42 protein-coding genes, 1 rRNA gene and 1 pseudogene are annotated in these 57671 nt (G+C 62.5%); 17 read left to right on the top strand and 27 right to left on the bottom strand.

All coding sequences use genetic code 11. The features are described 5' to 3' along the window. The first annotated feature begins 13 nt into the window (after positions 1-13). A 5S ribosomal RNA gene (gene rrf / locus AB1I47_RS10930) occupies positions 14-126 on the top strand. 383 nt (positions 127-509) lie between these two features. On the opposite strand, the gene AB1I47_RS10935 is transcribed toward rrf, so the two are convergent. Beyond that, on the bottom strand, positions 510-1046 hold the full coding sequence (locus AB1I47_RS10935) for a hypothetical protein (RefSeq protein ID WP_354683774.1): 537 nt from the start codon (positions 1044-1046) through the stop codon (positions 510-512). A gap of 20 nt (positions 1047-1066) precedes the next feature. Continuing rightward, positions 1067-2164 (bottom strand): extracellular catalytic domain type 2 short-chain-length polyhydroxyalkanoate depolymerase, encoded by a 1098-nt coding sequence (locus tag AB1I47_RS10940; protein WP_475572027.1) that lies wholly within the window; start codon positions 2162-2164, stop codon positions 1067-1069. A 390-nt stretch (positions 2165-2554) separates the two neighbouring features. Between AB1I47_RS10940 and AB1I47_RS10945 the strand changes: the two genes are divergently transcribed. Beyond that, positions 2555-3019, top strand: a complete 465-nt coding sequence (locus tag AB1I47_RS10945) for a lamin tail domain-containing protein (RefSeq protein ID WP_354683776.1) — start codon at positions 2555-2557, stop codon at positions 3017-3019. Positions 3020-3335: 316 nt separating this feature from the next. On the opposite strand, the pseudogene AB1I47_RS10950 reads toward AB1I47_RS10945, so the two are convergent. Beyond that, positions 3336-3472 (bottom strand): annotated as a pseudogene (locus AB1I47_RS10950) (YciI family protein); the annotation flags it as partial. A gap of 250 nt (positions 3473-3722) precedes the next feature. Between AB1I47_RS10950 and AB1I47_RS10955 the strand changes: the two are divergent. The 3 genes from AB1I47_RS10955 to AB1I47_RS10965 are packed head-to-tail and all read left to right on the top strand — an operon-like array spanning position 3723 to position 7138. Beyond that, the gene (locus tag AB1I47_RS10955; RefSeq protein ID WP_354683777.1) at positions 3723-4496 is read left to right on the top strand and encodes a hypothetical protein; all 774 of its coding nucleotides are present in this window, start codon (positions 3723-3725) and stop codon (positions 4494-4496) included. Then, a complete protein-coding gene (locus AB1I47_RS10960; RefSeq protein ID WP_354683778.1) occupies positions 4493-4951 on the top strand; it encodes a (2Fe-2S)-binding protein in 459 nt (152 codons plus the stop codon). Before AB1I47_RS10955 ends, AB1I47_RS10960 begins: the two co-directional genes overlap by 4 nt. Positions 4952-4960: 9 nt before the next feature. Continuing rightward, positions 4961-7138: a xanthine dehydrogenase family protein molybdopterin-binding subunit gene (locus tag AB1I47_RS10965; protein WP_354683779.1), complete on the top strand. Its 2178-nt coding sequence runs from the start codon at positions 4961-4963 to the stop codon at positions 7136-7138. Positions 7139-7155: 17 nt separating this feature from the next. Here the strand turns inward: AB1I47_RS10965 and puuE are convergent, their stop codons facing one another. From puuE to AB1I47_RS11055, 18 genes are all read right to left on the bottom strand, one after another. Beyond that, positions 7156-8049 carry an allantoinase PuuE gene (gene puuE / locus AB1I47_RS10970; RefSeq protein ID WP_354683846.1) on the bottom strand — a complete coding sequence of 298 codons (894 nt, stop codon included), beginning with the start codon at positions 8047-8049 and terminating at the stop codon, positions 7156-7158. Then, on the bottom strand, positions 8049-8939 hold the full coding sequence (locus AB1I47_RS10975; protein ID WP_354683780.1) for a GNAT family N-acetyltransferase: 891 nt from the start codon (positions 8937-8939) through the stop codon (positions 8049-8051). Before AB1I47_RS10975 ends, puuE begins: the two co-directional genes overlap by 1 nt. Positions 8940-9092: 153 nt before the next feature. Next, positions 9093-11966, bottom strand: a complete 2874-nt coding sequence (locus AB1I47_RS10980) for an Hsp70 family protein (RefSeq protein ID WP_407935825.1) — start codon at positions 11964-11966, stop codon at positions 9093-9095. Continuing rightward, positions 11941-13788: an Hsp70 family protein gene (locus tag AB1I47_RS10985; RefSeq protein WP_354683781.1), complete on the bottom strand. Its 1848-nt coding sequence runs from the start codon at positions 13786-13788 to the stop codon at positions 11941-11943. The genes AB1I47_RS10980 and AB1I47_RS10985 overlap by 26 nt, the downstream gene beginning before the upstream one ends. Continuing rightward, positions 13785-14372 carry a DUF2760 domain-containing protein gene (locus tag AB1I47_RS10990; protein WP_354683782.1) on the bottom strand — a complete coding sequence of 196 codons (588 nt, stop codon included), beginning with the start codon at positions 14370-14372 and terminating at the stop codon, positions 13785-13787. The genes AB1I47_RS10985 and AB1I47_RS10990 overlap by 4 nt, the downstream gene beginning before the upstream one ends. Before the next feature lie 247 nt (positions 14373-14619). Beyond that, a complete protein-coding gene (gene rpoD / locus AB1I47_RS10995) occupies positions 14620-16590 on the bottom strand; it encodes an RNA polymerase sigma factor RpoD (protein WP_354683783.1) in 1971 nt (656 codons plus the stop codon). A 235-nt stretch (positions 16591-16825) separates the two neighbouring features. Beyond that, a complete protein-coding gene (locus AB1I47_RS11000) occupies positions 16826-19327 on the bottom strand; it encodes a spermidine synthase (RefSeq protein ID WP_354683784.1) in 2502 nt (833 codons plus the stop codon). Positions 19328-19356: 29 nt separating this feature from the next. Continuing rightward, positions 19357-20100, bottom strand: a complete 744-nt coding sequence (locus tag AB1I47_RS11005) for a protein-L-isoaspartate(D-aspartate) O-methyltransferase (RefSeq protein WP_354683785.1) — start codon at positions 20098-20100, stop codon at positions 19357-19359. Positions 20101-20219: 119 nt separating this feature from the next. Next, on the bottom strand, positions 20220-21413 hold the full coding sequence (locus AB1I47_RS11010; RefSeq protein ID WP_354683786.1) for a type III PLP-dependent enzyme: 1194 nt from the start codon (positions 21411-21413) through the stop codon (positions 20220-20222). A 16-nt stretch (positions 21414-21429) separates the two neighbouring features. After that, on the bottom strand, positions 21430-22215 hold the full coding sequence (locus AB1I47_RS11015) for an HpcH/HpaI aldolase family protein (RefSeq protein ID WP_354683787.1): 786 nt from the start codon (positions 22213-22215) through the stop codon (positions 21430-21432). Next, complete coding sequence (locus AB1I47_RS11020; protein ID WP_354683788.1) at positions 22212-24008, bottom strand: IucA/IucC family protein; 1797 nt, start codon at positions 24006-24008, stop codon at positions 22212-22214. The genes AB1I47_RS11015 and AB1I47_RS11020 overlap by 4 nt, the downstream gene beginning before the upstream one ends. Before the next feature lie 7 nt (positions 24009-24015). Then, positions 24016-25836, bottom strand: a complete 1821-nt coding sequence (locus tag AB1I47_RS11025) for an IucA/IucC family protein (protein ID WP_354683789.1) — start codon at positions 25834-25836, stop codon at positions 24016-24018. Positions 25837-25840: 4 nt separating this feature from the next. Continuing rightward, positions 25841-27043 carry an MFS transporter gene (locus tag AB1I47_RS11030; RefSeq protein WP_354683790.1) on the bottom strand — a complete coding sequence of 401 codons (1203 nt, stop codon included), beginning with the start codon at positions 27041-27043 and terminating at the stop codon, positions 25841-25843. Further along, entirely contained in the window at positions 27040-28563 is a 1524-nt protein-coding gene (locus tag AB1I47_RS11035; protein WP_407935826.1) for an IucA/IucC family protein, read from the bottom strand. Before AB1I47_RS11035 ends, AB1I47_RS11030 begins: the two co-directional genes overlap by 4 nt. Positions 28564-28859: 296 nt before the next feature. Beyond that, positions 28860-29888, bottom strand: a complete 1029-nt coding sequence (gene sbnB / locus AB1I47_RS11040; RefSeq protein ID WP_354683792.1) for a 2,3-diaminopropionate biosynthesis protein SbnB — start codon at positions 29886-29888, stop codon at positions 28860-28862. Further along, positions 29885-30907, bottom strand: a complete 1023-nt coding sequence (gene sbnA, locus AB1I47_RS11045; RefSeq protein ID WP_354683793.1) for a 2,3-diaminopropionate biosynthesis protein SbnA — start codon at positions 30905-30907, stop codon at positions 29885-29887. The genes sbnB and sbnA overlap by 4 nt, the downstream gene beginning before the upstream one ends. Before the next feature lie 142 nt (positions 30908-31049). Continuing rightward, entirely contained in the window at positions 31050-33341 is a 2292-nt protein-coding gene (locus AB1I47_RS11050) for a TonB-dependent receptor (RefSeq protein ID WP_354683794.1), read from the bottom strand. A 775-nt stretch (positions 33342-34116) separates the two neighbouring features. Continuing rightward, positions 34117-35391: an MFS transporter gene (locus AB1I47_RS11055; RefSeq protein WP_354683795.1), complete on the bottom strand. Its 1275-nt coding sequence runs from the start codon at positions 35389-35391 to the stop codon at positions 34117-34119. 698 nt (positions 35392-36089) lie between these two features. Between AB1I47_RS11055 and AB1I47_RS11060 the strand changes: the two genes are divergently transcribed. From AB1I47_RS11060 to AB1I47_RS11115, 12 genes are all read left to right on the top strand, one after another. Next, the gene (locus AB1I47_RS11060; RefSeq protein ID WP_354683796.1) at positions 36090-37229 is read left to right on the top strand and encodes a polysaccharide biosynthesis/export family protein; all 1140 of its coding nucleotides are present in this window, start codon (positions 36090-36092) and stop codon (positions 37227-37229) included. After that, positions 37226-37663 carry a low molecular weight protein-tyrosine-phosphatase gene (locus AB1I47_RS11065; protein WP_354683797.1) on the top strand — a complete coding sequence of 146 codons (438 nt, stop codon included), beginning with the start codon at positions 37226-37228 and terminating at the stop codon, positions 37661-37663. Before AB1I47_RS11060 ends, AB1I47_RS11065 begins: the two co-directional genes overlap by 4 nt. An 11-nt stretch (positions 37664-37674) precedes the next feature. Beyond that, positions 37675-39939 carry a polysaccharide biosynthesis tyrosine autokinase gene (locus tag AB1I47_RS11070; protein WP_354683798.1) on the top strand — a complete coding sequence of 755 codons (2265 nt, stop codon included), beginning with the start codon at positions 37675-37677 and terminating at the stop codon, positions 39937-39939. Between the two features lie 345 nt (positions 39940-40284). Beyond that, entirely contained in the window at positions 40285-41733 is a 1449-nt protein-coding gene (locus tag AB1I47_RS11075; RefSeq protein WP_354683799.1) for a mannose-1-phosphate guanylyltransferase/mannose-6-phosphate isomerase, read from the top strand. A 196-nt stretch (positions 41734-41929) separates the two neighbouring features. Further along, positions 41930-42838, top strand: coding sequence for a glycosyltransferase family 2 protein (locus AB1I47_RS11080; RefSeq protein WP_354683800.1), 909 nt, complete (start codon positions 41930-41932; stop codon positions 42836-42838). A gap of 7 nt (positions 42839-42845) precedes the next feature. After that, a complete protein-coding gene (locus AB1I47_RS11085) occupies positions 42846-44231 on the top strand; it encodes an O-antigen polymerase (RefSeq protein ID WP_354683801.1) in 1386 nt (461 codons plus the stop codon). Next, on the top strand, positions 44228-45526 hold the full coding sequence (locus AB1I47_RS11090; RefSeq protein WP_354683802.1) for an MATE family efflux transporter: 1299 nt from the start codon (positions 44228-44230) through the stop codon (positions 45524-45526). The genes AB1I47_RS11085 and AB1I47_RS11090 overlap by 4 nt, the downstream gene beginning before the upstream one ends. Further along, on the top strand, positions 45523-46476 hold the full coding sequence (locus AB1I47_RS11095; RefSeq protein ID WP_354683803.1) for a polysaccharide pyruvyl transferase family protein: 954 nt from the start codon (positions 45523-45525) through the stop codon (positions 46474-46476). The genes AB1I47_RS11090 and AB1I47_RS11095 overlap by 4 nt, the downstream gene beginning before the upstream one ends. Positions 46477-46486: 10 nt before the next feature. Beyond that, the gene (locus tag AB1I47_RS11100) at positions 46487-47581 is read left to right on the top strand and encodes a glycosyltransferase (protein WP_354683804.1); all 1095 of its coding nucleotides are present in this window, start codon (positions 46487-46489) and stop codon (positions 47579-47581) included. Between the two features lies 1 nt (position 47582). After that, entirely contained in the window at positions 47583-48707 is a 1125-nt protein-coding gene (locus AB1I47_RS11105) for a glycosyltransferase (protein ID WP_354683805.1), read from the top strand. Positions 48708-48741: 34 nt separating this feature from the next. Beyond that, complete coding sequence (locus tag AB1I47_RS11110) at positions 48742-49986, top strand: glycosyltransferase family protein (RefSeq protein WP_354683806.1); 1245 nt, start codon at positions 48742-48744, stop codon at positions 49984-49986. Positions 49987-50077: 91 nt separating this feature from the next. Beyond that, positions 50078-51502 (top strand): right-handed parallel beta-helix repeat-containing protein, encoded by a 1425-nt coding sequence (locus tag AB1I47_RS11115; protein ID WP_354683807.1) that lies wholly within the window; start codon positions 50078-50080, stop codon positions 51500-51502. A gap of 279 nt (positions 51503-51781) precedes the next feature. Here the strand turns inward: AB1I47_RS11115 and rfbC are convergent, their stop codons facing one another. From rfbC to AB1I47_RS11145, 6 genes are all read right to left on the bottom strand, one after another. Then, entirely contained in the window at positions 51782-52333 is a 552-nt protein-coding gene (rfbC, locus tag AB1I47_RS11120) for a dTDP-4-dehydrorhamnose 3,5-epimerase (RefSeq protein WP_354683808.1), read from the bottom strand. Next, a complete protein-coding gene (gene rfbA, locus AB1I47_RS11125; protein ID WP_354683848.1) occupies positions 52330-53208 on the bottom strand; it encodes a glucose-1-phosphate thymidylyltransferase RfbA in 879 nt (292 codons plus the stop codon). The genes rfbC and rfbA overlap by 4 nt, the downstream gene beginning before the upstream one ends. An 11-nt stretch (positions 53209-53219) precedes the next feature. Then, positions 53220-54137, bottom strand: coding sequence for a dTDP-4-dehydrorhamnose reductase (gene rfbD / locus AB1I47_RS11130; protein ID WP_354683849.1), 918 nt, complete (start codon positions 54135-54137; stop codon positions 53220-53222). Beyond that, positions 54127-55194 (bottom strand): dTDP-glucose 4,6-dehydratase, encoded by a 1068-nt coding sequence (gene rfbB, locus AB1I47_RS11135; protein ID WP_354683809.1) that lies wholly within the window; start codon positions 55192-55194, stop codon positions 54127-54129. The genes rfbD and rfbB overlap by 11 nt, the downstream gene beginning before the upstream one ends. 412 nt (positions 55195-55606) lie before the next feature. Continuing rightward, positions 55607-55819, bottom strand: coding sequence for a hypothetical protein (locus tag AB1I47_RS11140; RefSeq protein WP_354683810.1), 213 nt, complete (start codon positions 55817-55819; stop codon positions 55607-55609). Positions 55820-55893: 74 nt separating this feature from the next. Continuing rightward, positions 55894-57273 carry an undecaprenyl-phosphate glucose phosphotransferase gene (locus AB1I47_RS11145; protein WP_354683850.1) on the bottom strand — a complete coding sequence of 460 codons (1380 nt, stop codon included), beginning with the start codon at positions 57271-57273 and terminating at the stop codon, positions 55894-55896. Positions 57274-57671 lie beyond the last annotated feature (398 nt).

A 57671-nucleotide genomic window follows, 5' to 3' on the forward strand; every position in this document is an offset into this window, starting at 1 on the left:
GCAACCCCTCATGCCTGGTGACCATAGCGAGTTGGAACCACCCCTTCCCATCCCGAACAGGTCCGTGAAACGACTCCGCGCCGATGATAGTGCGGATACCCGTGTGAAAGTAGGTCATCGCCAGGCTCTTATTCCCAAAACCCCTCGACAGCGTGTGCTGCGAGGGGTTTTGTCTTTTGCGGCGCGCTTCCGCGAGCCGCTTCGGCCCCCGCGTGGCTGTGAGTGCAATACACTTGGCAACGCCAAGCCCCCCGCCGCCAAGCGACCATGCTCGATATCCTGCGCAAGACCCACCGACGTGCTGTTCGACTCGAACCGGCGTTTCCGGCAGGCCAGGCTGTTCTCCGGCCGGCGCGGAAATGCCGGAGCCGGGTCCGCTGCCATTCATGGCGCGGCAGCTTGCTGGCGAGCTGGCCCGCATACGCGCACGGCTTGACCGCCTGAGCGAACAGTATGGCTTTCCGTACGTCGTACGATAGCGGCGCCCGGTGGCGCTGAGCTGCTGCGCGTCAGTCCCTTGATTCAGTCGGCAGCGTGCCGACAACCGGGTTCGCCACCCGCGCCGCGGCCGCCTTCTGGCCTAGCCAGTAGCCGGTGTTGACCTCGACGTTCTCCTGCAGCGTCACGAGATCCACCGCCTGGTCGCTCAACAGCAGCACGAAGCGGGCCAGCAGGTCGAATTCCTGCTCCACCAGCTTGGACATCGTATTGGCCCGCCTGACCTGGGCACGCTCCTGCAGCCAGCCGGCCCAGCCCTGCAGGTTCTGCTGTTGCTGGTCGTGCAGGCGCCTGATGATCGCTGCCTGTAGCTGGAACAGCTCGGTCCAGGTCTGCGCGTCGACGGCGAACGGGCCCAGGCTGGCGGCGGCGACGCCGTTGCCGACGGCGCGCGTGGCCCATCCGCCCAGCAGGGCATGCAAGGTCAGCGCCTGCTGCAAGGCAGCCGGATGGGCCGCCGCCATGGCGTGCTGTACGGCTTGGGCACCCTCCAGCGTCGCAACATCTTGCTGCGGCGTGGCGTGCAACATCTGCGTCATGTCGTTCATGGTCATCCTCTGCAAAGGGTTCAGCCGCCGAGACGGCTCAGCATGCCGTGGATGGCCTTGATCTGGATAGCATTGCGCGAATAGTAGTCGGGCCGGTTGGGATGCAGGTTGGAATAGCCCCACCAGTCCCAGCAACCGTCCGGGTTCTGCGTCGTGCTGTTGTCGGTGCCCTCGGCCTGCGGATAGAGCACGATGATGTTGTTGCTGTCCGCGATTTCGTTGTAGCCGGTCGTGGTGATATACCGGTTGCCATACGGCGGCTGGCTGGCGAAGTCGGACTGGCCGAAGGTGAAGTCGATAAAGTTGTAGCCCTGCTTGCAGCCGTGCAAGGCAATATGGACGCGCGCCGGGGCGCCTTCCTCCACCGCCTTGGGCACGTAGGCATAGCCGAAGCGGCTCATGCTGGCCCGCGGCTCGTTGCCGAAGAATTCGGTCTGGTCAAAGCGCAGCAGCCGCCCGCTCAGGCGCACCGAAGGCGGCTTCAGGTCTGCGTAGATATGTCGCAGGATGCTGTGCGACTGGATAAAGCCGCCGTTATTGATATACGGTGGTTGATTGGTGCCGAGGGGAGAATCCTCGGCGTTGTCGGTGATGATGGAATGGCCTGCCGGCACGCTGTCGTCGTAGGCGATGTCGCCGGATCCGACGCCAAGCAATTCATAGAACTCCCGGGTGCGCGCGACCACGGAGGAGTACACCACGCTGTCCTTGCTGCCGGTGAAGATATAAACGCGGTGCCCCCCAAGATGGGAGATGGCATCGATCTCGCCGGCCTCGGCAGTCAGGTGCGCGAGCCGCGCCAAGTGCCGCGCATCCGGCGTGGTCTGCGGCACCAGCGGATTCATGCACAGGTGCAGGGCGTTCAGCTCGTAAGCATCCTCGGCCACCGGCGCCGCGGCGCGGAACGACTCGGCGCAGCGGTAGGGGCCTCCGGCGATCACGCCAGCCCCGGCAAAGCTCGACGAATGTGCCAGATGCAGTTGCACCGTCATGAAGGCTCCGGAAGACAGGCCGGAGACGGAGCTCCTGCCTTTCTCGACCTTGTACGCGCCCAGTTGTACGACTTCGGAATGGATATCGCCCGCCATCCTGTCTCTCCCATGTTTGACCGCCGGCATTGCCCCATGATCGGCAAGACTATCGTTCCGTTTTATGTGGATTTGATGACGGCCCGGGGGCAGCCGTGATGAGACGACTCCCGCATGGCAAAGTCAATTCGGCAGAATTCACTTGAGAATTAGATCTGTCCTATCGCCGAGGGCCCGGGAAGCACCGCCGGGCGGGGCGGCCCCGCCGAATCGATCGCCCCCGTCGATTTGCCTGGCATGCACGTGCCGTTTCACGGCAGTGTCACGGACTTCTCGCCATGCTATGCGTTGAGCAGCCAGCTGAAGTCAGGACCAGTCCTGAAAAACAGGGAGCGATCGATGAACATCTAGGGTGCCGTGCGCGCGCATCGCGGAGCCCGCGCTCCCAAGGAAGCCGTCATCAACGGCGCCCGCTATGACATGAAGCTCTTTCTCGACCAGGCGACGGAGCGCTATATCCGGACTTTCTATCCCGTCTATCTCGGTCCCGCTGGCGAGGCGCCGGTGACCGAACCCGTCCCGGCCGCCGCGCCCGGTGCTGCGGCAGCGCCCATCGTGGCGGGACCAGTCAAGATCCTCGCGGCCCTGATCAATCCCGCAGGCGCCGACAGCGGCAGGGAAAAGGTCACGCTCGTCAATACCGGCACGGATCCCGTGCGGCTGGACGGCTGGTTCCTGGTGGACAAGATGAGGAACCGCTTCGGCATCGAAGACCTGGTGCTTGCGCCGGGGATCGCATCGACCATGCTGCTGCCGCGCAATTCGATTCAGCTCTCCAACAAGGGGGGCGAGATACGGCTGGTGGACCGCTCCGGTCATACGGTCCATCTTGTCACGTACTCGAAGGCGCAAGCCCAGCGGGAGGGCGAAACGATCGTGTTCTGACTGTCCAAGCCGCCGGTTTTTCTCCCCCTCTCCCGCGTGCGGGATAGGGGCCGGGGGAGGGCGGGCGCATGGCAAGCATCGCGGCGCTTCACTTCGTGGAAGCTCCTTGACCTCTCCCCTAAACGGGAGAGGGAAGAAAACACCTGCGATTTCAGCGTTGTCCGCTATCTCTACCCGCCACCCCGGAAGGCATTTTTCTTTTCGATCGCTCGCCCTGCGATATCTCCGCTTGCGGTAAGAGAAGCTCGCGTCAGCGCGCTTTGTTCGCGCTTTTCGACCTTAGCGCGCAGTCGCTCGTCCTGAGAGTTCATTGGTCTGTTCGCTGATTGTCCGAGAAGCGTACCCCTTTTCCCTGGCACTCGGGTGCGCGTCCTCGCCCGCGAGTATCACGCCTGCCTTGACGAGCGCTTCATTGAAGTTGCCCATTGCAGCAAGCAATTCCGTGGTCGGCATCTTGCCAGCTTCTAAATCGCTCGTAGCTTCAACGGCGGTGAATGCTCGCACCAGAACAGATCAGGACAGTTGAAATTAACAGTACCTTCAAGCGGCTGCGCCCAGCGCGCTCGATGACATTTGGGCAGTCAGGCGCAAAGGCGCGGCAGCGCAGGGGATGAGTGCGGTACAAGATGCACTGGGGGAGCGATTCTTGCCAGTGATCGCATCAGGCACTACAACAACAAGGCATGCCGATGAAGGAGGATCCATGAAAGATAACCCTTGCACAGATCCACTCGTCGATGCGATGCGCCGGCTGGCGGTGGGATGTGCCCTGGCACTTCCGACGCTCGCTTGCGCGGCAGGGCCCGGCGGCACGTTCCAGCCTACGCAGGTGTCCACCACGCCGGACCGCGGCGCCGGCCTGCAGGCCTTCGCGCAACTCGAGCGCGTGCTGCTGCATGCACGTTGCCTGAATTGCCACGTGCCCGACGGCCCGCTGCAGGGCGATGCCAAGCGAGTGCACTATCCACCGGTGCAGCGTGGTGTCGACGGCAAGGGCGTGCCGCCGCTGCAATGCGCTACCTGCCATGCCACGCAGAACAGCCCGCTTGCGCATGGGCCGCCCGGGCTCGACACCAACGGCGAGCCGGGCTGGCACATGCCGCCGGCGAAGATGAAGATGTCATGGCTGGGCCTGTCCGGGCCGGCGCTGTGCAAGGTCTTCCGCGAGCCCAAAACCAACGGCGGCCGTTCGCTCGCGATGCTCGAAGAACACATGGTGACCGACCACCTCGTTGCATGGGGCTGGCATCCGGGGCCGGGCCGTGAATTGCCGCCGCTCGACAAGCCGGCGTTCGACGAACAGATGCGCACCTGGATACGCAATGGCGCGCCATGCGACACGCGCGAGCCCCTGCGCACCTCGGTCGGACCCACGCGCGCCGCGGCGGACGAAGACTTCCTGAAAAACCTGCGCGACGTTGCCGGTTCGGGCGCCCTTGCCGAGATGACGCGCATCAGCCCCAGGAGCCAGCCATGATCTCCTTCCGACTGAATGGCAAGACCCAGCAAGTCGACGTGCCGGGCGACACGCCGGTGCTATGGGTGCTGCGCGACACGCTGGGCCTCACCGGCACCAAGTTCGGCTGCGGCATCGCGGTGTGCGGCGCGTGCACCGTCCATGTCGACGGCCAGCAGCGTCGCGCGTGCGTGACCCCGGTGTCCTCCATCGCCGGCCGGGAGCTGACCACGATCGAGGCCATCGGCGAGGACCGCGTAGGGCGCGCCGTCGCGGAGGCCTGGGTGCGCAACGACGTCACGCAGTGCGGCTATTGCCAGAGTGGCCAGATCATGTCGGCGGTGGCACTGCTAAAGGCCAACCGGCGACCGACCGATGCCGACATCGAACAGGCGATGAGCGCCAACCTGTGCCGCTGCGGCACATACGCGCGCATCCATGCCGCGGTCAAGGACGCGGCCAGGGCCATTGGCTGAGGAGATGTCATGAGACTCGTGGAGCAGGTAAGCGGCGGCATCGACCGGCGCACGTTCCTGAAACTGAGCATCGGCTCCGGCTTTGCGCTCTGTGCCGTTCCCATTGGCGCGCAGACGACGGCCGCTGGCGAGCCGCCCAAGCCCCCGGTGCCACCGTCGGCCTTCGTCAGTATCGATGCCGACGGCACGGTGACGGTCATCATCGGCAAGCTTGAGTTCGGGCAGGGCGTGCAGACGGCACTGCCGATGCTGGTGGCCGAGGAACTGGACGCAGACTGGAGCAAGGTGCACTGCCAACTGGCCCCGGCCGGCGAGGCCTACAAGGATCCGGTCTTCCATATGCAGATGGTCGGCGGCTCGACCAGCATGAAGAACTCGTGGACGCAGTATCGCGAGGTCGGCGCACGCATGCGCGCGATGCTGCTCGCGGCGGCGGCGAAGCGGTTCGGCGTCCCGGCCGGGCAGTTGAAGGCCGAGGCCGGCGTGGTGACCGCGCCCGACGGCCGCCGTGCCACCTACGGCGAACTGGCCGCCGCGGCGCTGGCCGAGCCGGTACCGGCAAGCGTGCCGCTGAAGTCGCCGCAGCAGTTCCGGCTGATTGGCAAGCCGACCGGCCGCCTCGATGCGCGCGACAAGTCCACTGGCAGGCAGCAGTTCGGCATCGACCTGATGCTGCCGGGCATGCGCAACGTGGTCATGGTGCATCCGCCTGTGTTCGGCGCCCGGGTGGCACGCTTCGATGCGGCGCGTGCGAAAGCGATCGCCGGCGTGGAAGAGGTCTACCAGGTGCCGCTGGTTGGTGGTGCCACCGGGCTGGCCATCGTGGCCGATGGTTTCTGGCCGGCGCGCACCGCGCGCGAGGTGCTGCAGGTGGAGTGGGACACCAGCGGCGTCGAGAAGGTGGACAGCGATGCGCTGCTGGCGCGCTATCGCGAGCTGGCGACGCAGCGCGGTTTGCAGGCCAAGGCGGCAGACACGTCGGCCCTGGCCGGCGCACCGCGCAAGATCACGGCCGAGTACATCTTTCCGTACCTGGCGCACACGCCGATGGAACCGCTCAACTGCACCATCGACTTCCGTGGCAACCAGTGCACCGTGTGGGCCGGTTCGCAGTTCCAGACGGTCGACCAGGCGGCCGTGGCAACCGTGCTCGGCCTGAAGCCGGAACACGTGACATTCAACACCATGATGGCCGGCGGGGGCTTCGGCCGGCGTGCCGTGCCCACGTCCGACTACCTGTTCGAGGCCGCGCAGGTGGCCAAGGCGAGGTATGCGGCCGGCCACCGCGAGCCGATCAAGATGATATGGATACGCGAGGACGACGTGCGCGGCGGCTATTACCGCCCGATGCATGTGCACCGCGTTGAAATCGGCCACGACGGCAAGGGCAGGGTGCTGGCGTGGAAGCACGTGATCGTCGGCCAGTCCATTACCAGCGGCACCCCGTTCGAGGCCTTCACCGTGAAAAACGGGGTCGACTCGACCATGGTCGAGGGCGTGAGCGACAGTGTCTATCCGTTCCCCATCGCGCTCGAGATCCATCATCCCAAGGTCAACGTACCGGTGTTGTGGTGGCGGTCGGTGGGGCACACGCATACGGCCTTCGTGATGGAGACCCTGGTCGATGAACTGGCGCGCGCGGGCGGGATCGATCCGGTGGCGTACCGCCACACGCTGCTGCGCGAGCACAAGCGCCACATCGCGGCACTGGACCTGGCGGTGGAGCGCTCGGGCTACGGCAAGCGGCGCCTGGCAGCAGGACGTGCCTGGGGCGTGGCGGTGCACGAATCGTTCGAGACCGTGGTTGCGTATATCGTCGAGGCCTCGATGCGCGGCAACCAGCCGGTGGTGCACCGGGTGACCGCGGCCGTCCACTGCAACATGCCGATCAATCCGCGCACGATCGAGGCGCAGGTCCAGGGCGGCCTCATCATGGGCCTTGGCACCACGCTGCCCGGCGCGCAGATCACGCTGAAGGACGGCGTGGTGCAGCAAGGCAACTGGAACGACTACCGGCTGGCCACGCATGCGGACATGCCGCCGCAGATCTCGGTGCACGTCGTGCCGTCGGCCGACCCGCCGACCGGCATTGGCGAGACCGCGGTGCCGCCGATTGCGCCCGCACTGGCCAACGCGGTCGCGGCGCTTACCGGCAAGCGGCATCGCAGCCTGCCGTTCAGCGCGTAGCGGCAGGGTGGTGGCCGCTAGGCAGGATGCTGCGCCATCCAGTGCCTGGCGATGTCTTCGCGCCGACAGATCCACACGCCATCATGACCCCGCACGTAGTCAAGAAAGCGCGCCAGCGCGATGGCACGTGCGGGGTGGCCGCTGATGCGGGCATGCAATCCGACGCTCATCATCTTCGGCTTCTGCGCCCCTTCGTGCCAGAGCTGCTCAAACGCGTCGCGCAGCGTACGGTAGAAATCCTCGCCTGAGGCAAAGCCATCGGGCAGCAGATAGCGTGCGTCGTTGTTGACCAGGGTATAGGGAATCACGAGCTGCGGGGGCGTTCCAGGCAGCCAGTAGGGCAGGTCATCGTTGTAGGCATCCGAGCTGTAGAGGAAGCCGCCTTCTTCCTGGATCAGGCGCCGGGTGTTGTGGCTGACGCGCCCCGTGTACCAGCCCACCGGGCGCTTGCCGCAGGTCCGCTCGATGGCCTCGATCGTCAGGCGGATATGGCGCCGCTCCTCGTCTTCCGGCACGTCCCGATAGTCGATCCAGTGGTAGCCATGTCCCGCCACTTCGTGCCCCGCGGCGCTGAGCGCTTGTCCGATCTGCGGATTGAGCTCCAGGGCGCGACCCACGGCGAACGCGGTCAGTGGGAGGCTGCGCTCGCCGAACAGGTCCAGCAATCGCCAGACGCCCGCGCGCGCCCCGTACTCATACATGCTCTCGACGCTCCAGTCGCGCTCTGCCTCGCGCGGCGGCCGGCCGGGCAGTTCGTGCAGGTACGCTTCGGAGCGGGCATCGCCGTTGAGCACGGTGGATTCCGCGCCTTCCTCGATATTCAGCACAAACTGTACCGCCACACGTGCGCCACCAGGCCAGTGCGGATGGGGCGGAGCGTTGCCGTAGCCGGTCAGTTCGCGTGCTGGCATCATCCGAGCTCGAAGGTCGTGATGCCGAAGATCCGCGCGTGCACCAGGCCCGGCTCCGGCCCGAGATACATGCGCGCGCAGCCGAATACTTCGGTCATGCCATGCCGATGGGCCAGTTCCATGGCGGCGGGGTGATTCTCCGGTACGTCGAGAAAGAGCGGGCCGCCCGCCGCGAACGCTGCCAGGCGTGCGTAGAGCGCTTCGGCGGCCTCGGCATCATCCGCGAACAGCGGTCCGATCTTGCAGCCTTCCCCGCAACGGCGCACCACACCATATCCGCTCAGCCTGCCCTGGCGCAGATGCCCCAGCGCCAGCGCATCGGCCTGCCGGATCCAGCCTTTCAGGAAAGCCGGGCGTGGGGCAGGAAAGCATGAGCGGTCGTACTCGAGCAACTGGTCGAACGCCACCTCGTCCAGCAGCACGACGCTTTCATCCCCGGATGGCGGCACGGGTGGAGCAGCCGACGTATCCGACGTATCCGGGACATCGGCACGAAAGCGCAGGTTGCGATGCGAGAAGACGAAGCCGCCCCGGGCGTAGTAATCCTGCATGGTGAATACGCCATCGAGCCCGATGCTTGCGCCGGGCTGCAGGCGGGCAAGGAGCCGGTCCCGGCGGGCATGCCACAGCACGTTGCCGAGCCCCCGGCCGCGAAATTCCGGCCGGACGATAAAGAAGCCCATAAAGCCGAATTCGCCGTTGTAGGAGGTGATGGCGCCGCCGCCAATCAGCTCCCCGTCGAGTTCCGCCGCGATAAAGGCATCGGGGTCCGTGGCCCAGAACAGTTCCGCGTCGTGCAGACCGGGATTCCACCCCTCGCGTGCCGCCCAGCCGACCAGCTGGTCCAACTCGGCACGCGTCATATTCCGAATGACAGGGTCGTCTGACATCGCAATCTCCTTTGGCACACGTGGCGCCAGCCATACCGCCTCAGAAATCCATCTTACGGCCGCTGATGCGAAGCTGCCATGCTGCAATGAAGCATTGGCCTATCACGCCAGGGAGATGATGAAGGGGGCGGCGCTGTGCCAGCCGGGGAGCCTTTATCCGGCGATCAGTTTGAGGCCGGCGGGCAGCGCCTCCCCAAACACCCGGCCTTCGTCGGCCGCATCCAGCTCCACGGCCTCCCGCACCATGGCGATCCAGCTTTGCGGCGCGTTGGCGGCTTCGAGCCGGCGCACCACAGCCGCGCGGATCTCGTCAGGCAGGTCCCTGCTGCGATCGCCGGTCATGCGTGCGATCTGCACGGCGGCGAACGGCGCTGGCTCGACCTTCTTCCAGTCGAGCGCAAGGATCGCGTCCACCCATTGCGTGGCGACCTCGGGCGGCACGACGCTGTGCGCGCTGCCATAGAACGGCCGGCGCGCGCCGATGCGGCCCACGGCCCACCAGCCCTGGTTGTTCTCCGAAGGCTTGCGCAGCCGGGTCAGCAGCCATTCAGCGAGCTCGATCTTGGAGTCGGCGGGGATGCGCTCCAGCGACCCGGCAAGGCGCACCATATCGGCATAACCGGCGCGGGCGGGCCCGGCGGGCTTCTTGTAGCGGGTGCTGCCGGGTGGCTGCAGGTAGAAGGCCATGTCTTCCAGCAAGCGCAGCTGCGCGCTTTCATCCAGGCCGCCGGCCGCGCGCCGCCAAAGCGTCCACCACTCCGACCAGTTCTGGCTTTCGTTGACGTACTGGATCCCCTGGTCGTACAGCGACCAGAGCTGGCCGACGCGCCATTCGTCGAGCGGATAGCCGAAGCCGGGTCGCACGCAATAGCCGGCCAGGTTCAGCCACAGGCGTTCATGGTCGGCCGTGCGCCGCCGGCGCCGCGCGCGTTCCCAGAAGGCGCCGAACAGCTCGCGCAGCAGGGCGCTGTCCCACTGCTCGCGCTTGCCCAGCAACTGCTCCAGTTGCGCACGCAGCCGCCTGACTTCCTTGGGATCGACCTCTTGCGAGCGCGTGCCAAAGGTGCGGTCGATCGCATCGAGGGCCTGGGGCAGGGAAGGGTGTGCCGTCTCCGTGGCGGGCGCCCCGGTTTGGGCATCGTTGCCACGCAACTGGAATTCGAGGCGCCATCGCTGCGCGGCATCCGCAATGTCGATGCAGTGGACTTCGAGCGTGCCGACCTCGGTCAGCGAGGTGGTGAGCTGCACCGGCGTTTCCCGTGGCCCGGCGGCGCCACGCGGCTGCACCACGGTGGCAATCGGCGGCAGGCGCACGAAATCGCCCGTCGACAGCTCGGTCAGTTCACCCGGCTGATAGCCCGTGTCGGCGACGGAGGAAACCAGGTGGAATTGCACCGGATGCCCGAGCCGCAAGGCAAAGGTGCGATCGCTGAGGTGGATCTCATGGCCTTCTTCCGTGCCGCGCGGCAGCAGGCAGATCCCTTGCTGCCCCGACGTGCCATCGTCCAGGACGAGAAAGAAACTGCGCGGCGAGCCGCCGCCGATGCGCGGGGCCTGGCCGGTACGCGCCCGCGCATACGCGACCGCGCCGCGCGCGACGGCGACATCGGGATCGTCGTTGTGCAGCACATGCAGCGGCGCTTCGCGCCACGTGCCCAGCGTGTCGGCGATACGGTCCGCCAGCGCGGCGGCCCGGAACACGCCACCGTTGAGCAGCAGCGTGTCGGGCATCGGCAAGTCATCGGCCTGCGTCTGTGGCGCATCCAGTGCCGCCCGCGATTGCGCGGCGTGCTGGCTCAGGAAGGCCGCAACGTGCCGGGTCACGCCCGGATCGGAGGCATATGGCAGTCCGAACTCGACAATGGCGCCCCGGGCGCGTCCGGGTCGCTCGCTGGACGGCACCTTGGGGAAGAAGCCGTCGACGACGAGCTGTTCGACCTCCTGCCGCGTCACTTCCACCGAGCGCGCCCCGCCGACCAGCCGCGAGCCCGCGCCCAGCAGCGTCACCGTGACCGAGTCCGGTGCCTGCGCGCTGAGCAGTTGTTCCTTGGCGGCGCGGCAGCGCGCGACCAGCTGCGACAGGCTGGCCGCCGACAGCCGCGCCTGCGCGGGCGCCTCTGACGCCCCGGACACTAACCGCGCTTCGACCAGATGCGCCAGCGCCAGGTCCATATTGTCGCCGCCGAGCATCAGGTGGTTGCCCACGCCGATGCGGGTCAGCTGCGGCTGACCGTCCTGCATGTCCACCCGGATCAGCGTGAGGTCAGTGGTGCCGCCGCCGACGTCGCAGATCAGCACCAGGCGTGTCTGCGCCAGTTCAGTATCCAGGGTCCGGCGATGATGGAACAGCCAGTCGTAGAGCGCGGCTTGCGGTTCTTCCAGCAGGCGCAGCGCTGGCAGCCCCGCCAGGCGCGCCGCTTCCAGCGTCAGCGCGCGTGCGCCTTCATCGAAGGAGGCGGGCACGGTGAGCACCACGTCCTGCTGCTCGAGCGGCGCATCGGGAAAGCGGTGGTTCCATGCCGCGCACACATAGCCCAGGTAGCTCGCGCTGGCGACCACCGGCGAGATCTTGTCGACATCGTCGTGGCCGCCCCATGGCAGGATGGGCGCGGTCCGGTCGACCGAAGCGTGCGACAGCCAGCTCTTTGCGCTGGCCACCAGCCGACCGGGCACCTGCGCGCCGAGCGTGGCCGCAAGGCGGCCGAACACGGTGCGGCGCGCCGCGGCGCTGGCGGCGGATTGCCACGGCAACTGCAAGTCATCGCCGCTGAGCTCGCCCGGCGCCGCGTGGTAGCGCACCGAGGGCAGCAAGGGGCGAGCCGCGACCTCGCCGGGCGCGACCAGCTGGTCGATCCCGAAGACACGGATATCGTCCGATCCGGCCTTCGCATAGGCGACCACCGTATTGCTGGTGCCGAGGTCGATGCCGACGACGTACTGCTTTATCGTCGGCCGCGTCGGCCCCCTCGGCCCCCTGGGCCCCCTCGGCCCGTTCACTGCTTCAGGCATCGGCGTTGCCGCGCACATCGAACTCCACTTTCCAGCGCTCGCCGTTGCCGCGCGGCACGGCCTCGAGTTCCAGCGTGCCGGCCTCGGTCACGCGCGCATGCAGCCTGACCGGTACCACTTCGCCTGCGGTTCGGCCTTCGGCCGGCAGGGTCGCCTGGATTTCCTCCAGCTCCTGCAATTCCTCAGGGCCCCAGACATCGAGCAGGGTACCGACCTGGTCCTGGCGGCGCACCGACGAGCCGAAGAAGCGGAAGTGCACGGGCTCGCCCACCACCAGGCCGAATTCCTGCGGCGGCAGCGCGGCCTCGGTTCCTTCCTCCATGCCGAACGGCGCCACGCACAGTGCCTGCACCGGGGGCTCGAAGCCAGGCACGGCAGGCATCGACGATTCCACGGCAATGTAGTAGGCGCGCGCGGTGCCGCCACGGATGCGCACCCCCTTGCCGCGCCGCACGTAGCCGTAATAGGCGGCGCCCCGTGCCACCGCGAGGTCCAGCTCGGCGCCGTCAAGCAGGCGCGCCGGCGCCGCGCCTTCGGTGCCGAGCCAGCCATTGAGCGTCTGCAGGATGCGGTCCACCAGCAGGCCCGACTTGAACACGCCGCCATTGAACAGCACGGCGGTCGGATGGAGCAACGTCGCGCTTTCCGGCTGTGCGCGCTGCAGGCCTTCCAACTCGGCCAGCGCCCCCACCTGGCGGCCCAGGAACGCGGCCAGGTGCCGCGTGATGGCCGCGTCCTGCGCATAGGGCAGGCCAAGCTGGGTCAGGCCGGCGCGCGCACGGCTCACGGGGCGGGCCGAGGCCTCCACCTGCGGGAAAAACCCTTCCAGGATGGTCTGGGTCAGCTCGGTGCGGGTCAGGTCCGTGCGGATCGAGCCGCCGATCAGCCTGGAGCCCCGGCTTGGCACGACCAGCGGCACGGTATCGGTCTCCGGGTCGGTCAGCAGCGTTTCCTTGGCCGCGCGGCAGGCGTAGGTCAGCGCGCGCAGTTGCCACGGATCGGCCTGCGTGCCCTGGGCCGCCAGCTTGCGCGCCACCACGTGGGCGAGCGCCAGGTCCATGTTGTCGCCACCGAGCAGGATATGGTCGCCCACGGCTACACGGTGCAGTTCGAGATTGCCTTCGCGCTCGATCACGGCGATCAGCGACAGGTCGGTGGTGCCGCCACCGACGTCTACCACGAGGATGATGTCGCCGACCTTCACCTGCTTGCGCCAGTGGCCGTCGCTCTTCTGGATCCAGCTATAAAGCGCGGCCTGCGGTTCCTCGAGCAGCGTCATGCGGTCATAGCCCGCCGCGGCGGCCGCCTCGGCCGTCAGCTCGCGTGCGGCCGGGTCGAACGAGGCGGGAATCGTCACCGTGATGTCCTGCTCGGCAAACGGTGCGTCAGGGTGGGCCTGGTCCCACGCTTCGCGCAGGTGGGTCAGGTAGCGCACCGAAGCCTCCAGCGGCGACACGCGCGGCACTTCAGGCGGTGCGTCGTTAGGCAGGATGGGCGAGCGGCGGTCGACGCCCGGATGGCAAAGCCAGCTCTTCGCGCTCGACACCAGCCGGATCGGCGTGGCCGCGCCGCGGCTGCGCGCCATCTCGCCCACCGCGAAGTCGCGCCCGGCGTTCCACGGCAGCCCCAGGTCGCCCGGGGCGAGTTCGCTGGCGTGCGGCAGGTACAGGAAGGAGGGCAGCAGGTCGAGGTCTTCGACGGCCCCCGGCGCGGTCAGCTGCGTGATGGGCAGCACGCGCTGGCTGGTCTTCTCGCCATCGCTGGCGGCCAGGTCGACGTAGGAAACGGCGCTATGGGTGGTGCCCAGGTCAATGCCGATGGAATAACGGGCTTCGCTCACAGTTCCACCTCCGCGGGGGCGATCACGGTGGCGTCATGGCGTTCGGCCACGCGAGGCAGGCGCACTGCCTCGACCTTCCAGCCGCGGTGGCTGATGCTGCCATGGAACGGCGCGCTGCCCACCACGTTGCCGGTCAGGCGGATGGCGCTGGCGTCAAAGCCGTCGGCCAGCGTCACGCGGCTGCCCTCGGCTTCCTCGCGCACCGGACGGATGGTGAAATGCTCGCGCAGCACCGCGCGGCAGCCATCGTGCACCAGGCGCGCGGCCGCACCGATCTCGGTGTCGGAATAGCCCGCGATGTCTTCCTCGACGAAGTCGACAAAGCGTGCGTCGCGCTGGAGCAGTCCCAGCAACTGCAGGGCCGCCACCGGGCTCGCTTCTTTCAGTACGGGGGCGGCAGCTTCGGCTACCGGGGCGGGTGCGGGCGCGGGGGCTGCTACGGGTGCCGGCGCCGCCGGAGCCAGTCCCTCGCCGTCACGCAGGCGCTTTACGCTGGCCGCGAATTCACGGTTGCCGAGGATGGTGAAGAAGGTGCCCACGGCAAGCGAGACCCTGCCGAAAAAAGATAGGTTCGAGTCAGTCATGGAAAGGCTCCTGTGTGCGCTGTTGCAGGACGAGCTGTCCGCTTGCCGCGCCGGCTACCAGATGGGGCCCGAGGCTGTGTGTGCTTCGGAAGCGGGGCGCAGACCGGGTGTCGGTCTCTTTGTTCCGGCCCGTCGGGCCTGCCAGCACCGGATTTTGCACCAACAAATGTGTCAGGCGGCCCATTTGCGCGTCGCTGACACGGGAACCCCCCATGCAGAGGGTGCCCGTGCATGCGACCGGCAACGATCAGGCGTCGCGCAGGTAGGTGATCAGCTGCTCTGCGCGGCTCGGGTGCCGCAGCTTCTTCATCGCCTTGCTTTCGATCTGCCGGATCCGCTCGCGGGTGACATCGAACTGCTTGCCGACTTCTTCCAGCGTGTAGTCGGTTGCCATATCGATGCCGAAGCGCATCCGCAGCACCTTGGCTTCGCGGGGCGTGAGCTCGTCGAGCATCTCGCGCACGACGGCGCGCAGGCCCGCCTGCAATGCGGCGTCGGCGGGCGTGGCCGTGTCCGAATCGGCAATCATGTCGCCCAGGTTGGTATCGCCGTCCTCGCCCACCGGCGTCTCCATCGACACCGGCTCTTTGGCGATCTTCATGATCGCGCGGACCTTGTCTTCCGTGATCTCCATGCGCTCGGCGAGCACGGCCGGATCCGGTTCCTTGCCGGTCTGCTGCATGATCTCGCGCGACAGGCGATTGAGCTTGTTGATCTGCTCGATCATATGCACCGGGACGCGAATGGTCCGGGCCTGGTCGGCGATGGCCCGCGTCACAGCCTGGCGCACCCACCACGTCGCGTAGGTGGAGAATTTCCAGCCGCGGCGATATTCGAACTTGTCGACCGCCTTCATCAGGCCGATATTGCCTTCCTGGATCAGATCCAGGAACTGCATCCCGCGGTTGGTGTACTTCTTGGCAATCGAGATCACCAGGCGCAGGTTGGCCTGCGTCATCTCATGCTTGGCCTGCCGCATCTGCCGCTCGGCGGCCAGCATCTTGCGGTTGACAGTTTTCAGTTCCGGCAGCGACAGCGCAGCCCGGGCCTGGATGTCGATCAGCTTCTGCTGATGCGACTCCAGGTCGGGCAGCGCCCGCGCGACTGCGGCGCTGTACGGACGGGACTGGGCGGCAAGCTCCTGGCCCCAGGCGAGGTTGGTTTCATTGCCGGGGAAGCGGGCGATGACTTCCTCACGCTCCATCCCGCAGCGATCGACCAGCAGCTGAACGACCTGGCGCTCGACGGTGCGAACCTCGTCCACCATTGCCTGGACGCTGGCGCACAGGCGCTCGATGGTCTTCGCGGTAAAGCGGATCGTGCGCAATTCGTCGCGCACCGCATCCCTTGCGGACACGAATGCTGCCGACCCCGGGCCATTGGCGGCGCCTTCCTCGCTCATCCGCTCGAATTGCGCGGCGACGCGCGCGAACCGCTTCAGGCATTCGTCGCGCAGCTGGGTCAGGTCGGTTTCGCCGGTCTGCTGGGTGGTCGTGCCTTCGTCGGCGCTGTCTTCCGCGTCGTCATCGTCCTCGTCGGCGCTGTCGGCGCTGTCGTCCGTGTCGTCAGTTGCCGCCGCCGTGGGCTCGGGCATGCTCTCGTCGCTCAGGCCGTCGACCAGCTCGTCGATGCCGATTTCATTGGCGGCGACGCGGCCCGACAGCTCGAGAATCGTGGCGATGGTGGACGGGCAGGCCGAGATGGCATGCACCATATTGTTCAGGCCGTCCTCGATCCGCTTGGCAAGCTCGACTTCCTGCTTGCGCGTGAGCAGCGTTGCCGAGCTCATCTCGCGCATGTACATGCGCACGGGGTCGGTCGTCCGGCCGAACTCGGAGTCCACGGTCGCCAGCGCTACCTCGGCCTCCTCTTCGGCCTGGTCGTCCGAGGCCACCACCGCGCCATCGGTCAGCAGCAGCGTCTCGGCGTCCGGGGTCTGCTCATAGATCTTCACGCCCATCTCGGCGAACGTGTTGACGATGCTCTCCATCGCCGCCGTGTCCGTGAAGTTATCCGGCAGATGGTCGCTGATATCCGCGTGGGTCAGATAACCGCGCTGTTTGCCCAGCTGGATCAGCGCGCGCAATTGCTGGCTACGCGCGGCGGCCTCGGTCGAGGGATCAGGCTGCGCCGTCGACCCTGCGTTTGCATGGCCAGAGTCCTTGACTGCGCCTGCTTCTCTTGTCTTGGCTGCCGTTCGTTGTGCGCCGCTTGTCATTTACTGCTGTTTCCTTCTTAAATCGCCTGGCTGCAGTGCGCACGCTTGCGTGCTTACCGGCCTGCTGTCAAGGCTTGAGGGGTTCGGGTTGGCGAGGGGCGCAACATCGGGGGCGCCGTGGCCATGGAATCGGGGCCGCTATTCTACAGCCATTGCTGCATCGCAGCACATGAGGACGCGAGCGGGCGCGCGAAAACGGATACTGTACCGGCTTTTCCGGTTCGGGTTCGATCAATCATGGACAGGCAATCGCGGCGGCAGCGTACAGCAGCAGCGCCACCAATACCACCGCCGTGAAGCCGACATGGATCGCAAGCAACGTGGCAAGCACTGCCGCCACCACCGAGGCGCAGGCGTTGATGCCCCAGGCCCATGGTACGAGCGTTTCGTCGCGGGCCGCGACACGGGCCAGGCCAAGTGGGAATGGCATGCCCATCAGGAACGCCAGCGGCGCGATCAGCAGCACCGAAACGGCGATCCGGGCCGGATCCGGTAACGTGATCAGCAGCCGGAAAAGCGCCGGCAGCGCCACAAGGTACACCAGCGAGGCCACGCAGATGCCGCCGACGGCCAGCGCCGCCTGCCGCCTGCCGTGGAGCGCATCGCTGCCCCCCTGCATGCGCTGAAGATATCGGCCCCCGATCCGGCTCCCCAGCCCCGCAAAGCAAAGGAAAGCGCACAGCACGACCGCGACCGCATAGAGCGGATGGCTCAGGAACAGGATGAATTTCTGGATAAAGGCGATCTCCACGAACATAAAGCCGAGGCCGACCGCCAGGAAGTAGAAGCCAGCGCGCCATTCGGGCAACCGCTTGGCAGGTGCGTCATTGCCGACAAGCGCCCTCATATCTCCCATATTGGCTGTATAGCCGGGGTTGCTGGCTTGGGGCTGCGACGCGGTACGGCGCCGCAAGACCCAGAGCGGGACCACGATCAGCAGCAAGGCCGCGGCGGTGGCCTGCAGCAGCGTGGCCACCAGCACCGGATAGCCCCATTCCAGCAAGGGCAGCCCGCCCTGCGCCTTCAGCGACAGCAGTTCAGGCAGCGTGCGCCATTTGAAGAAATGGAAGAAGTACGGCCGGTCATCGGTGGCGGGCCGCACGTCGAACTTGTAGCGGGACAGGAAGCCGTCGCGATCGGGGCCGAGCAAGGCCTGCGCGGCCTCGAAGAAATAGGGCTTGTCGAGCACGTTGTAGCGATTCGCCTGACCCGGCTGGATGCCAGGAAAGTATTCGACGTCGAACGAGCGGGTGCGGCTGAAGTCATTCAGCGCGGCAAGGTCCGCGGCATTGAACTCGCCGTTCTTGACGATCAATGTGGCCGTCTTCCAGCCCCGGACCAGCGCCAGCCGCCGCGACGGCTGCGGAATGCCCTGGGCTTCCATCGCCGCCACCGCGGTGGCGAACAGCCTGGGCACATCGCGCGGCGGCAGCGCCACCCAGCGCGTGATCGCCAGCATTCCGCCGGGCCGCAGATGGCGCAGGTAGCCCTGGAAGGCTTCCACGGTGTAGAGATAGCTCTCGGACAGCGCGTACAGCCCCGCCGACGACGTGCTGAACGAATCCAGCAGCGCCACCTGGATCAGGTCGTAGCGATCCGGGCTGGCCGCCAGGAAGCCGCGCGCCTCGCCGGCAAAGACGCGCACGCCGGGCGCACTGTACGGCTTGCCGGAGAACGCCGCGAAGCGGCCCTGCACCAGATCGATCACCTGCGGATTCAGCTCCACGGCATCGACCGCGCTGGCCTGGTGATAGATCGCCTGCAACACGTCCGCCCCCGCGCCGCTGCCCAGCACCAGCACCCTGGGGGCTCGCAGCAAGTGATAGGGCAAGGCGGAGGTGAGGTCGCCCAGGTAGGCAAGCGGTTCGCGCCGGCCGTCATAGCGGTTGAGCGCACTGAGCCCGTCGCCGTCGGTAAATACGCCCAGTTGCGACGGCGGCTCCATGCTGGCATTGAGGCTCAGCCCGGGCGCGTGGCGCAACGGGATCGCCGGGCTCTCCACCACCGTGACCAGGCCGAGCGGGCTCGACCGTTCCGCCACCACGCGCGCGTTGCCGATGCGCAGGGTCTGGCTCAGCTCCTTGTACTCGGATGGCCGCAGGGCAATCCAGTCGCCCGGCACGCCGGCCGGCAAGACTGCCGCCAACAGCAGCAGCGCCAGCAGCCAGGGCCGGTGCCAGCGGCATTCGACGCATGCCAGCGCGGCTGCCGCCATGCCCGCCGCGCTAACCAGCCGCAGGGCATCGACAGGCGTCAGCACGAACAACGCCACGATAATGCCCAGGCAACCGAGCCCGGCGCCCAGGATGTCGAAGCTGTAGACGCGGTGAACCTCCCCGCTGAAGCCGGAAAAGCTCAGGCAGACACTGGTGGCCGCGCACAGGAACGGCACGAACAGCAGCAGGTAGATCAGCAGCAGGCGCAGCGGCTGCGACGGTTCCCACAGGATTTCCAGGGGATTGAACGCCACGTGCTGGGCGAGCGCGAAGCAGGCCATCGCGCTGATGCCGAACAGCAGCGCGCCGCCAGCGAAAGCCGCCACGAAATGGCGGAGCAGCGTCCGCTGCGCCAGTGCCACCAGCGCACCGGCCGCGCCATAACCCAGCAGCGCCACGCTGATCATCATGTAGGCGAAGTGGTGCCACTGGATGATGGAGAGCAGCCGCATCAGCAGGATCTCGTAGCCAAGCGCGGCGGCGGAGAGCAGGGCCAGGGCGAACAGGGGCGGTCGTGGCATGGCGCAGGCTGGCACGGCCGATGTGCCGCCTAATGCTTGCCAACCAGCGGCACGAACCTGACCGGCAGGATTTGCCTGGTGGAAACGCTGCCGTCCGCGGCCTTCTCGACCAGCAGCAGATACTGCGTCAGGAACTGCGCCCCCACCGGGATCACCATCCGGCCGCCCGGCTTCAGTTGCCGGATCAGCGGCGGCGGTACGTGGCTGGCCGCGGCGGTGACGACGATGGCGTCGTAGGGCGCGTGCTCGTCCCAGCCGTAGTAGCCGTCACCCACCTTGCACGCCACCTGGCGGTAGGCGAGCCGCTTCAGCCGGTCGCAGGCCTGCCGCCCCAGCGGCTCGATGATCTCGATGGTGTACACCGCGCGCGCCAGCTTCGCCAGCACCGCCGCCTGGTATCCCGAGCCGGTGCCGATCTCCAGCACGGCGTCGCCAGGTTTGACCATCATCAGGTCAGTCATCAGGGCGACGATATAAGGCTGGGAAATCGTCTGCCCATAGCCGATGGGCAGCGGCCGGTTTTCATAGGCGTACAGCTTTTGCTGTTCCGGCACGAATTCGTGCCGGGGCACTTGCCCCATCACCGTCATCACGCGTGGCTCGATGGCATCCCTGCCGACCTGGGCGCCGGCGGAGGCAGCCACCGCGGCGATCTCTTTGACCATGTCGGCGCGCTGTGGGGCGAAGGGGTCGGCGGTGGCGGTGGTCGCGTAGAGCAAGGCCAGCGCGAGGGTGGCGATGCGCAGCAGCGAGTGGGGTGTGGACGGCTTCACGGGAGAGGGCGGGCCAGGGGCTTACCGTCATCGTAGGTCACGCGCGGCCCCTGCTGCAAAGCAGAGGCCGCAAAAGGCACCTGAGATCTCAGCCGCCTTACGCCCGCCTTACGCCCGCCTTACACGTTACCCACGAACACCCTCTCCGGATGCGGATGGCTCAGAAAGTCGTGATGCGAGATATGCCAGCCGTAGGCCCCCGCCAGCCTGAAGACGATGCGGTCGCCGACGCGCACGCGTGGCACCGTCACCTCCTGCGCGAAGACGTCCTTCGGCGTGCAAAGCTCGCCGCAGAGCGTCAGCTTCGCATCCGTGAGTTCCGGGCGCGCGAACGGGTACGGCCAGGCCTCGTTCGGCACGACGATAAACGGGTGATTGTGCTGCCACGACACCGGCAGCCGGAAATGATGCGTACCACCGCGCACGATGGCGAAGTGCTTGCCGTGGTTGTGCTTGAGGTCGATCACTTCGGCCACATAGCATCCGCAATCGGCGCTGATAAACCGGCCGCATTCCAGCACGATGCGGCAGCCGGGCTGCTGTGCCTGCAGCAGCTGCGCCAGCCCCGCGCAGAAGCGCGGCCAGTCGAAGGTGCGGTCGGGATCGGCGTAGTCGATGCCGATGCCGCCGCCGACGTTCAGCCATTCCAGCGTCATCCCGTGCTCGTCCCGGCATTGCCGCGCCAGCGCGATATGGCTTGCGATCAGCGCCAGGTGATTGTCGGCGTCGAGGCTGTTGGAGCCCGCGTGCAGGTGCAGCCCGACCACGCGCACGCCGGGCAGCTCGCGCGCCAGCGCGATCACGGCGGGCACTTCCGCCTGGTCGATGCCGAACTGGGTCGGCCGTCCTCCCATCTGCAGCGTGGCGCCAGGCAGCCCGTAGGCCGGATTGACGCGCAGCAGCACGTCGGCGCGCCGGTCCATTCGCTGGGCGATGCGGTCCAGCCGGCGCAGCTGCAACGCGCTTTCCACATGGATCAGCCGCACGCCCAGGCGCAGCGCGCCCTCCAGCTCGGCATCGGTCTTGCCGGGGCCGCCGAAGACGACCGGCACGTCGGTGTCGACGGCCCGCACGCGTTCGATTTCACCCAGCGACGCGACTTCGAAGCCTGCCGTCGCGCCCAGCAGCGCGCGCAGCACCGGCGCATCGCTGTTGGCCTTGATCGCGTAGTAAAGGTCGCAATCCGCGGGCAACGCGGCAACCAGGCCGGCTGCCCGCGAGCGCAGGTGGTCCAGGTCATAGAGATACGCGCAGGCGGGTCCCTTGCGCGGATCGAGTTCATCCAGGTAACGGTTGATGATTTGCGGGTTCATGTAAGAGGGGGCGGCTTTATGTTGATGACGGGGACTGCGCGGAATGGGTTTGCAGGTGCGCGGCCATGGCCCGGCGCGCGATGCCGCGGTCGTCGCCGAGCACCAGCATGCGGGTGCCTTGCCGGCGCCACTGCGCGGCGTCTTCCGGGGTGCGCGGCAGCGCGCAGAAATGCTTGCCGTGCCGGCGCGCGGCAGCGGCAATGCGCGCCACGGCATCCTGTACCCGCGGATGACGCGTCTGCCATGGCACGCCCAGCGACTGCGACAGGTCCGCGGCGCCTTCGAGCAGCACATCGATGCCGGGCACCGCGGCGATGTCGTCGAGCGCATCGAGCGCCGCGCCATCTTCGATCATCGCCACGACCAGCGTAGCCGCGCCGGCCGCGGCGGTGGCCGCGGCAAGATCGTCGCGCCCGAATCCGCTATGGCAGGTAGCGTTCAGCCCGCGCTCGCCGGGCAGCTGCGGGTGCCGGGCGTAGTGGCAGAGCCGCGCCGCGTGCCTTGCCTGCGCCACGCTGCCGATGCGCGGGAAGACGATGCCTTCGGCACCCGCGTCCAGCACCGGCGCCACCTGGTGCGGCGCGCCCACGCGCACCAGTGCCGCGATGCCGCTGGCGCGCGCCGCCAGCAGCATCGCGCTGAGCTGTGCGCCATCGATCAACGTGTGTTCCAGGTCGATCACCACGAAGTCATAGCCGGCGGCGGCGATCAGTTCGACGGTCAGCGCCGCTGGCGTCGAACAGAACAGGCCGTGGACCGGGCCGCCGCCCGGATCCGACAAACGCGCTTTCAGCGAGCTCATGCCGCCTCCGCCTCCACCAGTGCCCCCAGCGCCTCCGCCTGCGCAAGCGGATTCGGCGCCTGCCGCGTGCGCAGCCGGATTTCAGGCATGAAGCGGCGGCTGGCCAGCAGTTCGATCGACATGGTGGGCGCGAAGCAGTCAAAGCGCCGGAAGCTCTCGGCCAGGCGCGGGTGCGCGCGCTGGTAGCCGCGGATCACGCCCGCGACGATGGTCCAGAACTCCGTTTCCTCGAGCTGGTAATGCGCGGCAAGCAAGGGGGCAAGCTCGGCCAGGTTGACGAAGAACAGCGCGTCGCAGGTGAAGTCGCGCAGTTCTTCCGCATCGTCCGTTTCGATAAACGAGTTCGGATTGACGCGCGCATGCTCCGCCGGCGGCGGCGTCAGTTGCGGGGCGGTGCCGGACAGCCACTGCCGCGAGAAGCGCACGCCGTCGTGGAAGTCCTTGAGCGCCACGCGCTGCGGCAGGCCGTCGACATGCAGCAGCAGCATGTTCTGCGCGTGCGACTCGAGCGCGGTGCCGTGTTCCCACAGCAGATGCAGGACCGGCAACCAGGCGCGCTCCACCAGCCGCTGCAGCCACGGGCGCACGCCATGCCGGCGAATCCAGGGATCGATCAGCGGCAGGCCGTCGACATCGATATGCGTAAGCGCGGTCATGGGCACGGCGGCCTCGCCAAATGCCAGATGGCCGTGGATGCTTTCGCGCCAGATGCAGGACAGCGCGCCGTACTGGCCCTGCACCGGTGCGGCCGGCACGTGGCTCACGCCGGCGACTTCGCGCAGCAGCACGGGTGCCGCCATCGGTGCGGACCATTCGGTGCGCGCGACCAGGCCCGCCAGCCAGTCGCTCAGCACGGCGGCATTGCACACGGTGTGCGGGGCCAGCACGCGCGAGGTGGAGGTGTTGACCAGATTCATGGCCAGCTTCAGCGACAGCGCATCGGGCTGGTCGACATTGGCAAGCGTGCGGATGGACTGCTGGGGCAGGTAGCGGACCGGCATCTCGCCGACCGCGATCAGCTCGCCGCGCGCGAACGCGCCGTGGTAGCCCGGCGCAATGACCTCGTCCCATTGCCACGGATGGACCGGCAGCGGCAGGTAGTCGGCGGGATCGGCGCCATGCCCGCGCACCGCGGCCTCGAACGCGGCGCGCGCCGCTGGCGGCAGCAGGCTGCCGGGCGAGGCTTCGGCATTGCCAAGGTTCCAGCGGCAATGCGAGCGGTGCGCCGCCAGCAGCACCGGCTGCAGCGGCGCGGCGCATTCCGGCGCGTAGCGGCCGTTGTCCCCCAGCGTGAAACCCATGCGCGACTTATAGCCCGGATGGTAGGGATGGGCGCCCGTCAGCCGCGCTTCGATGGCATCGTAGCCGGCCTCGCGCAGCGGTTGTCCCGCATGCCCGTTGGCATGGTGCGACTGCGCGTCCTTGATCTGCGTGGACAGCAGCTCCAGGCCGAACTGCTGCAGCCGCACCGGATCGGCATCGAGCTGGCCGGCGAGCTCGGACAGCAGCAACGCGACATCGTCGGCTTCGGTCTGCGCGCTGGCGTCGCAGCGCAGCACCGGCCCCTGGATGCGGATGCGGCCGAAGCTGGCGGTGCGGCGGACGGCGCAGCGGTAGGTCACGGGCGCGCCACCGGCGCTCACCGCGGGCAGTTCGACGCCATCGTCGGTGGCCTGCACGTCGCGCAGGCAGTCTTCAAACAACAGGGCTTCCAGCAGCTGGCGCACCACGCGGCGGGCGGCTTGCCGGTATTGCGGGCTCTGGATCAGGCGTTGGTAGTCGGTCGTGTTCATCGGGGATTCAGGCTTGCGGTGCGGATACGAGGAAGTTCGGAACGCCTGCCCATGCAGGCGCTTCACCGTGGCGGCCGAAGCAGCTCAGCATGTTGGCCTTGGCGGGAAGGGTCTCAAGCGCCTGCAGCGATGCCAGCAGCTCGCGCAGCGCAGGCCCGCCGGCGTCCAGCGCGGCGGCGGTGTCCTGCCACAGCGTCGCTTCGTCGCAGCCGCCGGTGCGTGCCAGGCAGGCGATGAAGTGGCCGATGTGGTTGACCAGCACGTAGTAGGCAAAGCGATGCAGCGCCGCTTGCTCGGTGTACAGCGCCGGGCTGTCGGCATCGAATTGCGCCGCCCACGCAAAGCGGGCGCGGCTGATGCTGGCGCCTTCCATGTCGCGCACATAGCCGTGCACCGGCCAGCCGCCCTCGAACGCGACCATGCTGTTCTGCAGGTGCGCTTCCAGGCTGACGCCGTGGTCGGCGAACAGGCGCGCCAGCGGCAGCAGCGTGACGTCGAGATAGCGCGCCCACCAGCGGCGGATCTGCGCCGCCCCGAAATGATGGCCCAGGGCCTCGCGCAACAGGCCGTCCAGGATGCCCGGACCCTGCGCCGGCTCTTCCAGCACGGTGGCGAGCACTTGCGCGGCGTCGCCATGCGGGCCGCTCATGCCTTGCCGGTAGATCACCGCGGTGCTGGCGCGCAGCGCGTGGTCAGGCAGCGCCAGCACGGCGTAGCCGGTTTCGGACAGCACCGTGAAGTGCGCGGACGAACGCGCCGCCTCGGGCAGCATCGCGATGGCGCGGCTGGCATCCATCGCGCGCCGTACATGCTCGGGCGGATTGTTGCGGACAAAGTTGGTGATGCGGATATCGAGCGCCAGCTTGAGGAAGCGTTGCTGCTGCGGCAGCCACACGGTGCGCACCGACGAGGTCGGCCATGCCAGCTCGCCGAGAGGGCCAAGGGAAATCATGGCGCGGCTGGCCAGCAGGGGCTGGATCCCCGGGTGCGAGAGCAGCTGCTCGGCCTGCCAGGGATGGCAGGGCAGCAGGCGGTAATCGCCTTCCTTGAGCAGGTCCGCGGCCGTCTCCATGACGGCGGGGTCGATCGCCAGCGGCTGGCCGTCGATGGCACCGCTCTCGAGCTGTTCGCTGGCGACGGCGAAGTAGTGCAGCTGGAACGCGGCGCCCAGTTCCGGCGCGTAGCGTTGCAGCGCGTCGGGGCTGAAGCCCTCCGATGCCTTCGACGTGGCGTGGAAGATATGGCCGAAGCGCAGCCCTTGCTCGGCTGCGATAAAGCGCGACGGCGCTGGCCGCGCAGGCGCTTCGCGGTGATACAGGCGCACCTTCTGCACGCCGTTCTTCATCAGCGCGGCAAAGCGCTCCGGCCAGTCGGTGGCGGCGCTCTGCGGGTAGGCATGCGCGAGCGCCTCGGTGATGGCATCGGCCAGCGTCTCGGCGCGGCGCAGCGGGGCGAAGCCGCCGCCTTCGGACAGCACCGCATCCGCCAGCCGGTGATAGCCGATCGGGGAGACGTAGTCCAGCGCCACGGCCAGCCAGCGATAGCCGCCATGGCGGTCCGCCAGGGCCAGCACCGCGGGTTCCAGCCCTTCGGCACGCCAGCGGGCCAGCGTACCTTGCAGGGCGGCGGGCACGGGGGCGGGAAGATGCGTGGCAACGCGCGGGTCGACGATGCCGGTTTCGCGGCAGTAGGTGTTGAAGAACTGCTCGATCAGGCGGCGCTCGATGGCGTCGGGCGCAGCGGCGACCTGGTCCGCGTCATGGGGGTGCGGGCCTGCTTGCAGGCGCCCTTGCGGTGCCGAGGTCGGGGGCAGGAGAGTGGAAAGCATGCGGTTACCTCGCATCAGGAATGGTGGCAAACAACGATGAGCGATCAGGCAGAACGAGCGCGGCGGCCAGCGCGAACATGGCGGCGATCAGCCACAACGTGCCGGCCGGACCGGAGCGTGGCAGCCATGCCATCACCGCCAGCGGCCCGACCAGTTGCCCGGCGGTCATGGCGCTCTTGGCGATGCCGGTGGCGCTGCCGTGCAGGTTCGCGGGCAGGCGGGCGCAGCAGTAGGACAGCATGGATTGCGCGAGCGCCGCGAACAGCGCGCCCTGCACGATGCGCAGCGCGCCGATCTGCCACAGGGCATCGGCGAGCGGCAGCAACGCCAGCGCCAGCGCGCAGCCGCCGGCGGCCAGCATGAACGCGCGGACCGCCGTGCCGCGGTCGTTGAGCGCGCCCCACAGCGGGCTGGCGAGCATCGCGGCGAGCCAGCCCAGTGCGTGCAGCAAGCCGGTCTTGCTGCCGAGCAAGGCATCGTGCGGATAGCGCTGCTGCAGGTAGAGCGCGAACACATTCACCAGCGCGAACGCGCCGGCCTGCGTCAGGCAGCCGGCCAGCAGCCAGCGGCGCAGCGACGCGTCCGCCAGCATGGCGGCGAAGCCCCGCGGCGCGCCGGCGCTTGCCGGTGCCTGCGGCACCGGTTCGCGCAGCCGCCACGCGAGCAGCAGCGTCAGCACCGCGTTGGCCGCGGCCACGGCCAGCAGCATCGGCCGCACCGTCCACCAGTCCTGCAGCACGCCGCCAAGCACGGGACCCAGCAAGGCGCCGGTGGCGACGGCCGATTCCTGCAGGCCGAAGGCGCGCCCGCGCAGGCCCGGTGCGCTGACGCGGCCGATGCAGATGGTCAGCAGCACGCCGACCGCGCTCGCGCCCTGCAGCAGCCGGCCAGCCATAAAGCCCGCCACATGCGTGGACAGTCCCATCAGCAGCAGGCTGGCAGTAAAGGCCGACAACGACAGCAGCAAGGGCCGGCGATAGCCCCAGCGTTCGCACCAGCTGCCGGCGAACGGCGCCAGCAGCAGCGCGCCGACGCCGGGCGCGGCCAGCGCCAGGCTGCTCCAGTGCGCGGCATCGGGGCCGGCGAGGTCGCGTAGGTAGAGCGGCATGATCGGCACCAGCGTCATCAGGCCGGTCGTTACCACCGCCTGGCCGGCAAGCAGCAGGGCGATATCGCGCGACGGGCCGGGTTGCGGCGCTGGCGTCATGACGCGACTCCGCTGTCCCGCAGCGGGTTGTGCAGGCTGCCAAGCGCGCTGGGCATGCCGGTGCCGGCGGTCTCGCGCGCCAGCAGCGGCGCCAGCAATTGCTTGAACGGCCATTCCGGCGCCTCCAGCAGCGCGGCCCGTGCGATCTGCGCGGTCCTCGTGGTCCCGGTGGTCCCGGTGGTCCCGGTGGTCCGGTCCCCGGTGCCGGCTGGCAGCAGCGCGGCGATCTCCTCGCGCAAGATGCGCCAGCCCGTGCGCTCGTCGCTGTCGAACGCCACCGCGATCGCCGCGGCGATGGCGTACAGGTTCACCTCGATCGCCAGCGTCTGGAAGTACGCAAGCAACTGCGCCGGGGCCTCGAGCATCAGCGTATTCGGCGTAGAGGTGTCTACTGCGTACGCCGGCACGTCCATAGCGGCTTCCGCCAGCAGGGACGGGCAGATGCGCAGCGTGTCGTGATCGCGCAGCAGCAGCGCCCGCGGGCCCTCGTCGCCAACCACCAGCACGACGTTCTGTCCGTGCAGTTCAGGCATGACGCCGTTGGCAAAGCAACGCAGGCCGGCTTCCAGCAGCAGGGCTGCAATGCGCCGGAACGCCGCCCAGGCCTGGTCGGCATCGGCGCAGCCCAGCCGGCGCAGCGCGGGCAGGTCGTTGCCTGCGGTCAGCGCCGCGCCTGCCGCCATCGGCAACAGCCACGTGCCCGGCGCCAGGTCGGCAGGGTAGCGCCTGAGCACGCAGGCGAGCTCGCCCGGCTCCGCGATCAGCGAGTCGTGCTGCCGCAGTGCCCACCAGTCGCGCTCGTCGCAAAGCAGCAGATGCTGGCCGAGCCACGGATCGCGCTCGCGCAGCTGCGCCAGGCATTGCTGCGCCAGCGCACCGTTGTGCAGGTAGCGTACGGGCAGGGTGCGCCTGGCCCCCAGCGCCTGCATGCCCAGCGACAGCTTCAGATGGAGGTCCGGCTGATCGCGCATGACCAGCGAGCGCAGCGACGCGGTGGGGTAGGCCGCGCCGATGCCGCTGCCGAGATCGAGGCATGGCGCTTGCCCGCTGTCGGCCGCGGCGTGTGCCTGCTGCTGCCATTGCCACGGATGCACCGGCATCCACAGGTACCCGTGCTGCGCGCCGGCGGCTTCCGCGCGTGCCGCCAGGCGGTCGAAGTCGTCGGGCTGCAGCAGCGAACGGGCCAGCGGTTGCGCGGACGCTGCCAGGGCCGAACCGGTCCGCAGCCGCTGCACCGGCACGGCAATCCAGTGCAGCCAGACGGGCTGCCCGGATTCCGCGTCGAAGCCGGCATGCGGCCCGGCCGCGTCGCCCCAGGCCTTGGCGCGCGCGAGCGGATGGAAGGGGCGGTCGCGCAGGCAGCAAACCGCCTCCCACGACAGCAGCGAGCGCGGCGCGGCCGCGAGCCGGTCCAGGATGGCCGGCTCATGCGCAAGCGTATGCGCGGCTTGCGCCTCGGCCAGCGCGAACAGCGTCTGCAGGCGCTGGCTGCGCCCGGGCCACCAGTCCGCGGACTGCAAGGCCTCGAGCGCCGCGGCGGCGCCGAGCGCCATCGCGCTGCCTTCGCGCTGCAGGACAACGGGCGGCCTGTCGTCGCCGGCGCCAAGCTGCAGCGGCCTGGGGCCGTCAAGGCGGCGGCCCAGCCAAAGCAGCGTGCCGGCCGCGCCCAGGTCGACGGCGAGCGCCACCAGCGCCGTGTCGTCCGCGGCTACCAGCCGGCAGTGCTCGCGCATGCCGTACAGGTTCTCCTGCCACAACGCGTCCAGCAGGTCCTGCGCCAGCATCCGCTCGCGTACGGGGTCGTGAGGCAGCACCGTCATAGCAGGGGCAGGCGCACGCCGACGCCGCGCTGCAGCGCAAGCTGGTAGAAATGGCGCGCGCACACCATATCGTCCAGCGCCATGCCCATCGGGTTGAGCAGGATGATCTCGTCGTCGCGCTCGCGCCCCGGCTTCGCGCCGATCACGATCTCGCCCAGTTCGGCATGCAGCTGCTCGCGGCTGAAGCGGCCTTCCAGCACCAGCTGGTTGATGATCTTCTTCTCGCGGTTCGACTGGTCCCAGTCGTCCACCACGACCTTGTCGACCTTCTCGTAGACGTCCTTGTGCACGTCCATGATCGAGACGTTGGCAACAAAGGCGCCGGGCTTGAGCCAGGCATGCTCCAGGTACGGCGCATCGGCAACGGTGCAGGTCACGGTCACGTCGGCGGCGCGCACCGCGGCCTCGGCGCTGGCCGACAGCTCCCAGCCAACCGCCGGGAAACGCGCGCCCAGCTGGCTGCGCATCGCCTGCATGGCGTCGCGCGACAGGTCGAACAGGTGGATGCAGCGGATGCCGGGGAACTGCTCCAGCAGCGTCTGCAGCTGCATGCGCGCGATCGGGCCGCAGCCGATGCAGGCCACGTCGGTAAAGCCCGCGCGCGCCAGGTGGCGCGTGGCCACCGCGGTGATGGCCGCGGTGCGCATGCCGCTGATCAGCCCGCCCTCCATGATGGCGACCGGATAGTTGGTCTGCGCGTCGTTCAGCACGATCACGGCGCTGGCGCGCTCCAGGCCGTGGCGCTGCGGGTTGTGCTGCCGGCTGCCGATCCACTTGATGCCGGCGATCGCGTTGTCGCCGCCGACGTAGCACGGCATCGCGATGATGCGGTCGGCGATATGGTCGGCGCCGGCCCAGCGCAGGTAGGGCTTGAGCGGCTGCACGCATTCACCGCGCGCATGCAGCGCCAGGCCTTCGGCAATCGCTTGCACGAAGGCGTCGGAGTGGTCGGCGCCAAGGGCGATCAGGTCGGCGCGGCTGAGGTAGCGCAGCTCGGCTGCGGGGGTCTGGATGGGGGCGTTCATGCGGTTACTCCGTAGGCAGGGATGGACGATTGCGCGGCAGCGGAAGCCGTCCGCGCGCGATGGATGGCGGCGACGCGTTCCAGCCACGCGTCGTCGTAGACGGTGTCGAGGTAGCGTTCGCCGCGGTCAGGAAACAGCGTGAGGATGCGAGGCGGGCGCGCGTGGCGCGGCAGGTCCTGCAACAGACGGCCGATCGCCGCAACCACCGCGCCGGAGGAGCCGCCGGCAAAGATGCCTTCCTGCGCCAGCAGGCGCCGGCAACCGAGGGCCGCGGCATGGTCGTCAACGTGAATGACCTGGTCGATTTCTTCGCGGCACAGCAGCTCCGGCACGCGGCTCGCGCCGATGCCGGGCAGCTCGCGGCTGCCCGGCGGATGCCCGAACAGCACCGAGCCGGCGGCGTCCACGCCCACCACCTTCAGCGCGGGCCACGCCTCGCGCAGCCGGCGCGCGATGCCGTGCACCGTGCCCGAGGTGCTGACGCCGAGCACCAGCATGTCCACCGGCCGGTCCAGCTGGCGCAGGATTTCCTCGCCTTCGCCGTAGTAATGGCTTTCCCAGTTGCGCGGATTGCCGTACTGGTTGATCCAGACCGCATCCGGCAGCTCGCGCAGCATCTGCTTCACGCGTGCAATGCGCGTTTCCAGGTAGCCGCCCTGGCTGTCCTTCTCGGTCACCAGCTCGATGCCGGCGCCATAGCAGCGCAGGATCGTCAGGTTGGTCTGCGAGATCTTCGGGTCGACCACGGCGGTGAAGCGCAGGCCCTTCAGGCGGCACACCATGGCCAGCGCGATCGCCAGGTTGCCCGACGAGCTTTCGACGATATGGGCGTTGGCGCCGATGGTGCCTTCGGCCAGGCCTTTTTCGATGATGTAGCGGGCAGGGCGGTCCTTGACGCTGCCGGCGGGATTGAATAGCTCGAGCTTGGCGAAGACCTCGGCGCCGGTGTCCCCGAACAGGCGGCGCAGATGGACCACAGGTGTCCCGCCGATACTCTCGATGATGCTGCTGCAAACCATGGCTTACCCCTCATTCGATGTTGCCCGGCATCATGCGCGGGCAATTTGTATCACTTTGTAAATGAGAACTATTTACATCTGAGTTTAAAAAAATGCCGGACGACGATGGTCCCGACAAGGCCATCGTCGACCGGCGGCGGCTTTACCAGCGGTGCTGGTACATCGCGGTCAGCGTGATGCCCGCAGCCGGCAGGCGGCTGGTGTTGTTGCTGTTGCGCATCAACTGGCTGTACAACGGGTAGTAGTAGCGGTTGAACAGGTTCTCGATCCCCACCGTGATCGTGTCCTTCTTGCTGATCTGGTAGCGGCTGATCAGGTCGACGGTGGTGTAGCTGCTGACCTCGCGCCGCCCGAAGCTGTTCTGGTCGTTGAGCCGGTAGTCGCGGCCGCCGTAGTAGGTCACCTGCAGGCGGTTGCTCCACGTGCTGATCGGACGGTACTGGACATAGGCGGTCAGCTTCAGCGGCGGGATGCGATAGCCCGTCATGTTCTGGAAGCTGCTGCTGCCTTGCGGCTGCTCGCGGCCGTTGATCCAGGTGAACGTGCCGCCGGCGCCCCAGGTTTCGCTGTCGCTCAGGTAGTCGGCGGAAGCCTCCACGCCTGCGATGCGCTCCTTGGTGCGGGTCAGGATCAGGCCGTTGTTGAAGCTCTGCACGTCGCCCAGCTGCGAGGTGGTGTAGAACAGCGCCAGGCTCGCCATCGTATTGCCGAACGCGCCGCGCCAGCCGATTTCATAGTTGTTGGTCTTGACCGGCTCAAGGCTCGACGAATTGATATTGAAGCCGGGGCGCGCATTGCGGATCTGCAGGCCGATATCGGGCAACTGGAAGCCCTGGCCGAACGAGGCATAGAACTCCTGGTTCTTCACCGGCGCGTACGCACCGCCGATATTGAAGAGCCACGCGCCGTAGTTGACCGTGCCGCCCTGGACCGCGACCGGGTTGCTGACCCGCGATTGCGACAGCGGCACGAAGTCGTCGAACGTGGCGCTGGCGCGTTCATAGCGCGCGCCGCCTTCCATCGACCACTGCTCGTTGAACTTGTGCTGCAGCTGCCCGAAGATGCCGCCGCTGCGGGTGGTGAGCGGCGGCATGTAGGTCAGCGAACCGGTCTTGTTGAAGACCAGCCCGCCGCTCTGGTCGTAGGCGCGCGGATCGAACACGTCGAGCGGCATGTCGCTGCGCTCCTGGTTGTAGTCAGCGCCCCACAGCAGCTTGGTCTTCTTGTCGGCACCCAGCGGGGTGCTGATGGTCAGGCGCCCGCCGAACACGTCGCTGTTCTGGCTGACCTGGTCCACGTTGCCGCCGCGCGTGGCCACCGCGCGCGCATCGAACGGGGGGAAGCGGGTGAAGTAGTCGCGGTAGTAGATCTGGGTGGACACCGTGCTGCCCAGCAGGTCCAGGTTCTGGTAGCCCAGGTTGACCACGGTGTTGCGCAGTTCGTTCTGGTTTTCCAGCTGCAGCCCCTTGATCGCCCGCGCCGCGGCGGTGCCCGGCGTCAGCCTGGCCACCGACGGATCGGAAGCGTAGTCGGTGTTCTGCTTGGCCTGGTACTGGCTCACGCTCAGTTCGATGCGCTGCTGGCTGTCGATGCGCCAGCCCAGCTTGCCGCTCACGTTGTAGACGTTGGAATCGAACAGGTCGCCCTGGCTGGGCTCAGGCGCGATGCGGTGGCCATGCGCGTCATAGGGGCTGCCGATACGCTGCGCGCCCAGGTGGAACGCGTAGTCGATCGGGCCCTGGCTGCCGGAGAAATGCTGCTGCACATTGGCGCTGAGCCCTTCCTTGCTCAGCCGCGTCAGCGGGGTGCCGAGCGTCACCGTGGTATCCGCGCTGGGCGCGCCGCCCGCGGGCCGCGTGGTGATCGCGATAATGCCGCCGTTGGCGCCGGCGCCATAGATCGCGCTGCTGCCGCGCATGATTTCGATCTTCTCGATGTTGCTCGGATCGATGGTGGCCAGGTTGCGCGCCGAATCCCGGTTGGTGTTGAGCGGAATGCCATCCACCAGGATCAGTGTGCCGCGCCCGCGCAGCGTCTGGCCGAAGTCCGTGACCGTGCGGCTGGAGTCCGCCATGCCCGGGATCAGCTTGCTCAGCATGGTCGCGAGATTGTTGGAACCCACCTTCAGTTCCTCGATTTCCTGGCGCTCCAGCACCGTGACCTGCCGGGTCGGGCTGACAAGATCGCTCTTGATCCGGTCGACCCTGACCTCCACCGCATTCAGCTCTCCGCCGTCGGCCTTCGCCGTCGGGCCGTCCTGCTTTACACCCGCACCGGACGTGCCGGTTTGCGCCACGGCAGCGCCTGCGGCCACCTCCTGCGCCTCTGACAGCAGCGGAGTGCCCGCGCCGATGGCGGCCACAAGAAGAGCGAGCGGACGGACCCGGAAGCGGCCGGCCGCCCCCAGGATCGGTGAGCGTGTTGCGGTATGCATAGTTATGGTCAGGCCAACGTAATAGATTGCGTAATGTGCTGTAACAAAGCGGGCAAATTGTAATAGGAATGATTTGTATTTACAATACATGGCTCATCAGAAGCTGCAGCAAAGGTTGAGGCAGCGCAAAGTCAGAGAGGGGTCGCCGCGGGGACGTGTGAGTCAGTAGCGGGTTGAAACGTCGAACTGTGCCGACGCGAACGGAGGCCGGCGTCTATGCGCCGTAGCGTGCTGAGGACAGGGGGCGGGCAGGAAAGCTGGGGGCCGAAGCAATGACCGACGAGCAAGACAAGGGCAGGGAGATCCCCTGGCTAACGCTGGCGTATGTCGCTTTCGTTATGGTGTTTATGTTTGGCGGTACCATTTGGGCGCTATGGTTTCTTGTTACCGGCCGTGGCGTTGAGGCATTGCTCACGCTTTGGTTGACGTTTACTTGCGCGCGGCTTTTGGCGTGGAGGTGGTACTAGAGAGGATGACTACGCCTGCTGGCGAAATATCGCGGTGCGCGAGAGGCGCGTATGGCGAACGGCTGCGTACAGGTCCTTTGCTGTGAAGGCAAAGAAAGAGGGTGTAGGCGCCACAGGGATGCGCCTACACCCTTAAGTTGGCGACGGGGCCGCCGCTTAGCATTGTGTTGCATTGCACCATTGTCGGTACCCCTCAGGCGTTGGGACGTGCGAGACGAGTTCGGACCGGCTGAAGCAGGTCAGTGGCGTTGACGGTGGAGCCGTACTACCCGGACGCAGGCGATTGTTCCCGGCGGAGAGGGCGAGGTTCAGACTTCCGAGCGCCTCTCCTTGATCAGAAGGACCGCACCGAAACTCAACAGGCATGTCGAGGCCATATACCAGGCCGCCGACATGGGATTGCCGGTCAGCTTGATCATTCCCGTCACGATGAACTGCGCGGTGCCGCCAAACAGCGCAACGTTCAGCGCATGCGAAATGGCGGCGCCGCTGGCGCGCACCCGTGCAGGAAATGCTTCGAGCACAAGCAGGGTGCCAACGGCGGCGCCAAGTGCCACCATTGCGCTGATCAGCCCGACGCCAACCAGGACTGGCAGGGTTCCGTCTGCACGCACAATCATCAGGAAGACCGGGAAGACCAGCAGCACTGTGCATCCTGCAGTGAAGAGGGCCAGCGGCTTGCGGCGGGGCAGTCGGTCAATGAGCAGGCCGGACAGCGGCGGGATGACAGTCAGCAGCAGCGCGGACACCGTCGATGACAGGAACCCGGTGATGGCAGGAACGTGCATCACGCGATGCAGATAACTTGGCATGTAGTAGACGATGGCGTAGACCGGGATCGTTGGTCCCATCCTGATCAGGATCGCCAGGAGCATGGTCCTGCGATGCTCGCGCCACAGCTCGGACAGCGGCGTGGCGGCATCTGTGGCCTTTGTGTCGACGCGCGGAGCCTCGCGAAGCTGGCGCCGAACATAGATGCCGACTGGCGCGATCAGCAGTCCGATCAGGAACGGAACACGCCAGCCCCAGGAAGCCAGATCCTCCGGCGACATCACCTTCGTGAGAAGCGCGCCCAGGGATGCCCCCAGCAACGCAGCCGCGCCCTGGCTCACGAACTGCCAGCTGACCACGCGGCCACGACTCGACACCGGTCCAGCTTCCATCACGTATGTCGCGGCAACGCCGATTTCGCCGCCAACGGCAAAGCCTTGCAGCGCCCGACCGATAATGACGATGAGCGGCGCAGCTTCACCGATCATTGCAAACGGCGGGCAGAGGGCGATGGCAGCCGTCCCGATGGTCATCAGGACGATGGTTCTCGTCATTGCCGCGCGGCGTCCGACACGGTCGGCGTAGGCACCGATCATCATCGCGCCAAGCGGCCGGATGAGAAAGCCAACGCCGAACGTGCCCACTGCCAACAGCAATGAAGTCAGCGGATCTTCCGCCGGGAAGAACTGGTCTCCGATCATCGCCGCAAAGAATCCGAATACGGTGAAGTCAAACGTTTCCAGTCCACTGACGAGAGACGTTGCGACGACAGTCTTTCGGAGTTCGCTTGCCTGAATTTTTCCTTCCCCCATCCTCAACCTTCAATGCTCCTCTTTATACCTTTCCCCACCTAAGCGTGGGGCCCACCGAAGCAGGGTAAGACCCAGTTGCACCCCCATCAATAATCGACCACGGCAAGCTTGACCCCTTGCCGTTCCCGTTAGGGTGTAGGCCCTCCCTGCGCCTACACCCTATTTTTTTTGGTGCTTTGGCAAGCTGCGGGAAGGCGGCCGCAAGTATAGAGGCGCCCGGAAATCCGGCGGGCAAGCATGCCCCGGATCAGAACCTCGACGAGCCCAGGAGCACGGCCAAAAGAACAACAGCAAGCCGGCTGGCTCGGGATGAAATACCAGCAGCGTGACGGATGCTCCCACGCTCAACGAGGCACGCATTCTTGCTCGAAACCGCTTCGCAGACATCCCTCCGTTTTGCGGATCCACTCTTATGGGGGGATAGAAAACTCGCTAAAAATGCCATTTGTGCCTTGAAGATGTAGCCTTCGGAGCCATACACTTCGCCGGTCATTCGCGTAATGACGCAGTGCAAAAAGAGCGCGCCACTGCGCCGGGCACCACGAAGCCAACACCGCCAGGTTCAATCCGCAAGCAGTGCAAATAAGCGGAAAGGCAGCAGCATGTGCCATGTCGGACAAGCGGAATCACCGCTACACAACCCGCTCAGGAGACGGCGGACAACGCGGACCTTCTTGAAACAAGGGAATAATCGAGACGTGCTAAAGCTCACAAGCAGGCTGACGTTTGGCAGGGCGGTAATGTGCCTGGGGATCGTTCCGTTGCTGGCTTCCTGTGCGCTCGCGCCCGGGATGCGCTTCGATCCGCAGCGTCCGCTCGATCCGGAGGACCCGCAATCGGTGCCCAAAATCACGCAGATCACGCCGGCGCTGGTGCGTACGCTGAAGGCATCCACACAGCCAGCAAACGCTGGGGTGGAGGAGCTGTTCGCAGACCCGAAGCCCTATACCGTAGGCGTGAGCGACATTCTCTCGATCGTTGTGTGGGACCACCCGGAACTGGTGTTCCCCACGCAAACGTACTCGATTGGCACTGCTTACGAGATCCCGAGCTACAGTGGTGCCGCAAACGTCCCGGGCTACGTCGTGAGTCCCGCGGGCACCATCCAGTTTCCTTATGCCGGTGTGGTCAAGGTTCTTGGCCGCACGCCGGACGAGATCCGCGGACAGCTGAGCACCCAGCTCAAGCCTGTCGTCAACATGCCACAGGTCACCGTACGCGTGCTCGCCTACCGCAGCAAACGTGTCTACCTGGATGGCGAAGTGAAGACGCCTGGCCCCCAGAACATCGACGACGTACCCATGACGCTGGTCGAAGCGCTCAACCGCGCCGGGGGTATCAATGTCCTGACCGGCGACAACAGCCGCATCCGCGTTTCCCGCGAGGGCAAGACCTACCTCGTCAACATGCCTGCGCTGCTGCAGCAGGGCATCGACCCCACTCGCATCCTGCTGCGCAACGGTGACATCGTGCGTGTGGAACAACGCGAGGACAGCAAGGTATTCGTCACCGGCGAAGTTTTGCGTCCTGTCGCCGTCATGCCGCGCAACGGGCGCCTGACGCTCAGCGAGGCCATTGGTGAAGCCGGCGGTGTCAACCCGAACTCGGCTAACGCGAAGGAGCTTTATGTCATCCGCAAGAGCAGCGACGGCGACGCCGAAGTCTTCCACCTCGACGGTAAGTCCCCTGTCTCCTTTGCTTTGGCTGAATCGTTCGAGCTGAAGCCGAGGGACGTCGTCTACGTGGATGCCGCTGGTGTGGTCCGCTGGAGCCGCGTCATCAACCAACTGCTGCCGAGCGGCAACTTCTTCACGTCCACGGCGAACGCGGTCAAATGATCAAGACTGTACTCGTGGTCTGCATCGGCAATATTTGCCGGAGCCCGATGGCGCAGGGGCTTCTCATGCAGGCATTGCCGGATGCCAACATCATCTCCGCCGGCCTTGGCGCGCTTACGGGCCAGCCCGCCGCTGCGCACGCCATCGACGTCATGCACGAGATTGGCGTGGATATCACGGGACATCGGGCCCAGCAACTGAGCCGCGCCATGACCACGCATGCTGACCTCATTCTCGTGATGGACAACGCCCAGCGACAAGACATCCAGCACCTGCACCCGGCCACCACGGGCCGGGTTTTTCGCATCGGTGAGCTTGCCGGGTTCGACGTGCCAGATCCCTATCGCGAGGCTCGTCCGTCCTTCGAAAACGTGCTGCGGTTAATCCAACGCGGCGTGGAAGCCTGGGTGCCGCGTATCCAGGCGCTTCGATAACTGATTCAGCAATGCAGATGAACCAGACTCCCCCTCCAGTTGTTGTCGCTGCGCCTCCGGATGACGAGATTGACCTCGTCCGATACCTTGATGTGCTGCTTGCCAGCCGTTGGCTGATAGCGTCGATTGCAGGCATAGTGCTGGCGCTCGGGGTAGCTTACGCGTTCCTGGCTCGGCCGGTGTATCAGGCCGATATCCTGGTGCAGGTTGAGGACAATCCGAATAGTGCCAATAGTTTGTTGGGAGACGTTTCCAGCCTATTCGACGTCAAGGCCCAGGCCACGGCGGAGATAGAGATCCTTCGCTCTCGAATGGTCGTAAGTAAAGCAGTGGATAACCTGCGTCTTTACATCACGGCAAAGCCGAAATATTTTCCTTTTGTCGGCAGTTGGATCGCCAATCGCGCCAAGGGACTGTCCGAACCAGGGCTGTTTGGCTTCGGTGGCTTCGCATGGGCCAAGGAGTCCATCAACGTTGAACTATTTGACGTGCCGGAGTCCCTTGAGGGTGAAAAATTCACACTGACGGTTCTGAAGGATGGTCGCTACCTTTTGGATCAATCCAGCCTCGATGCTCCGCTGGAGGGGCGTGTGGGGCAGCCCCTGATAGCAGCGCAGAGTGTGGGTAGCTTCTCGCTGATAGTGAGTGATATCAAGGCAAAGCCGGGGATTGTCTTTGACATTGTGCGGAACTCTCAGCTCAAGACGATCGAAAAGCTTCAGGATGACCTCAAGATCGTTGAGAAGGGCAAGCAGAGCGGCATCATCGGTGCCTCGCTCGATGGCACCAACCCGTTGCTTACCGCGAGCATTCTGAACGAAATCGGCCAAGAGTATGTAGCCCAGAATATCAGGCGAAAGGCCGCCGAAGCGGAGAAATCGCTGGCTTTCTTAGGTGACTTGTTGCCCCAACTCAAGAGCGAGCTGGAGCGGGCTGAGATCAAGTACAACGAGATGCGCAATAAGCGCAATACGTTCAACCTCAGCGAAGAAGGCAAAGCATTTCTACAGGAGAGCGTGACCGCCGAATCCGGCCTGTTCGAACTGAAGCAGAAGCGCGCAGAGTTGAAGACGCGCTTTGCGGCTTCCCATCCGGCTGTGCAGGCGGTGGAGCAGCAAATCGCTGCCCTGAGCGCAAAGGTGGCCAGCATGGCTGGTCGGATGAAGAGTTTCCCAAGTGTGGAGCAAGACACACTACGATTGATGCGCGACGTGCAGGTCAATAACGATCTCTATGTTGGCATACTGAACAACATGCAGCAGCTGAAGCTTGTCAAGGCAGGCAAGGTCGGCAATGTGCGCCTGCTCGACAACGCTCGGAATCCCGAGGAGCCCATTAAGCCCAAGAAGGCACTGGTCATAGCGCTGGCAGCTTTTCTCGGCGTACTGATTGGTGTCGTAGCGGCCTTCGTGCGCAACGCGCTGTATGGCGGCATTACGGATTCACAGGACATTGAACAGCACGCAGGTCTGAGCGTCTACGCTACCGTGCCATTGTCGAGCGCTCAGGCCCTCCTCACCGAAGACATCCGCCAGCGCAAGCGCGGCAAATTCTTGCTCGCGGAGCGCAATCCTAATGAGCCTGCGATTGAAAGTCTGCGCAGTCTGCGCACTGCTCTGCAATTTGCCATGCTCGACGCGGACAATAAGCGCGTGTTGCTGACGGGCCCCACGCCGGGCGTCGGCAAGTCATTTATCTCGGCCAACCTGTCCGTGGTAATGGCCTCGGGTGGCAAGCGCGTGCTGCTGATCGATGCCGACATGCGCAAGGGCCATCTGAACCAGTATTTCGGCAAGGGCCGGAACAACGGGCTGGCGGATGTGCTGCTCGGCAAGGTGGGCTTTGACGAGGCAGTACATCGCGAGGTCTTTGAGAACCTGGACTTTCTCAGTACCGGCGGCCTGCCCCCGAATCCCGCTGAGTTGCTGCTAAATGATCGGATGGTGAAGCTTCTGGATGAGTTGGGTCACCACTATGACCTGGTCCTGATAGATACGCCGCCAGTGTTGGCCGTCGCTGATACCGCAATCCTCGCCGCTCGCTGCGGCACGGTGTTTCTGGTGACGCGCTTTGAGAAGACCACCATCGGCGAAGTGACCGAGTCCGCCAAGCAATTGCGCCAGGCTCATGCCGATGTGAACGGCGTGGTGTTCAATGGCCTGGATCCGAATGCGTATCGCTACGGCTATGGATCTAAGTATGGACGGTATCGATATGCGTACTACGGCTACGCATCGGACGCCGCGACGCAGGAGTTGCCGGCAGCAAGCAAGTGAAGGGCACGTGACCAGCTGAGCAACTAGTAGGGGCATAGAGTGCTACGTCGGGGGAATGTACCGACGACTGAGCCGGCATAGAACCCGGCCATATACCAGCCCGCTTAAGGAAGCGGGTGATTTCGCGAGATGGGTAGTAGGCTCAGATCCGTTGGAGCGCGTCTGGCTACCACCTTTCCACCGATCATCCGGCCAGCGGGATCGCTGCAGCAGCGGCGATCCCGCTGGCCGAAGGGATTTTTCCAGTTGCAGGGATAACCCGTCGCCACCTGGCGGCGCGCCCTCACTCGTCTTGCTGACGCTGAAGGGCTGACTGACATTTGAATTGGCAGAAGGAGAGGTCGGATGCAAGAGCCAGCCTTGATTGTTCCTGTTGTTCTTTGTGGTGGCTCCGGAACACGCCTGTGGCCCCTGTCACGCGAGGGTTATCCAAAGCAATTCCTCAAGCTCTTAGGTGACCGCTCGCTACTGCAGGATACGTTGCTGCGTGTACAGGAGATCCCGGGGATTGGCGCACCATTGCTTGTCACCAGTCATGCGCATCGGTTCATGGTGGCGGAACAAGCCCGCGAGATCGGCATCAGCGATGGCGAATTCATGCTGGAACCACATGCCAGGAATACTGCACCTGCCTCGGCTGCTGCTGCTTTACACGCGCTGGCCGCGGGGCAGGATTCGCTGATGCTGGTGCTACCGTCGGACCACCTGATCCGGGACACGTCCGCCTTCGCAAACATCGTGACGCAAGGCGTTGCTGCTGCGCAAGCCGGAGCACTTGTCACTTTTGGTATCGCGCCCACCACGCCCGCTACCGGGTACGGCTATATCAAGGCAGGTGCGCGCCGGACGGAGTCTAGCTTCGAGGTTGCCTGCTTCGAAGAAAAGCCATCTCTCCCGCGCGCGAACCAGTTCCTGGCGGAGGGCGGCTACTTTTGGAACAGCGGTATCTTCCTGTTCCGTGCTTCTGCGTTCCTTGCCGAGCTGGAAGCCTATTCGCCCGAGATCCTGCGCGCGGTCCAGGAGTCCGTCAGCCTCGGCCAAAAAGACCTCGATTTCTTCCGTCTCGATGAAGCCGCATTCGCGCGCTGCCCGAGCAACTCCATCGACTACGCCGTCATGGAGCACACTACGCGCGCGCAGATGGTGCCCTTTGCCACCGAGTGGAGCGACGTTGGCGCATGGGATGCCGTGTGGGAACTCGGCACAAAGCAGGCTGATGGTAACGTCACGATAGGCGACGTCCTGATGCACAACGCCAAGGACTGCCTGGTTCATGCATCGCACCGCCTGGTTGCCGTTGCGGGTTTGGAGGATGTGATGGTGGTGGAGACGCCCGATGCCGTGCTCGTGGTGCACAAGGACCAATGCCAGGACGTCAAGACGATCGTGGATATCGTGCGCAAGCAAGGCCGCAGCGAAGCCGCAGACCATCGGAAGATCTACCGTCCGTGGGGCAGCTACGACTCCGTTGACGAAGGCCAGCGCTATCAGGTCAAGCGGATTACGGTCAAGCCGGGTGCCAAGCTCTCCATGCAAATGCACTATCACCGCGCGGAGCACTGGATCGTAGTAAAGGGGACCGCCCGCGTGACCTGTGGCAACGACACCTTCCTACTCAGCGAGAACCAGTCCAGCTATATCCCGCTCGGTACGGTCCACCGACTGGAGAACCCGGGCAGCGTCCCCTTGGAACTGATCGAAGTCCAGAGTGGAAGCTATTTGGGCGAGGACGACATCGTCCGCTTTGACGACGCATACGGTCGCGCTCCCGCCACCGGAGATAAGATTGCCTGACCGTCCTGGTACCGGAAATATACAGACGCGTGAAGTCGAGTTGATTAGAGCTATGGGCGGCACGTCTTGAAAATCATTGCCCTATTTACCGATCAACACAGATGCATCTGGATTCGCGATATCCAATTAGATCTCTTGTACTAATGGCGTCTTAATATATGCAGTCACGCACGGCAAAATTAAGGAGCGGTTGCAAATGACCGGATCGAGCAGATCTATCCAAACGGAAACGCCCGTCCTAAAGCCGGACGTTGCAATAATTCTTGTCAACTACAAAAATGCAAAGGATACGTTGCGATGTATCGGTTCGATTAGCCGAATGTCGTATGGTAAACACATGGTTGTGGTCGTCGACAACGCATCCAATGATGGTTCGTATGAGCTGATAAAAGAGTCAACGGTGCCAGTCACTATATTGAGATCAGACCAGAATGTTGGATTTGCGGCGGCATGTAATTTGGCGATAGATTTCTTGAAGTCGCAAGCGCCATCATATGTTTGGCTTCTGAACAATGACACCGTAGTCGATGAACACGCTCTGGCGCATTTGGTCGCGAAGGCGGAGAGCGGCACACATATCGGCGCCGTTGGCTCAAAGATTCTAGATCTTTCCAATACTTCCCGGGTGCTGTGCGTTGGTGGTGGGCTAATTAGTTGTCTGACCGGCGTATCCCAGCATGTAACAGCGTATGCGAAGGATTTAAGCCTGGACTATATCTGCGGCGCGAGCTTGTTGATTCGCTGGAGGGCTATAGTAAGCGTAGGCCCACTTCGAGAAGACTATTTTCTTTATTGGGAGGATGCGGACTACTGTGCTCGCCTTGCTCGAAGTAACTGGGCCCTTGCCCTGGCGGAGGAATCTGTTGTCTATCACGCGGAGTCAACAACCGTTGGAAAAAAAAGCACTCGGTTTGATTACTTCTTCTCGCGAGCTTCAGTGATTTTCGTGCGCGAGCATTTCAAGTACCACTGGCCGGTGCCTTTATTGATTTCTCTAGGAGGCCGACTAGTTCGGCGCTTATTCACCAAGAATCTCGCTGGTGCACGAGCAATACTGAAGGGTACGCTGCACGGAGTAGCTGGAAAGCTCCAACGACCCAGCTAAGGCGGACATGCATAGCTATCAAACCTTAATTACCGGCCAGCACGCTGCGCCGCGGGGGGCGATCGTCGCGATGTTAGCACTTCTAACCGCAATCGCCGCGCAAGAATGGCCAGCATTGGGCGTTGTATGCCTCTGCATAGTTGCGTACTCGCTACTCAACAGCGCAAAGAGGAATATTGCGGGGCCGATGTTTGTTCTGCTTATCGTGTTCTCACTATATGTGCTACCCCGGGCTAGTTTGGTTTTGCTGGGTGTTATGCATACGTTTTCTGGCTTCCAAATTAGTCATAATAACAATGAATGGCTAATCGGGATAGTAATGTTTGTCTACGCATTGCTGTTCGGTAACAGTCTCAGTGGGGCAAACAAAAGGCAGCTTACCGCGCCGCCGCCAGCTACAAAAATCACGAAAATTGCATCATGGGTGATGTTGGGTCTCTCACTAATTTTCTTCATCGGATATCTAAATTCGATTGGCGGATTGCAGGGACTTATTCTTAACTACAGCGCGGACACATACTTTACTGCTACGCAAGATGAAGTCGGTTCGGCGAGTAAGAATGCGTCGATATATTTTCTGATTTCAGGATTTTCAATGCTAAGCGCCTCGTCCTTTTCATCAAAAGAAAGAGGGTGGGGTGGTCTACGTTACGCGATATTGTCACTAAGTGCATTAATAGTTGCGATCGCCTTTATCAAGAGGGAATATGCATTTGATATATTGCTTAGTACTATCGTAACTTTGGTTGTGAGTAGAAGGGTTTCAAGTTTAAAGCCGTTGGTTATGATTGGTTCATGCGCAGCGATAACACTTTTCCTGCTATTTGTCGTCAGATCAGGGTTGAATATCAGTGATATATCGACGGCACCATCCGGTATTCTCGACACGGCTGAGTTTTGGGTTTTTGATCAGATCGTAAACGTATTTCAAAATGGCGATAGGTTAATCCCCGCTGATTATGGGTGGCGCCATTTACTGGCCTTGATCTCACCATTTATACCGTTCGACTACTACAAGCCTTTGGACCATATCCTCGTCGAGCGCTCCATTGGCATTACCGGTTGGGGGATTCCGCCTACGATTTTCGGATATGCGTTAATCGTGGCTGATTGGCCAGGTTTGATACCCTATGGCTTGTTCTTGGGACTAACCCTTGGGATCGTTGACCGTTGGCTGAAGCGCAGTATGCGGAAACACTGGATCTATATGAGTGCATATATGTTCTTTGTCATGTACTGCTGGTTTTTGTTTCGAAACGGCGACCCAGTACTAGCTGTTTTCTACACAAACAGGTATCTCCTGCTTGTGCTTCCAGTAGCGCTGGCAGAGTATGTCCTGTCAAAAAGACGATACCGCTACTCTGGTTTCCGTAGGGCGTGGAGTCAGCGATGATTCACAGCTTGAAACGCTCCTTTAGCGAAGCATTATTATCCAATGTGGCCATCATGGGCCTCAACTTTCTCAGCGTTGCATTGACCTCCGCGTCTGCGGGCTTAGAATCCCGTGGTGCAGTCACGGCACTGCTTGGTTATCCGCCATTGTTAGCATCGATATGCTGTGTAGGTCTCCACGCATCTTTTGCATATTTAGCGCAAAGTATCCCAGAGGATGCAGAGGACTATTTCAAATGTCTTTTATTGAGCTCCGTCGGGATGCTCGTGGTTGCTGTTGTTGCCAGCATAGCTATCTCACCATATTTAGCAGGTAAGCTAGCTCTAGACGTCGCGACTGTTAGAAATATAACGATTCTGCTTACGTTGTGCACACTGGTATCCGCCATCTTTTCTGGCGCATGTCAGACCAATCTAACTTTTTCAAAATTCAATATAGCAAGAATACTAGCGCCGGCTTGCACGATACTGCTCGTTGCGTTAGTAGCAGTTACTGGACAGAAGTCCCCATTGCCGTATCTGATTTGTTACGCTGCGGGATTCGGAGCTAGTGCCATATACGCTTTGTTTGTATGCGGAAAGGTTTATAAGTTGACTGGCTCCGTATCCAAAAGGTCGCTTCGAACTCTGAGCGCGCTTGGCATACGCTTTTGGATAAGTGATGTGCTTAATGTTCTCGTGTGGCAGGTAGACAAAATTGTGATGATCGCTCTAGCCCTACCCTTAAAGGATCTGGGCATCTATACAATTGTTTCTGCTATCTCCCGGGGTATCGGGCAGATTCCGATATCAATGGCGCAGGCATTATTGGCAAAAGCCATGGGGAGTACCAAGGCCGCTGTCGCCGAGAAGACTTCTGCTAGTGTACGTATTATCTTGATATTCACCGCTCTGGTTGCCTTTAGCGCGACTTTAGGGGCTATGGCGGTGTCAATCTTTAACCAGGGTGACATATTAAAGTTCTCCATTGTGTTGGGAGTTCTATCTGTTGACGCCTGTGTTGCAGGCGGTAGTGCACTCATTTCGCAAGCTTTCAGTGCGATCGGCGAGCCGCAACGGGGAGCTATCCGCCAGTTGGTCGGTGCGGTCTGCGCGACGATCTTTACTTATCTATTCGGCGGTATCTGGGGTGTATACGGCGTCGCCATGGGACTGCTCTTGGCGTCTTTTATAAAACTCGCGGTGGCGTTCTGGCTATTTCTAAGTACTTTCAGAGTACGCGGCAGAGATTTACTGCCTGCAAGGAACGATTTGGATTCCATAGTCGGAGCAGTAAAGATGAGGCTAGCAAAATGAATAATCTGAAAACTAAGCTTTTGGATTTGCTGTTGGTGATACCCCCAGGTTCGGAAATTGTCTATCTGGACTATCCAGTATATAGCAATATCGGGGACTTGTTGATTTTTGAGGGGGCCGAAAGATTTTTCTCAGATAACGATATCAATATCGTTGAGAGATTTAGCTTGAAAGAGGCGTCGGCATTGTCTCGTCGGCGGATAGGGGACAGGGTGCTCGTGCTGCAGGGAGGGGGTAATTTTGGCGACCTTTATCCATGGCATCAAGCATTTAGAGAGCATGTTGTAAGAAGCTTTCCTGGTAACAGAGTTGTACTTCTTCCCCAGACAATACACTTTTCAAATGACCGTGAGGCGAAGCGCGCCGGGAAAGTATTTAGAGAGCACCGCGATTTACATATCTTCGTGCGTGATGAACGAAGTCAAGCTTTTGCGAGCACTGAACTGTCACATAACCGGGAAAATGTCCGTTTGATGCCAGATATGGCCCACTGGTTATACGGCCATATTCGTTCCTCAGTTGTGGCAGAGAATGCAGCCAGAGGAACGTTGTGGTTGATGCGCGGAGATAAGGAAAGATTAGGCGAATCCAACAGTTTGGAAGGATTCCACCCAGAGTACGACTTCATAGGTGACTGGAGAGACATACGCTCGCCTTCAAACGTCCTCATGGAGCACGTCATGGCAAAGTATCATCGGGCGGCAGGAGTGATGCCGTTCCGACCCTTCAAGCCGTGGAAGACATATATTCCGTTCGTTAGATCACAGATCGATGCCAGTGTTGATTTTTTTTCGAAATTCGAGAGGATTGTTACGTCCCGATTGCACGGTCATATACTAGGGGCGCTGTTAGATAAACACATAACCCTTTTCGATAATTCGTATGGCAAGAATCGCGGCTACTACGACTGCTGGACGAAATCGGTGCGCAATGTCACCTTCGCGGAATAGGAAGTGAGACATGAAGAAAAACGCATTTGTTTTACTCTGGGCAGAGATTTCGGCCGAAGAGTGGGAGCGAAAGTATTATGCTGGAGACGTGCCGGACGTTTCTCCTTACGGTTATCACTATTTAAGAGATTTTGGTTACAAAGTGGTTTTCTCAAGAAAAAAGGATGCAGAAAGCCGCGTAGCGTTCATTGTTAGAAAAATTATTTCGAAATTTCTCGGCGCTGACTTGGTCCATGCCTGGCGGCATTTCACTGATCTATGCTGTGCAGATGTAATACTTACTCATACGGATAGAGAATCGTTCGCCATATTAATTTTGAAGGCGCTTTTCCCCGGGCGCATAAGGGGAAGGACAATTTGTCAGATCATCTGGACGGCAGACCGCTTAAATGGAAGTAAGGGTATCAAAGCGAAACTTGCTGGGCTACTTCTCGGCAAAGCCGATCTGGTGACGACTCTTTCGTCTATTAATGCGCAATGGATAAAAGCAGTTAATCGATGGGCTAATGTCGAGATGGTTCATTTTGGTATATCCAGCGACAGCTTTACACGGCAGCACGCCGGCAGTCAGAATAATGGGGATACGTTAAATATTTTAGCCATCGGAAATGACGAGCATCGAGATTGGGTTACGTTCGCAAGCGCTTTGAATGACTTCAATGACGTTTCAGTTAAAATTCTCAGCAAAACATTTCAGCGAACTGTTCAGTCATTTCCTGACACGTGGTCAGTGGAAAGCGCATCGTCGCTAAGACAAGTCAAGGAAGCGTATAAATGGGCCGACGTAGTGGTGGTTCCTCTTAAGAAAAACATGCACGCATCGGGAATTACCTGCGTTTTGGAGGCGACGTTCCTGGGCGTTCCGGTGATCGCGGCTGATGCGGGTGGACTGACTGACTATTTCGGCGCAGATGAGGTTTTGTACTACTCCGTGGGTGATCATCAATCGTTGCGTAGACGATTGGTGGAGATGGCGAAAGACTCGAATACTCGGCTCCGTTATTGTCGTGCCGCTCAGCTTCGAGCGGCATCGAAGGATCTCACATCGAAGAACTATATCCGCCAGCAGATTGCGCTTCTGAACGCGACTGCCGTCCAAAAATAGAATGAAGATCGTTCATATTTGTGAGACGCTAAAGGGCGGGATTGAGTCGTACCTTGCGGAACTCGTACCGTTTCAGGTGGAGCGATATGGAAGCGAAAATGTTCATCTCATTGTCCCACGAGAAGGTTTGAGTGGCGCAGATGAGGCAATGTTTAGCGCAACGACATGGAGATTTGAGAGAAACGGTCGTTCGCCAAGGGCATTTCTGGAATTCGCAAAGTTTATCGTGTCGGTGGTAGACAAGGAAGCGCCGGATATTGTTCATTTGCACAGCACGTTCGCCGGTGCTTTTGGCCGGCTTACTCTATTAGCGTTCGGGAGACGTAAGCCGATCATTTATTGCCCACATGGATGGTCATTCGCCAGAAAAGGCGTGCTGCCGATAAATTGGTTATGGCGCGCAATAGAGAGAATACTAGCCCGTGCCTGTCAGCGAATCGTATGTATTTCAAAGCATGAATACAATCTTGCGCTAAACGCAGGCATACCAGTATCCAAATTGGAGCTAATTTCTAGCGGAGTATCGGACATATCAAATAATGTGGGCAGTCCGTTTAGTGTTGGTGAACCAGAGGGTAGCGCTGTCCGCTTGCTGTATGTGGGTAGGCTTGACTATCAGAAGGGCATCGATTTGCTGTTCGATGCACTGGGTTCTGTGCAACGGGATGATATCGAGTTGACAATTATCGGCGAGCCGGTACTAAGCTCGCGATGGTGGGATAACGTTCGGTCGAAAGCACCGAAAAATGTGGTTATGACCGGGTGGAAAGAACGTGCGGAGCTTGATCATTATTACGGGCACGCTCACGCCTTGGTGATGCCGTCGCGCTGGGAAGGCTTTGGATTAGTGGCCGTTGAAGCCTTACGATCAGGTACACCTGTACTTTGCAATACTGCGGGCGCATTGCCTGATATCGTGGAAGATGGCGTTAGTGGATACCATATTAACTTTGAAAATATCAGGGAAACCATTAGTTTTTTTTCCAGGATGACGGTTGACGAGTTGATCGCAATGAGAAAGGACGCGAGAGATAAATATATCCGTGAGTTCACCTCAACAAGGATGAACGAACGAACCTTGGCGATGTATCAAAGCGTCAGTGAACAACTAGAGGACCGGAATTAACGCTCGCAGGTATTTTGAGCACAGAGGTTTTACAATGATCGACTTAGAATTCATAGTTGGACACGATCCTGCGGTAGACCGGGATGGGGTGGGAGATTACTCAGAAAAGGTGGCGGAGGCATTGAGCGGCAAGATGCGAATGGATAGTTCATTCGTATTTCGACATCTTAGATTTAAGCCTCGTGGTTTGAGCGAATGGCTGCGTATTTTCGGCTTCTTCAAGCCGGGAAAGATCATACATATTCAATACCCAGTCGAGGGCTGGGGGAGATCCATAATGCCTGGACTCCTTCCCGCCATCGCTCGCGTCCTGTGTCCGTCGACGAGGCTCGTAGTGACGTTGCATGAATGGAGAAGCATGCATTTCCTTCGGCGAATGAGCATTACGTTTGTGGCCCTGCTCGCGGATGCCTTAGTTTTCGCTTCCGCGCGGGAGCGGGAAGCATTCTCTTGCTCGAAGGTAGCTGCGTTCGCCCGGCGCGGGCAACTGCGAGAGTTCATTCCGATCGCGGTGAACGTGGACATTCCTGTCGTGCAGGCTGACGATATCGTGGCCGCGAGGAAGGAAGTGCTAAGACGGGAATTGTCGAGTACCGTGAAAGGAAATGATGGTGGGAGGCCCGATGAAATTTTGCTGGGCTATTTCGGTTTTATCTACGAGTGGAAACAACCGGAGAAGATGTTAACGGTTCTCTCCGAGTTAACTCGCGCAGGCTATGATGCGAGATTGCTGATGTGCGGGGATTTCCCCGCTGATCACGTAATTGCACGGAATCAATTCGTACAGAAGATCTCATCGATGGGATTGTCTGACAGAGTGGAACTCTATGGATATATCGACGATACGGATAGCCTGGCGCTGAATTTGCTTGCATGCGATTTCGTCATCCAGCTATTTTCGGACGGCTTGTCTGCCCGGAGAGGTAGCTTTTGGTACGCCCTTGAGCTTGGTGCGAGCATCGTTTCTACGTTTCCCAACGACGTTAGCGAGTTCTCCGAACTCGGCATTTCTTTCAATCCGTTGACGGATAAGAATATTATCCTGGTAAGGGCTGACGAATCTCCCGAGGCAATAGCGAGGGAATTGATTGGACGATGGAGGCCATGGAATCCGCAAGCGAGGAGAAATGTTGCGCCAAAGTGGAGCGATATTGCTTCAGCGCATCTTGCCTGCTACACAAAATTGGCGCCGACGTTTGAGGGAGATCATGAAGGCAAGATTGTTGGATCGAACGTCAGCGTAAGCTCGAGCCGAAAATACAACACCGCCGATGAATAAGACCCGCAAAGCGCCCCCTCGGCGTAGGAGAGCTCTGAGCTTACTAGCGCGAACCTTTGCGCTTCCATGGCTTGGTCTACAGCGCCGGCCCATGGTTGCTTATCTACTTTCGGGCGCCAGTGCTCAGCAAACAGCTGGCCCGATGTCGATCTCGTTGGACATCATTGGGGCGAAAGGGGACGGGTTAGCGGACGATACCGAGTATCTCGTTGGGGCATTGAAATCTAACCGCCAGGTTAAAGCAGGGAAGAACAAGATATATCGCATTCGGCCAATTGTAATTCACGATGCGACGGCTTTGACGTTTGACCTGAACGGGTCAACCCTTTTAATAGATAGGGCTACCCCGATGGGCCCGTCACCTTCTGGACTTTCGTTTAAATCGTCATCTGGTTTGGGTGACTGTTCCAATATTCGTATTTTAAACGGTAGAATTTCCTACAAGAATAAGCCGACAATGCGAGTGGATAATAATTTTGCAATATATGCCGAGGGTGTTCGGGGGTTTCGGATTTCAGATTTTGAAATCGACGGTAGCTGGTCCGCTGGAATTTGGGTTCATAAATCGGAGGACATTTCAATTAAGGATAGCTATGTGCATGGCACGATGGCCGATGGCATCACCTGCCAAGGTTGCGGTGAGAATGTCTCGATTTCATCGAATCGCATAGTCTCTTCAGGAGATGATGCTATTGCGGTTACTTGGTTCACGGGAAATGATCCGTCGTATGTTGGCAACACGATGGGTATAAAGCTCACATCTAACGTTAAGATTTTGGGGAATGAATGTACTGATAGTGCGGCGAGGGGAATTTTTTTGGGCGGGGTGAAGAATGGTGAGGTTGCTTATAATCAGATTTCCAGGTCAAACGCGATTGGTATATTGTTGGCGAGGGATACCGTTAATCATGATTCTGAGTTTTTTTATAAGCATGGTGTTAATAATTCTAATGCCTCAATAGACATTCACGACAATGTGCTTGTCCGATGCGCGATTGCATCGGACAGCTTGTACGCAGAAGTTGGGGGAATTTGGGTTTCCGAAAGAAATGTAGGTATTGCTATTAGAGATAATATCATCTTCAAGTGTAATAGTGTGCATATATATTTTGCTGGAAATGGCAAGATTTCAGGAAATAGAAGCTATTTCCCTCAGTGGGTTGGTGGGGGGCGTGTCAAGCGGGAAAGAATGATAGGTCGGGGCACGCATATCATGACGGGCGCTAACTCGGTCAGCCGCAAACTAAGTTATGGTGATGTGATAGAGAATATCCTTGTGGGCGACTCATATTATGCAATATGGATCGGAAGCGGCAGTGACACACATCAGTGGCGCGTGGGAGGGAACAAAATATTCGTTTCTCCAGATTATGACGAAAGACAGGTCTGGGCAAGACTGGGGGAGCGGCGTTCCCGGCTAGATCGCTTGATAAAAGTTGAGCCGCGTGCAAAGGTGCAGATTGATGAGAACGGTATTTTTGACATCGGAAACGCTCCTTCGTCACCCATTAAATGAGTTTGCTAATCTGTTCCGCAACGATGAGTCGATCGACTTAATTGGCAAAAAAGTCGAGGCGGAACTACTGCGCGAGCGCGTTGAGCGCGACTTAGTTTCTGCAGAAACGAATCATCGGCGGTACTTGCAGGAACTGCTTTGGAAACGCCTTAGGCGATGGTGCCCATAGCCGCGTGTCAGATCCACGGCAGCGATTTCAGGACATACGCATATGCGAGCTGCAGGTTGTGTTGGCAATTATTTCTATGATATGACGGCGGACGTAGAAGTAATATGCCCTTAACAGAAGGCTTGAGCTTCCTTCAGAGGCAGTCCAAGCATGTCTTTGCTAGCGAGTATCGGCGGTACGCAAATCGGCCAGGAGATAGAGATATCGCGGTCATTCCACAGCAATGAACGCTCATGCTCCGGATACCAATAATCGGTGGTTTTATAAAGAAAATCTGCCGACTCGGACAACACGACGAAGCCATGCGCGAAGCCCTCGGGTACCCAAAGCTGTCGCTTGTTCTCCGCCGACAGCGTTACACCTACCCACTTACCAAAGTTCGGTGAGTTGCGACGCAGGTCCACAGCTACATCGAAGACTTCCCCGGTCACGACGCGGACAAGCTTGCCCTGAGGGTGCTCAATTTGATAATGCAGTCCGCGCAACACATTGCACACCGAGCGCGAATGATTATCCTGTACGAATTCACGCTTGAGCCCAGTCGCAGCCTCGAAGGACTTTCGATTGAAGCTCTCAAGGAAGATTCCGCGGTCGTCGCCAAATACCTTGGGCTCGATAATCAGAACCTCGGGTAGGGCGGTGGGAGTAACATGCATGCTCATTTGATGGCTTCTGAAATGATTTGCGTCAGGTATTTGCCGTAGCCGTTCTTCGACAGCGGTCTGGCGAGTCGAGCCACCTGATCGGCATCGATCCACTTGTTGCGGTATGCGATCTCTTCAGGGCACGCAACCACCAGCCCCTGCCGGTTTTGCAGCGTGGCGATGAAACTAGCCGCTTCTAGCAGCGAGTCATGGGTGCCGGTATCCAGCCAAGCGTAGCCGCGACCCATGATCTCAACGTCAAGCTGCGCCATGCTGAGATAGCACCTATTGACGTCGGTGATTTCCAGTTCACCGCGCGCCGATGGCTTGATGTCAGCCGCGATGTCGCACACCTGGTTGTCGTAGAAATACAGGCCGGTGACGGCATAGTGGGAGCGCGGGTGTACTGGTTTTTCCTCGAGCGAGAGCGCGCGGAAATCTTTGTCGAACTCCACCACGCCGTAGCGCTCGGGATCGTGCACGTGATAGGCGAATACGGTGGCTCCTTCCCCCTGAGCGGAGGCGTGTTGGAGCTGGCGCACCAAGTCGTGGCCATGGAAGATGTTGTCGCCTAGTATCAGTGTCGACGGGGCGTTTCCAATGAAGTCGCGCCCGATCAAGAACGCCTGTGCTAGTCCATCCGGCGACGGTTGAACAGCGTATTGCAGGTTAATTCCCCACTTGCTGCCGTCGCCAAGCATGTCGACGAAGCGCGGAGTGTCTTCGGGCGTGGAAATGATCAGGATGTTACGGATCCCTGCCAGCATCAGCGTGGACAGCGGGTAGTAGATCATCGGCTTGTCGTACACGGGCAGCAGCTGCTTGGACACCGAGCGAGTGATCGGATAAAGCCGAGTGCAGGACCCGCCGGCGAGAATAATACCTTTGCGCATGGTGCGAATACTCACAAGAGGATCTGGTCCAGCAGCAGTCGAATACCTTGTTGCCAGTCCGGGAGATGGATGCAGAAGGTCTCGCGCAGCTTGCTGGTATTTAGCCGTGAATTGGCCGGACGTGGCGCGGGCAAGGGGTATGCGGTAGTCGGAATCGCTTCGATGTGCTCCCGGTCCACCTGCAGCGGAACACCCCGAGCTGCTGCCATGCGTAGCACCTCAGTGGCGTAGCCGTGCCAGGTTGTCTCGCCAGCGGCCGCCAAGTGGTAGACGCCGACGTCAAACGCGGCTGGCCTACCATATAGCCAGTGGCGCGCGACAATCTGGGCAGTTACGTCGGCTATCAGCGAGGCAGTTGTGGGCGCACCGAACTGATCATCGATTACGCGCAAGCTATCGCGCTCGCAGCCGAGCTTGAGCATGGTCTTGGCGAAGTTGCTACCGTGCGCGCCGGCCACCCAGCAGGTGCGCAGCACTAAGGCCTGCGCGCCGGACGCGGCGATGGCTTGCTCGCCGGCAAGTTTGCTCTTGCCGTAGACGGATTGCGGATTGACCTTGTCAGTCTCCAAATAGCAGCCGTCCTTGCGGCCGTCGAATACGTAGTCGGTGGAGTAATGCACTAGCAAGCTGCCCAGCGTCTTGGCTTCCTCGGCCAGGACGCCCGGCGCGACACTGTTGATGGCGTAGGCTGCCTCGATGTCGGTCTCGGCCTTGTCCACGGAGGTGTAGGCGGCGGAATTGAAGATCACGTCCGGGCAAAGCTCGCGCACGATGCGCCGCACTTCGTCCGGTCGTGAAAGGTCGCAGCCGGCGCGTTCGAGTGCTACCACGCGACCCAGCGGCGCCAAGCTGCGGCGTAGTTCGAAACCCACCTGACCGTTGCTTCCAGTTACAAGGAGCGTCGGGATTGAGGGGGCCTTATGCCGCATATTGCTTTGCCACCCAGTTGCGATATTCACCTGACATCACATCCTGTACCCAGCCTTGGTTATCCAAGTACCACTGCACAGTCTTGCGTAGGCCGGTCTCGAAGGTCTCAGCCGGCTTCCAGTCGAGTTCGCGCTCGAGTTTACGCGCATCGATGGCGTAGCGCCGGTCATGGCCGGGACGGTCCTTGACGAAGGTGATCTGGTTGCGATATGAACCAGCAGCCTTCGGACGCAACTCATCGAGCAGGTCGCACAGCGTGTGTACGACGTCGAGGTTGGTCTTCTCGTTCCAGCCGCCCACGTTGTAGGTCTCCCCCGGGTGGCCGTGTGCAAGCACCTCGCGAATGGCGGCACAGTGGTCGCCCACGTACAGCCAGTCGCGCACGTTCAGTCCATCACCGTACACGGGAAGCGGTTTGCCGCCTAGCGCGTTGGAGATCATCAGTGGAATCAGTTTCTCGGGGAAGTGATAAGGGCCATAGTTGTTCGAGCAGTTCGTGGTCAGCACCGGCAGCTCATAGGTATGGTGGTAGGCGCGCACGAGATGGTCGGATGCCGCTTTGGAGGCCGAATACGGGCTGTTAGGCGCATACGCGGTGGATTCTGAGAATTGCCGATCAGTGGGGCCGAGCGAACCAAACACCTCGTCGGTGGACACGTGGAGGAAGCGGAAGGTCGCTCGGGCGGTGTCGTCGAGGCCGCCCCAGTAAGCGCGTACTGCCTCCAGCAAGGTGAAGGTGCCGACGATATTGGTCTGGATAAACTCGGCGGGGCCGCTGATTGAGCGATCGACGTGACTTTCAGCTGCGAAATGCACTACAGCGCGCGGGTTGTAGGTGGTTAGCAGGCGGTTCAGCGAGGCACGGTCGCAAATATCCGTCTGCGAAAAAACGTGACGGCTCTCGCCGTCAAGGCAGGCGAGCGTCTTGAGATTGCCGGCGTACGTGAGCTTGTCGACGTTGACTACTCCGTCGGCGTTGGCATTGGCCAGCCAGTTCAGAACGAAGTTGGCTCCGATGAAGCCCGCACCGCCCGTAACGAATATACAGTTGCGCATAGATGAATATGAGGAAAGGGGTAGGTGTACACGGTCATGGATGCGCCCGCAGCCAGAAGCGGGGTGCTACTTCTGCCACCTGCGAAGATCAGTCTTTCTGGGCTAGGTCCGGCGATAATTTCCGACCTTGGCGGACCCGTCCCCTCGGCCTTCGGCGGCAGAGGCAACGAAGGCCGCCTTCCCCGCCAATGCTGTAATACGCAAGACCTAGCTGGCTGAGTTCCGCCGGCCCGTAAAGATCGTTGCCGGACTTTGCCAGGCATGTGCCACTGACCAGGCGTACGTAGCCACCACCGATGAGGGTGTTCTTCATGAGCGCAATTCAAGGGATGTGGAGACGGATATAAATCGCCTGCGTCGTTCACGAATCTGTTGACCAGCGAGAGCAGGGCAATGGCGCGTATTGCTGCCGTCACGTCTGTGAGCAAGTATGGAAAGAAGAACTGGATGATTCGTCCAGGCCGCCTAGTAGAGCAACGCTAGAAAGCGTGATCGCGGCCCGATGCCGGGAGAACGCCAGGCAGGTGTACGCGCGCAGGTGCATCAGCTTGTCGCCAAACTCTCGATTGAGCGCCTGCGCTTTACCCGGGATACCGCCCACCACGAGCATGGTCAGGAAGAACACGAGAGAGCCGCTGCGAGACATAACGTGCCCGGGGCGTGACCAGTGCCGTACCATCATGGCTCCGCTGCGACAGATCAATACGCATTCCGCCCCGTCCACCCCTTGAACGCCGTCCAGAAAATAATCCTCAGATCCATCCAGAACGACCAGTTCCGGATATAGAAGATGTCGTGCTCCACCCGCTTGGCCATCTTATCAAGCGTGTCCGTTTCGCCGCGATAGCCGTTAATTTGGGCCCAACCCGTGATGCCAGGCTTGACGCGGTGGCGCAGCATGTAGAAGTCCAACTGCTCCTTGTACATATTGTTATGCGCCATGGCGTGCGGCCTGGGGCCTACCACGCTCATTTCGCCCTTGAGCACATTGATGAACTGCGGCAGTTCGTCCAGGCTGGTGCGGCGCAGGAAAGCGCCAATCGGCGTGATCCGGCTATCGCCTTTGGTGGCTTGTGTGACGGTGCCATGCTCGGCATGGACCTTCATGCTGCGAAACTTGTAGACGTGGATCACGCGGCCGTCCATGCCGAGGCGCTCCTGCTTGAAGAAGACGGGGCCCGGGGAGTCGCGCTTGATCAGGATGCCAATGATCAGGAACAGCGGCGACAGGGCGATGAGCACGAGGGCGGAAAAGGTGCGGTCGAAGATGGCCTTGATGGTGCCGCGCACGCCGAGTGCGGGCGGTCTGTTCATTTCCACCGCGGGCATGCCGAGGAAGTTGCCGACGTTGTGATTGAGCAGGTCGAAGTCGAGCACGCTCGGCATCCACTTGATGTCAATGAAGTCATTGCGCAGGGAGAAGGTGATCTCCTGCATCAGGCGAAACTCGCTCATCGGCAGGGTGAGCCAGATCTCATCGACCCCATGATCGCGCGCGAACTGGGCGATTTGGGCGCTATCGGTGATGCGCCGGCGTCCTTCTGGCGTGGGCTCGCCCTCGGGAGCGTAGATGCCGCTGATCTTGAATCCGGTGGCGTGGCTGGCGGTCGCGCGGCGATACATCTCCTGCCCGGTACGGCCAAAGCCAACGATAAGCACGCGCTTGCTGTTGGCGCCTGCAACGCGCAACAGGCTGAGCACGACGCGGCTGGCCACGCGCAGGCCCAGCAGGCCGGCCAGCGAGAAGGCGTACCAGTACATCATCCACAAGCGGGAGAGGGAGTCGGACTGGTGCAGCAGGTAGCTCAGCAGAATGCTGATCAGCCAGACCAGGCTCCACGCCGACAGCAGGCGCGTGGCGAGCGAGAACAGGCTGCGGCCGCGCCATGAGCTGTAGAGGTCGAACCCCGGCAATACGATGAAGGCGATCGCGCAGCCGAAATACTGGACGAACAAGTGGATCGGGGCTTGCGCGCTGGCAAAGCGCGCTTCGCTGGCCAGTATTGCCGCAAGCCAGATGGCGCCGGCGTCGAGCAGGCGAACCATCAGCGCGAGCTGATCGTGATGCCTGGCAAACATATCGCGATAGACACCCATGGCTTCCCCCGAAGCGTTGGCGTAATGGGCGCTCAAGCGAGTGCCCATCCCTTTTTTTCTCCTCCGAACTTGCAGGCCACGCACAGTGGCGGCCAGGCTCGTCTTTGGCATGCATCGTGGTTGTGCATGCTCTTGGCGCAGACAAAGCAGAGTCGTGCGGGACTGCTTTGCAGCAGTCGGTTTCATGGCGTGGCTGCGGTCAGCTGGTGACCGGCCACTGGCCGCATCCTTGAGGGCCGTCCCTGGAACTGCAACGCTCTCTTCCTGCCGGCGCGCTGGCGGCGCCGGTGTGCTTCTTCTTTCTGGTGCGAATAGTGCGGTGCAGCGTGACCCGTCGGTACCCTGCGTAAGAAGGGAAAGTGTGGCGATGCTTGTGTGGC

It is taken from the genome of Cupriavidus necator (assembly GCF_040578825.1).
GTDB lineage: Bacteria > Pseudomonadota > Gammaproteobacteria > Burkholderiales > Burkholderiaceae > Cupriavidus > Cupriavidus necator_E.

Bases quoted from the DNA above. Each gene is read 5' to 3' on its own strand.
- AB1I47_RS10935 (WP_354683774.1), bottom strand. From the start codon at position 1,046: ATGAACGACATGACGCAGATGTTGCACGCCACGCCGCAGCAAGATGTT.
- AB1I47_RS10940 (WP_475572027.1), bottom strand. From the start codon at position 2,164: ATGCCGGCGGTCAAACATGGGAGAGACAGGATGGCGGGCGATATCCAT.
- AB1I47_RS10945 (WP_354683776.1), top strand. From the start codon at position 2,555: ATGAAGCTCTTTCTCGACCAGGCGACGGAGCGCTATATCCGGACTTTC.
- AB1I47_RS10955 (WP_354683777.1), top strand. From the start codon at position 3,723: ATGAAAGATAACCCTTGCACAGATCCACTCGTCGATGCGATGCGCCGG.
- AB1I47_RS10960 (WP_354683778.1), top strand. From the start codon at position 4,493: ATGATCTCCTTCCGACTGAATGGCAAGACCCAGCAAGTCGACGTGCCG.
- AB1I47_RS10965 (WP_354683779.1), top strand. From the start codon at position 4,961: ATGAGACTCGTGGAGCAGGTAAGCGGCGGCATCGACCGGCGCACGTTC.
- puuE (WP_354683846.1), bottom strand. From the start codon at position 8,049: ATGCCAGCACGCGAACTGACCGGCTACGGCAACGCTCCGCCCCATCCG.
- AB1I47_RS10975 (WP_354683780.1), bottom strand. From the start codon at position 8,939: ATGTCAGACGACCCTGTCATTCGGAATATGACGCGTGCCGAGTTGGAC.
- AB1I47_RS10980 (WP_407935825.1), bottom strand. From the start codon at position 11,966: ATGTGCGCGGCAACGCCGATGCCTGAAGCAGTGAACGGGCCGAGGGGG.
- AB1I47_RS10990 (WP_354683782.1), bottom strand. From the start codon at position 14,372: ATGACTGACTCGAACCTATCTTTTTTCGGCAGGGTCTCGCTTGCCGTG.
- rpoD (WP_354683783.1), bottom strand. From the start codon at position 16,590: ATGACAAGCGGCGCACAACGAACGGCAGCCAAGACAAGAGAAGCAGGC.
- AB1I47_RS11000 (WP_354683784.1), bottom strand. From the start codon at position 19,327: ATGCCACGACCGCCCCTGTTCGCCCTGGCCCTGCTCTCCGCCGCCGCG.
- AB1I47_RS11010 (WP_354683786.1), bottom strand. From the start codon at position 21,413: ATGAACCCGCAAATCATCAACCGTTACCTGGATGAACTCGATCCGCGC.
- AB1I47_RS11015 (WP_354683787.1), bottom strand. From the start codon at position 22,215: ATGAGCTCGCTGAAAGCGCGTTTGTCGGATCCGGGCGGCGGCCCGGTC.
- AB1I47_RS11020 (WP_354683788.1), bottom strand. From the start codon at position 24,008: ATGAACACGACCGACTACCAACGCCTGATCCAGAGCCCGCAATACCGG.
- AB1I47_RS11025 (WP_354683789.1), bottom strand. From the start codon at position 25,836: ATGCTTTCCACTCTCCTGCCCCCGACCTCGGCACCGCAAGGGCGCCTG.
- AB1I47_RS11030 (WP_354683790.1), bottom strand. From the start codon at position 27,043: ATGACGCCAGCGCCGCAACCCGGCCCGTCGCGCGATATCGCCCTGCTG.
- sbnB (WP_354683792.1), bottom strand. From the start codon at position 29,888: ATGAACGCCCCCATCCAGACCCCCGCAGCCGAGCTGCGCTACCTCAGC.
- sbnA (WP_354683793.1), bottom strand. From the start codon at position 30,907: ATGGTTTGCAGCAGCATCATCGAGAGTATCGGCGGGACACCTGTGGTC.
- AB1I47_RS11050 (WP_354683794.1), bottom strand. From the start codon at position 33,341: ATGCATACCGCAACACGCTCACCGATCCTGGGGGCGGCCGGCCGCTTC.
- AB1I47_RS11055 (WP_354683795.1), bottom strand. From the start codon at position 35,391: ATGGGGGAAGGAAAAATTCAGGCAAGCGAACTCCGAAAGACTGTCGTC.
- AB1I47_RS11065 (WP_354683797.1), top strand. From the start codon at position 37,226: ATGATCAAGACTGTACTCGTGGTCTGCATCGGCAATATTTGCCGGAGC.
- AB1I47_RS11070 (WP_354683798.1), top strand. From the start codon at position 37,675: ATGCAGATGAACCAGACTCCCCCTCCAGTTGTTGTCGCTGCGCCTCCG.
- AB1I47_RS11075 (WP_354683799.1), top strand. From the start codon at position 40,285: ATGCAAGAGCCAGCCTTGATTGTTCCTGTTGTTCTTTGTGGTGGCTCC.
- AB1I47_RS11080 (WP_354683800.1), top strand. From the start codon at position 41,930: ATGACCGGATCGAGCAGATCTATCCAAACGGAAACGCCCGTCCTAAAG.
- AB1I47_RS11085 (WP_354683801.1), top strand. From the start codon at position 42,846: ATGCATAGCTATCAAACCTTAATTACCGGCCAGCACGCTGCGCCGCGG.
- AB1I47_RS11090 (WP_354683802.1), top strand. From the start codon at position 44,228: ATGATTCACAGCTTGAAACGCTCCTTTAGCGAAGCATTATTATCCAAT.
- AB1I47_RS11095 (WP_354683803.1), top strand. From the start codon at position 45,523: ATGAATAATCTGAAAACTAAGCTTTTGGATTTGCTGTTGGTGATACCC.
- AB1I47_RS11100 (WP_354683804.1), top strand. From the start codon at position 46,487: ATGAAGAAAAACGCATTTGTTTTACTCTGGGCAGAGATTTCGGCCGAA.
- AB1I47_RS11105 (WP_354683805.1), top strand. From the start codon at position 47,583: ATGAAGATCGTTCATATTTGTGAGACGCTAAAGGGCGGGATTGAGTCG.
- AB1I47_RS11110 (WP_354683806.1), top strand. From the start codon at position 48,742: ATGATCGACTTAGAATTCATAGTTGGACACGATCCTGCGGTAGACCGG.
- AB1I47_RS11115 (WP_354683807.1), top strand. From the start codon at position 50,078: ATGGTTGCTTATCTACTTTCGGGCGCCAGTGCTCAGCAAACAGCTGGC.
- rfbC (WP_354683808.1), bottom strand. From the start codon at position 52,333: ATGAGCATGCATGTTACTCCCACCGCCCTACCCGAGGTTCTGATTATC.
- rfbA (WP_354683848.1), bottom strand. From the start codon at position 53,208: ATGCGCAAAGGTATTATTCTCGCCGGCGGGTCCTGCACTCGGCTTTAT.
- rfbD (WP_354683849.1), bottom strand. From the start codon at position 54,137: ATGCGGCATAAGGCCCCCTCAATCCCGACGCTCCTTGTAACTGGAAGC.
- rfbB (WP_354683809.1), bottom strand. From the start codon at position 55,194: ATGCGCAACTGTATATTCGTTACGGGCGGTGCGGGCTTCATCGGAGCC.
- AB1I47_RS11145 (WP_354683850.1), bottom strand. From the start codon at position 57,273: ATGTTTGCCAGGCATCACGATCAGCTCGCGCTGATGGTTCGCCTGCTC.